The sequence below is a fragment of the Sphingomonas horti genome, from assembly GCF_009753715.1.
Taxonomy (GTDB): domain Bacteria; phylum Pseudomonadota; class Alphaproteobacteria; order Sphingomonadales; family Sphingomonadaceae; genus Sphingomonas_B; species Sphingomonas_B horti.
This window is the reverse complement of sequence record NZ_WQMS01000016.1, coordinates 1-55,046: the sequence shown is the minus strand read 5'-3', so window position 1 is coordinate 55,046 and position 55,046 is coordinate 1. Positions and strand designations below refer to the sequence as shown.

The following is a 55,046-nucleotide window of genomic DNA, read 5'->3' as shown; positions in this document are numbered from 1 at the left end:
TCATGGGATTTCGACCAGGAGGAAGGGCTGCTCGACGCGGCGCGGCTGGCCCGTGTGATCGTCAACCCGACCCATTCGCTCAGCTACAAGATCGAGAAGGACACCGAATTCAAGGACACGGTCGTCACCCTGCTGCTCGACAATTCCGGGTCGATGCGCGGGCGGCCGATCTCGATCGCGGCGATCAGCGCCGATATCCTGGCGCGCACGCTGGAGCGAGTCGGCGTCAAGACCGAGATCCTGGGCTTCACCACCCGCGCGTGGAAGGGGGGGCAAGCGCGCGAGGACTGGCTGGCGCAGGGACGCCCGCCGCACCCGGGCCGCCTCAACGACCTGCGCCACATCGTCTACAAGCGCGCCGACGAGCCGTGGCGCCGCGCGCGCAAGAGCCTGGGCCTGATGATGCGCGAAGGGCTGTTGAAGGAGAATATCGACGGCGAGGCGCTGCTGTGGGCGCACAACCGGCTGATCGCGCGCCACGAGGAGCGCAAGATCCTGATGGTGATCTCCGACGGCGCGCCGGTCGATGATTCGACGCTGTCGGTCAACAGCGGCTCCTATCTTGAAAAGCACCTGCGCCAGGTGATCGCCTGGATCGAGAATCGCTCCCCGGTCGAGCTCGCCGCGATCGGCATCGGTCATGACGTGACGCGTTACTATCAGCGCGCGGTCACCATCATGGATGCCGAGCAACTGGGCGGCACGATGGTCGAGCAACTCGCGGGCCTGTTCGACGCGCCCTGATTTCGGTTCACGCGAACCCTTAGGGGCTGACGGTGGCGAGTCGCTGTTCCAGCCCACGCTGAACCGCCGGCCACTCGTCCCGCAGCACCGAGAACACGACCGTGTCCCGCACCCGCCCGGTCCAGACCACGCGGTCCTGCCGCAATATCCCCTCCTGCACCGCGCCCAGTTTCATCACGGCCGCGCGGGAGCGGGCGTTGACCGCGTCGACCTTGAACGCCACCCGCCGCGCACCGCTGTCGAAGGCATGGCCGAGCAGCAGCAGCTTCGCCGCCGGGTTGACGACGCCGCCGCGTCCGTCCGGCCGGTAATAGGTGCCGCCGATATCGCAGCTATCCTGCGCGGCGTCGATGTTCAGATAGCAGCTGATGCCGACGCATTCGCCCTCCAGGGAGACCGCGAATGGCAGCGCGATGCCGCTCGCCTGGCGTGCGCGGAGCCCGGCCCAGAAACCGTCGAAATGCGGGTCGGCCATCGAATAGGGATAGAGCGGCCAGATCTCCGGATCGGCATTGGCGGCGGCGCGCAGCGGCTCGCGGTGTCGCTCCTCGATCGGCTCCAGCGCCACCGGGCCCCAGGCCAGTCTCTCCGCCCGCAAATCCATTCGTCCCTCCGCTGAACGCCGCCGCGGGTCGCGCGTTTGAAACGCAATTCAAGCAGGAGTGAGGCGATGAGCGACACCGACGTCCAGCCGATGATCCATGAAGACCCGCAACCGGGCCACGAGTCGCAGCTGGAGCCGAAGCCGGACTGGCAGCCGCGCTATCCCGGATCGGGGCGGCTGCATGGCAAGGTCGCGCTGGTCACCGGCGGCGACAGCGGCATCGGCCGTGCGGTCGCCGCGCTTTATGCCCGGGAAGGCGCCGACGTGGCAATCGTCTATCTGCGCGAGCATGACGATGCGCAGAAGACCTGCGGAATCGTCGAAAGCGAGGGCCGGCGCGCGATCCGCATCGCAGGCGACGTCGGCGACAAGGACTTCTGCAAACAGGCGGTGGAACGCACCGTCGCCGAGCTGGGCGGGCTCGACATCCTCGTCAACAATGCCGGCGAGCAGCACCCTGACAAGAATATCGAGGACATCACCGAGGAGCAGCTGAAGCGCACTTTCCAAACCAACATCTTCGCGATGTTCTACCTGGTCCAGGCCGCGCAGAAGCATCTGCAAAAGGGATCGGCGATCATCAACTGCACCAGCGTGACGATGTACAAGGGCTCGTCCGGCCTGCTCGATTATTCGGCGACCAAGGGCGCGATCACGGCCTTTACCCGCTCATTGAGCGAAAATCTGATCAAGGACGGGATTCGCGTGAACGCGGTCGCGCCGGGGCCGATCTGGACACCGCTGAATCCGATGGGCGGCGCGCCGCCCGAAAAGCTGAAGGATTTCGGCAAGAACACGCCGATGGGCCGCCCCGGCCAGCCCAACGAAGTCGCGCCCGCCTTCCTGTTCCTCGCGTGCGAGGATTCCAGCTACATGTCGGGCCAGGTGCTGCACCCGAACGGTGGAGAGATTGTCGGGAGCTAAAATCCTCCCCTGCTTCGCAGGGGAGGGGGACCATGCGAAGCATGGTGGAGGGGCGGCAGCGCAGCTGCCGAACTCATCCTCCGCTTCGCTCCGGCCCCTCCACCACTCGCTTCGCGAGCGGTCCCCCTCCCCTCAGCGCAGCTGAGGGGAGGATCGATTACCCTGGCAGCTTTTCCGTCAGCTCCGGCACCACCTTGAACAAGTCGCCGACCAGGCCGATGTCCGCGACCTGGAAGATCGGGGCGTCCTCGTCCTTGTTGATGGCAATGATGGTCTTGGAATCCTTCATGCCGGCAAGGTGCTGGATCGCGCCGGAAATGCCGATCGCGATATAGACTTCGGGGGCGACGATCTTGCCGGTCTGGCCGACCTGATAATCGTTGGGCACATAGCCCGCATCCACCGCCGCGCGGCTGGCGCCGACCGCGGCCTTCAGCTTGTCGGCGAGCGGCTCGATCAGCGCGTGGAAATTCTCGCCATTCTGCAGCGCACGGCCGCCCGAGACGATCACCTTGGCACTGGTCAGCTCCGGCCGTTCCGACTTGGACAGTTCCGCGCCGACGAAGTTCGACAGGCCCGCATCGCCGGTGGTTCCGATCTTCTCGACCTGGGCGTTGCCGCCCTCGCGCGCCGCCTTCTCGAACGCGGTGCCGCGGACGGTGATCACCTTCTTCGCATCCGACGACTGCACGGTCGCGATCGCATTGCCGGCATAGATCGGGCGCGTGAATGTGTCAGGTCCCTCGACCGAGAGGATGTCCGACACCTGCATGACGTCGAGCAGGGCGGCGACGCGCGGCGCGACATTCTTGCCGGTGGAGGTCGCGGGCGCGAGGAACGCGTCGCGGTCGGCCATCAGGTTGACGATCAGCGGCGCGACATTCTCGGCCAGCTCATGCTCATAGGCTGGGTCTTCCGCCAGCAGCACCAGGCTGACGCCCGCGACCTTTGCCGCATGATCGGCGACCAGCTCGCAATTGGTGCCGGCGACGAGGATGTGGACCTCGCCCAGCTTTGCCGCCGCGGTCACGACGGCCAGCGTCGCGTCCTTCAGCACCTTGTTGTCGTGATCGGCGAGAACGAGCGTCTTCATGCGACCACTCCCAGGTTCGTCAGCTTGGCGATGAGTTCGTCGACATCGGCGACCTTGACGCCGGCGGAGCGCTTGGGCGGCTCGGCGACCTTCAGCGTCTTGAGCCTGGGCGCGGTGTCGACGCCGTAGTCGGCCGGCGTTTTCTGCGCGAGCGGCTTGGACTTCGCCTTCATGATGTTCGGCAGTGACGCGTAGCGCGGCTCGTTGAGGCGCAGGTCGGTCGTGACGATCGCCGGCGTCTTCAGGCTCACCGTCTCGAGGCCGCCATCGACTTCCCGGGTCACGGTCACGGTGTCGCCCGACAGCTCGACCTTCGACGCGAACGTGCCCTGTGGCCGGCCCATCATCGCCGCCAGCATCTGTCCGGTCTGGTTCGAGTCGTCGTCGATCGCCTGCTTGCCGAGAATGACCAGCCCCGGCTGCTCCTCGTCGGCGACCGCCTTCAGCAGCTTGGCGACGGCCAGCGGCTCGACCTCGTCGTCGGTCTGGATCAGGATCGCGCGATCGGCGCCCATCGCCAGCGCGGTGCGCAGCGTCTCCTGCGCCTTGGCCGGCCCGATCGAAACCGCGACGATCTCGGTCGCCGCGCCCTTTTCCTTAAGCCGGATCGCTTCCTCGACCGCGATCTCATCGAACGGGTTCATCGACATCTTTACGTTGGCAAGGTCGACGCCGGTGCCGTCGGGCTTCACCCGCGGCTTCACATTGTAATCGATCACCCGTTTGACGGGGACGAGGATTTTCATCGATCCACCCTTCCTGCATCGTCATCCCGGCCTTGAGCCGGGACCCACCTTCTCATCAAAGGCAGATAGGCCCCGGCTCTAGGCCGGGGTGACGGGTTGAAACTCACGCCGCCTTGTTCACCTCGGCGACGATCTTGCGCGCGGCGTCGCCCAGGTCGTTGGCCGGCACGATCGCGAGGCCGGAATCGGCCAGGATGCGCTTGCCTTCCTCGACGTTGGTGCCCTCCAGCCGCACGACCAGCGGCACGGAGAGCGACACTTCCTTCGCCGCGGCGATGATGCCGTCGGCGATGATGTCGCAGCGCATGATCCCGCCGAAGATGTTGACCAGGATGCCCTTCACGGCGGGATCGGAAAGGATGATCTTGAACGCCGCCGTCACCTTCTCCTTCGAGGCGCCGCCGCCGACATCGAGGAAGTTGGCCGGGAAGGCGCCGTTCAGCTTGATGATGTCCATCGTCGCCATGGCAAGGCCGGCGCCGTTCACCATGCAGCCGATATTGCCGTCCAGCTTGATATAGGCGAGGTCGTATTTCGACGCCTCGACTTCCATCGCATCCTCTTCGGTCAGGTCGCGCAGCTCGGCCAGGTCCTTGTGGCGGAACATCGCGTTCGAATCGAAGCCCACCTTCGCGTCCAACACCATCAGCTTGCCGTCTTCGGTGACCGCGAGCGGGTTGATCTCGATCTGGCTGGCGTCGGTGCCCAGGAAGGCGTCGTACAGCTTGGACGCAACGTTCGCCGCCTGCTTGGCGAGGTCGCCGGTCAGGCCCAAAGCCGCCGCGACGGCGCGACCGTGATGCGGCATGAAGCCGGTCGCCGGGTCGATGTCGAGCGTGTGGATCTTCTCCGGCGTGTCATGCGCGACCGTCTCGATGTCCATGCCGCCTTCGGTGGACGCGACCATCGCGATGCGGCCGGTGCCGCGATCGACCAGCACCGCCAGGTAGAATTCCTTGGCGATGTCGACCCCGTCGGTAATGTAGAGGCGCTGCACCTGCTTGCCGGCCTCGCCGGTCTGCACGGTGACCAGCGTATTCCCGAGCATCTCCGCCGCGTGGGCGCGGACTTCGTCCAGCGTCTTCGCCAGCCGGACGCCGCCCTTGGCGTCGGGGCCCAGCTCCTTGAACTTGCCTTTGCCGCGGCCGCCGGCGTGAATCTGCGCTTTCACGACATAGAGCGGCCCGGGCAGCCGCTTCGCCGCCTCGACCGCTTCCTCGACGCTCATTGCCGCGTAACCCGCAGGGACCGGCACGCCGAACTTCGCGAGCAATTCCTTGGCCTGATATTCGTGGATGTTCATGGGGACGCTTCTCCGTTCGGACAGGGCCTAAAGCATGCGAGGGCCGCCTTGCCAAGTTATTCGCGCCCTCCTTCGTCACCCCGGCCTTGACCCGGGACCCGCCTTCTTCCGAAGGCAGATGTTCAAGCTCGCGCCCGGGATGACTGGGGAGAGGGTGAGGCCTATATCGCGACCATGCCCTGGCTCGGCCCGATCCTCTTCCTGCTGACTGTGGCCGCAATGGAAGGCGTCGCCTATGCCGCGCATCGCTGGGTGATGCATGGCCCCGGCTGGTTCCTCCACAAGAGCCATCACCGACCGCGTACCGGAGCGTGGGAACTGAACGACCTCTACGCGGTGATCTTCGCGCTCCCCTCGATCCTGCTGATCCTGGGAGGCGTGCATCTCGGCTGGGGCGGCTGGGCCGTGTGGGTTGGCGCCGGGATCGCCGGCTATGGCGCGATCTATGCCGGCTTTCACGACGTGATCGTGCACCGGCGGCTCGCCCACCGTTACGTGCCGCGCTCCGCTTACATGAAGCGGATCGTCCAGGCGCACCGGCTGCACCACGCGGTCGAATCGAAGCACGGCACCGTCAGCTTCGGCTTTCTGGTTGCGCCGCGGCCGGAGGTGCTGAAGGCCGAGCTCGATCGCCGTGGCCGCGCCGGCCTCAGAGCGCCTGCCGGAACGCCCTGACCACCCAGGCCAGCTTCGCGCGCCTGCTGATCACCACCCGCGAATCGAGCGCCGCCGTGCCCCGCCGCGCAACCTCGCGCGCGATATCGCCGTAGATTCCCGCCGCCGCCAGCACCGCCCAGCGCGACCGGAACGGCAGCCGCCGCGCGCCGACTCGTGCGCTCGCCTCATAGCCGGCTGCGAGACCGGCGAGGCGGCGGGTGAGGATCGCGATCGTCTCTCTTTCCCCGTCATGTTCTTCAAGCCATTCCCCCGGCAGGTAACATCGCCCGCCCTCGGCATCCTCGCGCACGTCACGAGCGATGTTGGCGAGCTGGAATGCCAGCCCGAGATGCTCGGCACGCTCCAGCGTGTCGGCATCGTCCGGCGCCACGTCCATCAGCAGCGCCATCATCCGCCCGACCGTTCCGGCGACATGGTAGCAATAGCGGATCAGGTCCCCCTCGGTCCGCGGCCGCCATCCTTCCGCGTCGAGCGCGAAGCCCGCGATATGATCCTCGATCAGCGCGCGCGGGATCGGCACATCGGAAAGCAGCACGCGCAACCCGTCGAACGAAGCCTCGCCGACCCATTCGCCGTCGAGCGCGCGCGCCGTCAGCGACCGGATCGCCGCGATCCGCGCCGCCGGATCGCCGACCGCGTGCAGCGTCCCGCCATGGTCCTGCCCGTCGGCCAGGTCGTCGCACGCCCGGCACCAGGCATAGAGCAGCCACGCCCGCTCCCGGGTCGTCCGGTCGAACAACCTGCTCGCCAGCCCGAAGCTCTTGGACCCCCGCGCGATCGACTCGCGCGCGGTCGCGACCAGCGCGTCGCGACTCGGCCGGCTAGAGCTCATCCTGCGTCATGCGGAAGATCGTCTGATGCGGCTCGTACGCCGCCATCTTCGCGAGCAGGTCGTCCAGCGTCTCGTCGACGATGATGATGCCGCGATGCTGCGGCCGCACGAAGCCGACCTCCGCCATGTGGCGGTTGAACGCGATCAGATGGTCGTAGAAGCCGCCGGCGTTGAGCAGGCCGACCGGCTTTTCGTGATAGCCGAGCTGCGCCCAGCTGACCGCTTCCCACAGCTCGTCCATCGTGCCGACGCCGCCCGGCAGGGTCAGGAAGCCGTCGGAGAGGTCGGTGAACAGCGCCTTTCGCTGGTGCATGGTCTGCACTGTGTGCAGCCGCGTCAGGCCGCCATGCGCGACCTCCGGCTTGACCAGGGCTTCGGGGATCACGCCGATCACCTCGCCGCCTGCGGCCAGCGCCGAGTCGGCGATCGCGCCCATCAGCCCGAGCTTGCCGCCGCCATAGACGACGCCGATTCCGCGCTCGGCAAGCGTGCGTCCGATGGTCCGGGCAAGGTCGACATAGAAGGGATCGGCCGGCGTGGCGGAGCCACAATAGACAGCAAGTCGTTTCATTGAGGCTCCCTATCCGCTCGTCCCGAGCGAAGTCGAGGGGCGCGACTCTAAGCCCGCCTGAAATCCGCCAGCATCAAGGCCGCCGTTGCCTTGGCGCTGGCGACGACACCCGGAATCCCCGCGCCCGGATGGGTGCCGGCGCCGACGAAGTAGAGGTTGAGGACCACATCGTCCCGGTTGTGGGTGCGGAACCAGGCGCTCTGAGTCAGCACCGGCTCCAGGCTGAAGGCGGAGCCAAGATGCGCGTTCAGGTCGCGCGCGAAATCGGGCGGGGCATAGTGGAAGCGGGTGACGATCCGCTCCTTCAGGTCCGGCACGCCGATCCGCCGTGCGACTTCGTCTAGGATGCGATCTGCGAGGCGGGGCCCCTCGGCGTCCCAGTCGATCCGCAACCGCCCGAGATGCCCGACCGGCGCCAGCGCATAGAAGGTCGAATGCCCTGCCGGCGCCATCCCCGGATCGGTCGCGCTCGGATGGTGGAGGTAGAGCGAGAAATCCTCCGGCAGCGCATCGCCGCGATAGATCTCGTCGAGCAGCCCGCGATAGCGCGGGCCGAACAGGATCATGTGGTGCGGCAGCTCAGGGAAGGTCCCCCGCACCCCGAAATGCACCAGGAACAGCGAAGGGGAGAATCGCTTCTTCTGCAGCCGCCGCGCCTCGGCCGCGCCGCGCCGGTGGCTCAGCAAATCGCGATAGCTGTGCACGATGTCCGCGTTGGACGCGACAGCATCGGCATCGGCGCGCCAGCCGCTCGCCGTCCGGACGCCGGTGACGCGCTCGCCCTCGCTCTCGATCTCTACGACGGGGTCCCCGAGCTTTAGCGTTCCGCCGATCCGCTCGAAGTGGCGCACCATGCCCGCGACCAGCCGGTTGGTACCGCCTTTGGCAAACCAGACGCCGCCGTCGCGTTCGAGCTTGTGGATCAGTGCATAGATCGCGCTGGTCGTCATCGGATTGCCGCCGACCAGCAACGTGTGAAAGCTCAGCGCCTGGCGCAATTTCTCGTCTTTGACGAAGCCGGACACAACCGAATAGACCGACCGCCACGCCTGGTAGCGCGCCAGCGCCGGCGCCGCCTTCAGCATCGACGCGAAGTCGAGGAACGGCACCGCCCCCAGCTTCACATAGCCTTCGCGGTACACGCCCGCCGCATAGTCGAGGAAGCGCCGGTATCCCGCGACATCGGCCGCGTTCAGCCTCGCGATCTCGGCCGCCAGCGTCGCGTCGTCGTTCGTATAGTCGAACACCGTCCCGTCCGGCCAGGTGAGTCGGTAGAAGGGCGAGACCGGCACCAGCTCCACGTCCTCGGCCATGTCGCGGCCGCTGAGCGCCCACAGCGCCTTCAGGCAGTCGGGATCGGTGATGACGGTCGGCCCGGCATCGAAAGTGAAGCCGTCCTTTTCCCAGACATAGGCGCGTCCGCCCGGCCGGTCGCGCGCTTCGACCACCGTCGTCGGCACGCCCGCCGATTGCAGCCGGATCGCCAGCGCCAGCCCGCCGAACCCGGCGCCGATCACCACCGCGTGCTTCATCGCTTCATCACCGCGGCGATCGCGCGCCCGATCGGCACCGGCGGCTTGCCGATCAGTAGGCGCATCATATCAGCGGTGGTGCTCCGCCCGCCATAGAAGCGCCCGATCAGCGGCTCCGGCAGCCGGTAGAAGCGCTCCAGCACACGGTAGCGCTGCGCCGGTTCGGCCGCGCGGAACAGCATCGCGTCGAGCAGCCTATAAAAGCCGCGCGCCCGCCACGTCCGCTCCGCATGAGCCCGCGTAAGCCGCGCCAGCCCCTCCGCCGACAGGTCGGGGGCCTTCGCTATGGCTGAAGCAAGCCGCACCGCGTCGGGCAGCGAATAGCCGGTCGTCGGATGGAACAGTCCGGCGCGCATTCCCGCTTTCGCGAGTCCTGCGCCGGTCGAACGCCAATAGGCGTCGAAGTCGCCGCCGATCACTACCGGCAGCACGCCCGTTTCCTCGCGCTGCGTTGCGGTGACGCGCCAGCCCTGCGCTGCCGCATAGGCCTCGATCCGCGCGCCGATCGCCGCCACGTCCAGCGCGGCGGAGTCGCTGTAATAGGTATCCTCCACGAACACGCGCTCGGCATCGAACGGCAGCAGATAGACGAAGCGATAGCCGTCGATCTGCTCGACGGTCGCGTCCATCACCACTGGTCGCGTGAGGCCGTGCCCGCCTTCGACCCGCAGCACCTGCCCGACGAATTTCTGCCAGCCGAGCTGCAAGGTGCCGAGATCGCCCGCGCCCCGTGCATCGATGGCCGCGCCCTCCGGCTCTCCGTCCTCGTTCAGCCGCACCGCCGGCAGCCGCGACCGCAACACGCGGTCGAACTGCCCCGACTCGATAGAATTGTATCCGGTCGAAAGCACTCGCCGGTGCCCCGGGAAGCGCACGTCGTAGCCGTCCCAGCGATGCGACACGAACGGCGCGACGATCCAGCGATCCTCCTCGGCAATGTCGGTGTCGAAGAAGGACCAGATGTGATTGCCGCCCAGCGTTGGCTCCCGCTCGACCAGCGTCACGCCCATGTCTGGCCGGCGTTGGCTCAGCGCAAAGGCGATCAGCCCGCCCGCCAGCCCGCCCCCGAGGATCGTGATGTCGGCCCGGTCGCTCACCCTGAAGCCCTAGCCGCAACCGCGCGACGCGCCAAACTGTTGCCCGGCCGCCCCGCCGCTGCGACAAGGTGCGCGGGAGGAAAGGGGTCATGGATCGCAGGCAGATCGTGAAGCTGATGGCGGCGGCGCCCGCGCTGGCTGCAATCCCGAAGGCAGGCTTCGGCCGACCAGCGCCCGCCGATTGGGACGCGCTTCGCCGCCGCGTGGGCGACAGGCTGATGGTGGTCCGCTCGCCGTTGGCCGAATGCGCGAGATCCGGTGGCCAGGGTGCCGACGCGCTCTTCGCCAAGCTGAAGAACCCCTATTATCTGGGCGACGAGCCGGGCCTGACCCAGACCCTCGGCTGGACTGACGCCTGGACCTCTCGTCCCAGCGACTACGCCGTCGCGGCCGAATCCGCGGCCGATATCGCCGCCGCAGTCGATTTCGCGCGCGCGCATGGCGTCCGCCTGGTCGTGAAGGGCGGCGGCCACAGCTATTTCGGCAACTCGAACGCGCCGAACTCGCTGCTGGTCTGGACGCGCCGCATGACCACGGTCGCGATGCATGACGGGTTCGTGCCTTCCGGCGCTCCGGCCGACACCGCTCCGCAGCCGGCCGTGTCGATCGGTGCCGGCGCGATCTGGGGCGACGTGTACCGCACCGTCTCGGTCGAGGGCGGGCGCTATGTCCAGGGCGGCGGCTGCCTGACGGTCGGCGTCGCCGGCTTCGTGCAGGGCGGCGGCTTCGGCAGCCTGTCGAAGAGCTTCGGCACCGGCGCCGGCAATCTGCTGGAGGCTGAAATCGTCACCGCCGACGGCCGGGTCCGCATCGTCAATCGCTGGCGCCACCCGGACCTGTTCTTCGCGCTGCGCGGCGGAGGCGGCGGCACCTTCGGCGTCGTCACGCGCGTCACGCAGCGGACCGACCCGCTGCCGCCGACGATCGGCGCGATCCTGTTCTCGGTCGAGGCGAACAGCGACGCCGCCTGGCGTGCGCTCGTTGCGCGGACCACGGCCTTCTACGCCGAGGCGCTGTTCCGGCCCGAATGGGGCGAGCAGATCGGCTTCAGCCCCGGCCGCCGGCTCAGCATCTCGATGCTCTGCCACAGCCTCGGGGAGCCGGCGATCCGCGCAACCTGGGCACCCTTGCTGTCATGGCTCAAGGAACGGCCGCAGGACTATAAGCTCACCGGCGAGCCGCTGGTGCTGGCCGTGGATGCGCGCCGCTTCTGGGACCCGAAATTTCTCCGCGCGTTGCCCGGCGTGGTGCTGCCTGACGACCGTCCCGGCGCTTCGCCCGACCATGTCTTCTGGGCCACCAATCGCGGCGAGGCGGGGCAGGTGCTCCACGCCTATCAGTCCGCCTGGCTGCCCAAGGACCTGCTCTCGCCGGCGCGCCGGCCGGCGCTGGTCGATGCGATCGTCGCCGCGTCGGCCGAATGGAGCTTCAGTCTTCACACCAACAAAGGGCTCGCCGGCGGCGCTCCGCAAGCGATCGCCGCCGCGCGCGAGACGGCGATGAACCCTGAGGTTGCCGACGCCTTCGCGCTGCTGATCTGCTCCGCCGATGGGCAGCCCGCCTGGCCCGGCATTCCCGGCCACGAACCCATGCCGCGACCGGCCGCAAGGAAGCCGCCGCCGTCACCCGCGCGATGGCACCGTTCCGCAGGCTGGTGCCGAATGCCGGCTGCTACATGTCCGAATCCGACTATTTCCGCCGCGACTGGCAACGCGCCTATTGGGGCGACAATTACCCCCGCCTGCTGGCGGCCAAACGCAAATACGATCCGGCCAATCTGTTCACCGGCCACAATTGCGTGAGTGGAGCAATCTAGTCTCACTTCCCAAACCGCAGCCTTGGGTCCGATGAGGGTGGCTAGCGGAAATAGCAGCGTAAGCCGAATCCTGATCCTAGGTTCTTTTGCGACCCCGGAGCCACCACATTAGAGGAACAGCGGGAGAAGCCAAAAAGAGCAAGAGCTGCCAGTTGCCGGCAAACGCGTTACGCCATCCTCCAGCAAAGCCGGTCGCAAACAGAACGCCCACCGCAACGAATGCTGACCAAACAATCAGCAACCCACGCCTTTCCCACTGCCCCACTCAACTTCTCCCGAATTGCAACAGCGACAATCTCGTTGCGCGGGAAAGTCCGCAACGGGTCGTTTCGCGACATAAGAGCGCAGGTAAGCGCCTCCCGGATCGGTTCGATTTCCTCTAAGGCCAAGCCGTGGCCGCGATCCTCCTCTCCGCCCTCGCGATGACGCTGATCGTCGGCGTGCGCTATCTCGCGGTGAGCGGTGCCTTCGCATTCGCGACGCGCACGGTGCGGCCGGGCCTCTATTCCCAGCTCCGTCCGCAGATCGGGAGGGAGATCGGCTGGTCGCTCGCCTCCGCCGCGATCTACGGCGTTCCTGCCGGCATCGTCGCCTGGGGCTGGCAGGCGCGGGGCTGGACGCGGATCTACACCGATCCGGTCGCTTATCCGCTGTGGTGGATGCCGGTCTCCGTCCTGCTCTACCTCGCCGCCCACGATACATGGTTCTACTGGACGCATCGTTGGATGCACCGACCGCGGGTGTTCCGCGCCATCCATGCGGTCCATCATGCCAGCCGGCCGCCGACAGCCTGGGCCGCGATGAGCTTTTCGCCGCTGGAGGCTCTGACCGGCGCGGTCGTGATCCCCGCGCTCGTCTTCCTGATCCCGATCCACGCCGCGACGCTCGGCCTGGTGCTCGCGATCATGACCGTGATGGGCGTCACCAACCATATGGGCTGGGAAATGTTTCCGCGCGCGATCGTCGGCGGCCCGGTCGGCCGCTGGATCATCACCGCCAGCCACCACCAGCGCCACCACGACCGATATCGCTGCAATTACGGCCTTTATTTTCGTGTCTGGGACCGGCTGTGCGGCACCGATCATGGCCTTGGCCGCTTCGACGACGCAACTGATCGCAGTTCCGTACGTTGCGCGTCCGTATCGGAAGCATAGGGGTCGTTTCGTGAAGCCAGTCCTGATCGTCGTTGCGTCACTCGCCGCCGCTCCCGCCGCCGCGCAGACCGCGATCGCCGACCCGCTCTTGAAGGAGACGGTGACGATCGCGGCGGGCGCGGCGTACATCCCGTCCTATGTCGGCTCGGACGATTATCTGGTGGCGCCGGCGCTGGGCGCGCGCGGCAGCGTGTCGGGCTTCAACTTCCAATTCCGGGGCACCGAGGCGAGCGTCGACCTGATCCGCAACCGCGATCCGCACGCGGTCGACTTTCAGCTGGGCCCGGTCGCGGGCGTCAACCTGAACCGCACGCGGTCAATCAAGGATGCGCAAGTGAAAGCGCTCGGCAAGCTCGACACCGCGATCGAGCTCGGCGGCTATGTCGGCATCGGCAAGACCGGCGTCATTACCAGCGCCTATGACACGCTTTCGGCAAGCGTCACCTACACGCACGACGTGGCCGGCGCCCACGGCAGCTACCAGATCACGCCTGCCATCACCTACGGCACGCCGCTGAGCCGCAAGGCCTATGTGCTCGTCTCCGGCTATGCCGATTATGTCGGCAGGGACTATGGCGACTATTACTTCACGGTCACGCCCGCCGGGGCCGTCGCGAGCGGCCTGCCCGCGTTCAGCGCGCGCAAGGGAGGCATGCTCGGCTGGGGCGCGACCACGCTCGTCAACCTGTCGCTGACCGGCGACCTGACCGGCGGCCTCTCGCTGGTCGGCGGCGGCGGCTATTACCGCGTGCACGGCCGCTACGCCCGCTCGCCGATCGTGGCGATCGCCGGTGACCGCGACCAATGGTATGGCGGGCTCGGACTGGCCTATACGTTCTGAACAACCGGACGCCGGGAGAAATCCTATGCGTGCTTCTGCTTTTGTTGTCGGACTTTCCGCTCTCGCGCTGCTCGTTGCCTGCGGCGGCGACGGCGCCGGCCCGATTCCGCAGCCGAGCCCGACCCCTGCGCCCGTGCCGACACCGACGCCGACTCCCGCGCCCACGCCTGGCCCGAAGCCGACGCTCGGCGCGAAGGTCGTCGACTTCTCGTTCCTCAACGACATGAACGGCTTCCAGGCCAATTATTCCGACTATGTGCCGGGGCAGGAGCCGGTGATCGCGTTCCGCGCCGAGATCGAGCCGCTGCCCGCGCCGCTCGCCAATCTCACCGGATTCGCGATCTCCGCGCCCAATCCGTCGAACGACCTGTTCATCTTCATCTGGAAGCCCGTCACGGGGCTGGCACCCAACACCCGCTATCAGGTGACGGTCAGCTTGCGCTTTGCGACCAACGCTCCGCCGAACTGCCCCGGCAATCCGGGCGAGAACGTGACGATCAAGGCCGGCGCGAGTGCGGTCCAGCCTGCCCCCGTCGCTCAGCTGAACCGCGTCACCGTCAATTTCGACAAAGGCAATCAGGCGACCGGTGGAGCCGACGTCGCGGCGATCGGCAATTTCGCGCAGGTCGCCCCGGCCGGCACCTGCGACCAGCCGCTCTATGCCGAAAAGACGCTCACCACCGGTGCCGGCGCGCCGACGCTGATAAGCGATGCCAACGGTCGCCTGTGGCTGGTGATCGGCGCCGATTCGGGATTTACCGGCCGTACCAGAATCTATTTCCTGGACGGACAGGCGACGTTCGCGCCGGTGAGCGGCTGAAGCCGCTGGCCGCAAATCCGGTTCCCGGCGCAGCCATCGCCGCGCTGAAGCGTCGCCGCCAGATGGCGCGAGCCCCTTCCGTCCGGTCCGATAGCAGGGTAGAGGAAGACCATTCCCCGGGGGACCGCGCCTGAGCGGTTGAGAGGTGGCTGAAGCCACGACCCGCCGAACCTGATCCGGTTGAGACCGGCGGAGGGAGGGACGTCCTGGAACGCCCGCTCTCCGTCCATTTGGAGAGCATCATGGCCGACGTCCACGCCCGCACCGAACTGAAGGTCACCACCGGCCCGATCCGCGGCAGCCGCAAGGTGCATGTCGGCCCGCTCAAGGTCGCGATGCGCGAGATCGACCTCGAGCCTTCCTCGGGCGAGCCGCCGCTTCGCGTCTACGACACCTCCGGCCCCTACACCGACCCGACCACGCGCATCGACATCATGGCTGGCCTGCCGGAGCTGCGCCGCGACTGGATTCGCGCGCGCGGCGACGTCGAGGACGTCACCCAGCGCGAGGTCCGGCCGGAAGATAACGGCCAGCTCGGCCCCGACCGCTCCGGCGGGGTGCAGCCCTTCCCGAACGTCCGCCGCATGGTGCTGCGCGCCAGGCCGGGCGCGAACGTCAGCCAGATGCACTATGCCCGCCGCGGCATCATCACGCCCGAAATGGAATATGTGGCGGAGCGCGAGAATCTCGGCCGGGAGAAGCTGGTCCGCGAGCGCGACGGGGAGTCGTTCGGGGCGGCGATCCCCGATTTCGTGACGCCGGAATTCGTCCGTGACGAGGTCGCGCGCGGCCGCGCGATCATCCCGTCGAACATCAACCACCCCGAGAGCGAGCCGATGGCGATCGGCCGCAATTTCCTGGTCAAGATCAACGCCAATATCGGCAATTCGGCCGTCGCTTCGGACGTGGCGAGCGAAGTTGACAAGATGGTCTGGGCGATCCGCTGGGGCGCCGACACGGTCATGGACCTGTCGACCGGGCGCAACATCCACGACACCCGCGAATGGATCATCCGCAACAGCCCCGTCCCGATCGGCACCGTGCCGATCTACCAGGCGCTGGAGAAGGTCGGCGGCATCGCCGAGGACCTGACCTGGGAAATCTTCCGCGACACGCTGATCGAGCAGGCCGAGCAGGGCGTCGACTATTTCACGATCCATGCCGGCGTCCGCCTGCCCTATGTCCCGCTGACGGCGAAGCGCGTCACCGGCATCGTGTCACGCGGCGGCTCGATCATGGCGAAATGGTGCCTCGCGCACCACAAGGAGAGCTTCCTCTACGAGCGGTTCGACGAGATCAGCGAGATCATGAAGGCGTACGACATCGCCTATTCGCTGGGCGACGGCCTCCGCCCCGGCAGCATCGCCGACGCCAACGACGAGGCCCAGTTCGCCGAGCTCTACACTCTGGGCGAGCTCACCAGGCGCGCCTGGGCGCAGGACGTGCAGGTGATGATCGAGGGCCCCGGCCACGTGCCCATGCACAAGATCAAGGAGAATATGGACAAGCAGCTGGAAAGCTGCGGCGAGGCGCCCTTCTACACCTTGGGGCCGCTCACCACCGACATCGCGCCCGGCTACGACCACATCACCAGCGGCATCGGCGCCGCGATGATCGGCTGGTACGGCACCGCGATGCTCTGCTACGTCACGCCGAAGGAGCATCTCGGCCTGCCCGACCGCGACGACGTCAAGGTCGGCGTCGTCACCTACAAGCTCGCCGCCCACGCCGCCGACCTTGCCAAGGGCCACCCTGCCGCCAAGCTCCGCGACGACGCCCTGTCACGCGCAAGGTTCGAATTCCGCTGGCGCGACCAGTTCAACCTGTCGCTCGATCCCGACACGGCGGAGCAATATCACGACCAGACCTTGCCCGCAGAAGGCGCCAAGACCGCCCACTTCTGCTCGATGTGCGGCCCGAAGTTCTGCTCGATGAAGATCACCCAGGAAGTGCGCGATTTCGCCGCTAAGCAGAACCAATCGTCCGATCAGTTCCTGGCGGCAACCCCCAGCGCCGTTCGGGGTGAGCCTGTTGAAGCCCTCCTTTCTTCTTCCGAAGCCGACGCGGAAAAGGGCATGAATGAAATGTCCGAACGCTTCCGCGAGAAGGGCGGAGAAATCTACCTCCCCGCCGCCGAGTGATCGCATCCGGTCCGCATCGATGGTAAAAAGGCGCGCCAGCGTTCTACCAAGGAGAAACGACATGGCGCACAGGAAACTGGTTTGGGCGTTGAGCCTGCTCGCCGCCGCGGCGCCGGCCTGGGCTGCCCCCGAGGACCGGCCCAGGCCGGCAACCGCGCCGCCCGGAACTGCCGAAACCCGCTACTGCATGTGGATCGCCCCCTTTACCGGCACCCTGATCGAACAGGTCAAGTGCTGGACTCGCGAGCAATGGGCCAGGCAGGGCGTCGATGTCGACAAGGACTGGCCCAGGGAAGGCGTCCGCGTTGAAGGCTGATCGGGAACTCGGCCGAGGCGGACTTCGGCGGAGCGACCGCCCATAGAATGGCCAAGTGGGTCGACGTCGGCGTCCCTCAATTGCGGCGGCGAGCGGTCAAGGGGTCGACGAGAGTGCGCGGCGTGACGCCGCAACTCTCCGCCTGCGAAACGGTTTAGCTCCTGACAGGATCGGGAGTGAGGTCATGGACATTTCGAACACGCCGCTGGTCGAGCGGATCGCGCGGGTGCTGGCGGGGCAGCGGCTGAGCTCGAACGCGGAAGGGTCGAACCCGTCGGCGGGCGACGTGGTCGACCGCGCCTGGCACGAGCATCTGGACGACGCGCGCGCGGTGCTGAGGACGCTGCGCGAGCCGGACGAGGAAATGGCGGCGGCCGGAGATGCGGCAGTGTGGGAACGGATGGTGCGCGCCGCGATCGATTCCGATGGCGCGGGCAAGCCCAATGCGGAGCGCACGCAGGACGAAGCGGCGGCCGTCGCCCCCTAGAATTCCCGGCTGAGCGCGAACTCCACGCGCGTGCGCCGGAAGTTGTAGATCGGGATCGTCGAATCGCTTTCGGTGTGGATCACGCGGATCAGGGGCGCGAGGCCGCGCCAGGTGAAGCGCCGCAGGATCAGCCCCGCGGTGACGTCGAAACGCCGGTCCTCGCGCGTCATCCCGAACAGCGGATCGGGCCCATCCGCGCCGAGGCGGAAGCCGCTCAGCTGGATAAAGCCCAATTGCTTGCCGAAGGCGCGCGAGGCGAGCAGGTCGACGCCGACACTGTCGGTCGACAAAAAATCGACCTGGGCGTCCTGGCGGGTCGCGCGGACGCTCACGCGCGCGCTGAAGCGGGGGCTGAACGCGCGGTCATAGGCGATGTTCACGTCTGTCAGCAGGCCGTCCTGGATCGGAACGTGCGCATAATTGCTCTGCAGTACGGTCAGTTCGCCTTCGATCTGGCTGACGCGGTCGAGCGGCTTCAGCAGGTTCAGCGAGCCGCCATAGCTCTCCGAATAGAGATCGCCGCCGAACCAGCGCCGCTGCGCGATCGCGGCCGGCCGCACGCGCGCGCCGCCGATACGGAATTCCGGGCCTGATGCGAGCGTCATCACCACATCGTTGAAGCGCGACTTGCCGTACAGATCGGCGCGAATCGAGGCGCGGCTGAGCAGGTCGACGCTGTCCGTGATGTCGCCACGGGCGAAACCCTGCAGCGACAAGGAGAAGCCGATGCCGGACGTGGCGCGCGCATCGCGGCTAAGCGTCAGCGGCGCGACGACGGTGTCGACCCGTTCCTGCGTGGTGGCACGGTTGATGTTGCTGTCGGGCGCGACCGCAATCTCGATCGACCCGCCGATCGACCGGCTGGAGCGGAGCGCCGTCGCAAACCGATCGACCACGCGCGCGACGTCCTCGGGCAGCCCGGCCGCGCCGGCGCGGCGCAGCTCCCGCCGGGCGCCGGATTCGTCGCCGGTCTCCGCCAGCAGCCGCGCCAGCTCGAGCCGGGGCCGTCCGGCGTTCGGCTTTTCGTCGAGCAGGGCCTTCAGCCATTCGATCGCACCCTGGCGATCGCCTTGCGCTTCGCGCAGCGCCGCAAGGCGGAAGCGCGCTTCCGCTCGATAATCGGCATTGGGATCGCGGGTGAGGCCTTTGAGCAATGTCTCGGCATCGGCGAAGCGCCGCGCCGCCGCATAGCGTTCGGCGATGCCGAAGACCTGGGACGCGGTCAGCCCCTGCGCGCAGCCCTTTGCCGGATCGCAATCCTGCGCCTGGGCGAACGCCGCCGGTGCTGCGAAGGCGGCAAGCAGAATGACGGAGGCGACACGAACGAACAGAACCGCCTCCGCGGAAACCAGGAGGAGTGCGGCTAGCGGGCCTTGCCGACGACCGCGCCCGCGGCGGTTCCGCTTGACCCTGCAGCCGCGCGCAGGCTGAACGTATAGCCCATTTCCTGGCCCTGGGGTCCGAAGAAAGCGCCGGCGAACGTGCCGTTCAGCGTGTTGCCGAACGCATCCGTTCCCTGGTGCGCCAAGGTTCCGCTGAACCCGCCGCCCATCGCCGCGATGCTGCCGGTGCCGGCAAAGCGGCCGAGGTCCTTCGGCGGCTGAAGCGGAGCGCTCGCGTTCGTGCCTTGCAGGTCCAGCGTGGTCGCGACCGTCATATTGCCGAAATTCGCCGTGAAGTCGCTGGTTCCCGCCAATTTGTAGAGGCCGCTGCCGGTGCTCCAGATGCCGTCGACGGTGGTGGTGTAGGAGGCGGAGCCGGTGCTCGGCTGGTTCGCCGCTTGGCGGATGCCATAGACAAAGAATTGCTGCGAGAAGTCGATGGTCGCGCCATTGTCCACGGCGCGCTGCCATGCCCCATAGCTCACATAGCTGAGCTTGAGCGTCGGGTTGTTCGCGCCCGGATTGAACAAGGTCAACTGGTCGTCGACGTTGCCGGCGGCCTTGGCGAAGGTCGTCACGCTGTCGTTGCTCTGCGACGGCACCTTCATCTGCGGCAGGAAAGTCGCGGAGGCGCCGCTTGCATCCTTGACCGTGTAGCCGCCGGTGGCCGCATCATAGGCGAGCGATACCCCTTCGCCGAACCCGTTGGCGACGAAGCCAAGATTGGACGCCGTTCCGTCCGCGCGCAGCACCGTGGACGAGGTGCGGCCGCCGGTCGCGTCGAATGTCTCGCTGTACAGCAGCGGAGCCAGGCTCGTGTTGGTCGGCGTCGGCGTGGGAGTCGGCGTCGGAGTCGGAGACGGAGTGGGAGTCGGCGTCGGCGTCGGCGTGGGAGTCGGCGTCGGCGTGGGAGTCGGCGTCGGCGTGGGAGTCGGCGTCGGCGTCGGCGTCGGCGTGGGAGTCGGCGTCGGCGTCGGCGTCGGCGTGGGAGTCGGCGTCGGCGTCGGCGTGGGAGTCGGCGTCGGCGTCGGCGTCGGAGTCGGCGTCGGCGTGGGAGTCGGCGTCGGCGTGGGAGTCGGCGTCGGCGTCGGCGTGGGCGTGGGAGTCGGCGTCGGCGTGGGAGTCGGCGTCGGCGTGGGAGTCGGCGTCGGCGTCGGCGTCGGAGTGGGAGTCGGCGCGGGCGCGGGCGTGCTGCCGGCAGAGCCAACGCCACCGCCGCCACAGGCCGCGAGCGCGAGTCCGAGGCTCAAAACACACGAATTCCGAAGCTTATGCATTACCTTACCCTGCCCGCGAACGACGGTTTCGTTAACGATAGTTGGTAGGGGTTGATAGGCTGTTAAAAACGGCTCAGGCGACGCGCAGCACCTTCTGTCTCCTGCGCTGGACCGACGAGCCGATCCCCATCGCCTCGCGATACTTGGCGACGGTGCGCCGGGCGATGTCGAATCCCTTGCCGCGCAGCAGGTCCACCAGCGTGTCGTCGGACAGGATCGCGGTCGCGTCCTCGGCCGCGATCAGCGACCGGATCGCACTTTTCACCGCCTCCGCCGACACCGCCTCGCCGCCATCGGCCGCCTGGATCGCAGAGGTGAAGAAATATTTGAGCTCGAACAGCCCGCGCGCGCAGCTCAGATATTTGTTCGATGTGACGCGGCTGACCGTGGATTCGTGCATGCCGATCGCTTCCGCGACCTGGCGGAGCGTCAGCGGCTTCAAATGCTCGACCCCTTTCAGGAAGAAGCTTTCCTGCTGCTTCACGATCTCGGCCGCGACCTTGATGATCGTGCGCTGGCGCTGGTCAAGCGCCTTGATCAGCCAATTGGCGCTTTGCAGGCAATCGGCGAGCCAGGCCTTCGATGCCTTGTCCTGCGGGCCGGACGCGAGCTCCGCATAATAGGTGCGGTTGACGAGCAGGCGCGGCAGCGTCGCGGCGTTGAGCTCGATCGCCCAGCCGCCCGGCCGCTTCGCGACGAAGATGTCGGGCACGACCGTCTCGGTGCGGACCGCGCCGAACCTGAGCCCGGGCTTGGGATCGTAATTCCTGAGCTCGCGGATCATGTCCGCCAGATCCTCGTCGTCGACCTGGCAGATGCGCTTCAGCTGCTGGAGCTTGCCCGCCGCGACCAGATCTAGATTGGCGATCAGGCGGACCATGCAGGGATCGTAGCGATCGGCTTCCTTTGCCTGGAGCGCGAGGCATTCGGCGAGGCTCCGTGCGCCAACCCCGGTGGGATCGAAGGTCTGGACCACGCCCAGCACGCGGTCGACGTCGCACGGCACGACGCCGAGCCGCTGGGCCACGTCGGCGGCATCGGCTGTCAGATAGCCGGCTTCGTCGATCTGCCCGATCAGCTGAACCGCGATCAGATGGTCGCGGCCGGCGAGGGTCTCGCCCGCCTGGGCAAGCAGATGGTCCTGCAGCGATTCAGGCGCGCTGGCGAAGCTGTCGAAGTCGATCGCGTCCTCGCCGCCGCCGGGTGCCGCCGCGCCGAGACCCAGCGAGCCGTCCAGGCCATAGCTTTCGGTCGGACCGTCGTGGTGGAAGGTCTCCGCGACGAAATCGACGTCGAGCGGCGCGTCGGCGACGGCGTCGCCATGCTCGACCAGCCGGTCGGCTGTCACCGGCTCCGGCGGCTCGTCGCCGTCCCACGGCTCGGCGTCCGGCTCGGGCGCGTCAGCCGGGCCGCGCTCTTCGCCGCCGGTCTCGAGCAGCGGGTTCTTCTCCAGCTCCTCGGCGATGAAGCCCTCGATCTCGAGGTTCGACAGCGCCAGCAGCTTGATCGCCTGCTGCAGCTGCGGCGTCATCACCAGCGATTGCGACTGGCGAAGATCGAGGCGCGGCGCGAGACTCGCCACGGCTAGTCTATAGTCGTCACCCCGGCGAAAGCCGGGGCCCGCCTGCCTTGGGCGCGGCAAGTGGGGGAAGAAGGTGGGTCCCCGATTTCGCGGGGATGATGAGAAAGGGCGAGCGTCACAGCTCGAAATGCTCGCCGAGATAGAGGCGGCGGACATTCTCGTCGGCGACCAGCGCTTCCGGGCTGCCGGCGAACAGCACGCGGCCGTCGTAGATGATGCAGGCGCGGTCGACGATGTCCAGCGTCTCGCGGACATTGTGGTCGGTGATCAGCACGCCGATGCCGCGCTTCTTCAGCTGGCAGATCAGGTCACGGATGTCGGAGATCGAGATCGGGTCGATGCCGGCGAACGGCTCGTCCATCAGGATGATCGACGGATTGGCGGCGAGCGCGCGCGCGATTTCGCAGCGGCGCCGCTCGCCGCCCGAAAGGCCCATGGCCGGCGAGGCGCGGAGGCGCGTCAGGCCGAATTCGTCGAGCAGTTGCTCGAGCCGGTCCGCCCGCGCCGCGCGGTCGGGCTCGGCGAGCTCCAGCACCGCGAGGATGTTCTTTTCGACCGTGAGGCCGCGGAAGATCGAGGTTTCCTGCGGCAGATAGCCGAGCCCCAGGATCGCGCGGCGGTACATGGGAAGGCCGGTGATATCGAGCCCGTCGAGCATGATCCGGCCCGAATCGGGCTTCACCAGCCCCATCACCGAATAGAAGCAGGTCGTCTTGCCGGCGCCGTTGGGGCCGAGCAGGCCGACCACTTCGCCGCGGCCGACGGCGAGCGACACGTCCGACAGCACCACGCGCTTGTCGTAGGATTTCGCGATCGACACGACGGCGAGCCCGGCGCCGACCTCCGGCTCCGGGCTGGGCGCGATGGGCGCGGTCAAGGTAACGACGTCGTTCATGCCGGCTCCGGCTGCTCGCAGATCAGGGTTATTGATCGGTAAACAAGAGGCATTTGGCAAGGTTCGTGCATGACAATGCGACGAAGCGTGGCGCCGCTGCCCCTAGCCGCCCTTGCGCTGCGGCACCGAGAAGCGCCCGGTGACGCGGCCGCCCTGGCCGCGCGTGCCAGGCGCGCCGCCGACCGCCGAGCCATCGACCACGGCGCGGCCACTGTCGAGGTCGATCACCAGCCGCCCGCCGCGGACCGTGTTTGGCCCCTGGTTCAGCACGACGCCGCCGGTCATCGTGATCAGCCGGCGGTTCAGGTCATAGACCGCGAATTGGCCGCGCGCGGTTTCGGATGGCGACTTGACGGTGACGCCGCCGGCGGCGTCGACCCGGTCGATCTGGGTGTTGCCGCCCGACCGGTCATAGGCAACCGTGACGCGAGCGGCATCGAGCGTCAGCTCCGCCTGGGTCACGTGCACGTTGCCGGCGAAGATCGCGCGATCGGCGCGGTCCTGCACCTCGATCCGATCGGCGGTGACGTCCACCGGCGCGTTGGTGTTGTGACTGCGCAGCGCCTGGGCGACGAGCGGCGCCGCCAGCGCCATTGCGCCGCCGAAGATGCTTCCCAGGATCAGCCGCCGGATCATCGGGTTCCTCTGGCGGCTCCCTGGACGATGTGCAAGCGCGCCCCGCCAGTCAGCCGCACCACCCGCTCCGGCAGGTTGGCGGAAATATGCCCGCCGCTGAACGTGCCGAGCGGCATCCGCCCTTCGACCGGGCCCTGGCTGGCCATGGTCCGAGTCTTCAAGTCGACATCGACGTCGCGCGTGACCAGCCGGTAGCCGTCGGCCGACTGGTAGGTGACCGGTCCTTCGACCTGCACCTGTTCTTTGTCCATGTCGTAGCGAGCGCGGTCGGCGCGGAGCATCGCCGGCCCGTCGCGCATCGCAAGGCTGGCGGATAGGTCCTGCATGCGCACGATCGGCTCTTTCGACGTCGCCTGGACGGCCGACCCCGCGTGCAGCGCGAACGGCTGGCCCTTTGAATCCTCGCCCCGGTACAGCGCTTCGGTGACGCGCAGCCTTTCCCTGGCGACCTGCACCTTGTTCTTGTCGAGAACGAAGCTCATGTCGCCGGCGATCGTCATCGGCGCGATCGACATGAACGCCACCAGCGCGCCGATTCCCATCGGAAGCAGCATGCGCAGCCAGCGGATCACGCGATCATGGCTGCTGCCGGGCATCGCCCAGCGCATGCGCGCGTCGCGCGAGCGGATCGCCGCTTCAGACATGGGCGAAGATGTCGACCTCCGGCCAGCCCGCCAGGTCCAGCTTCGCGCGGGCGGGCAGGAAATCGAAGCAGGCCTGGGCCAGCTCCGTCCGCCCTTCGCGCGCCAGCCGGCGGTCGAGCTCGTCCCGCAGCGCGTGGAGGTAGCGCACGTCCGAGGCCGCATAGTCCTTCTGCGCGTCGGACAGCACCGGCCCGCCCCAATCGGAGCTTTGCTGCTGCTTCGAGATTTCCTGGCCGAGCAATTCGCGCACCAGGTCCTTCAACCCGTGGCGGTCGGTATAGGTCCTGACCAGCCGGGACGCGATCTTCGTGCAATAGACCGGCGCCGCGGTGATGCCGAGATAGAGCTGGATCGCGGCCAGGTCGAAACGCGCGAAATGGTAGAGCTTCAGCCTGGCCGGATCGGCGAGCGCCGCCTTCAGGTTCGGCGCGTCGTAGCGGCTGCCGGGGCCGAAACGGACCAGATGCTCGTCGCCGCGCCCGTCGGAAATCTGCACCAGGCAGAGCCGGTCGCGGTGCGATTGGAGACCCATTGTTTCGGTATCGACGGCGACCGGGCCGTCGGCGAGCGCACCGGCGGGCAAGTCTTCTTCATGGAAATGAACGGCCATATCGCGTCAGGGCATAGGCGGACCGGCGTGAACGCTCAATGGCGAAGCAGCTATTGACCCAGGCTGTGGATTATTTCGTTCGCCCGATTGTCCAAACTCGGCTATGACGAATCGTGGACGCGACTATGGGGTATGCGTCTCAAGGACTTGGCGTGCGCGCCCGGCGTGCGAGGTTCGAGAGTACAGGTGGGCGACCGGAAGGCAAGAATGGGTTTCGATAGAGGACGACGGGGTCAGCGCGGCGGCGGCAAAGACAAGCGCGACGGTTTCGGTGACGAGAATTACGGCGGCTACAGCGAATCCGGCGGCGGCCGCTATGGCGGCGGCTTCGGCGGCGGTGACCGCTTCGGCGGTGGCGGCGGCTTCGGTGGCCCGCGCGGTGGCGGCTTCGGCGGCGGCGGTGGCGGGGGCTTCGGCGGCCCGCGCGGCGGCGGCATGCCCCAGCAGGTGATCGGCGAAGGCACCGGCGTCGTGAAATTCTTCAACGCGCAGAAGGGCTTCGGCTTTGTCGTGCGCGACGATGGCGGGGAGGACGTGTTCGTCCACATCTCCGCCGTCGAGCGCGCCGGTCTGACCGGGCTCGCCGAAGGGCAGCCGCTCGGCTTCACCCTGGTCGATCGCGGCGGCCGCGTCTCGGCCACCGACCTGAAGATCGAGGGCGAACCGCTCCCGGTGACGGGCGGCGGCGGCGGCGCGCGCGAGGATCGCGGCGGTGGCCCGCAGCGGCAGCTGACCGGCGAAAAGGCCAGCGGCACGGTCAAGTTCTTCAACGCGATGAAGGGCTTCGGTTTCATCCAGCGCGACGACGGACAGCCGGACGCGTTCGTCCACATCTCCGCCGTCGAGCGGGCCGGCATGCCGAGCCTGAACGAAGGCGACCGGCTCGAATTCGAGCTGGAAGTGGACCGCCGCGGCAAATACGCCGCAGTGAATCTGGTTCCGCTGCAGTCTTGATCAACCCGTCACCCGGTCTTGAGCCGGGGCCGCCCTTCTTCGCCAGAAGCAGGCAGGTCCCGGATCAAGGCCGGGATGATGATGGTGGTCGGTTCAGCCGCTCCGCGGCGGCGCGGTAGCGCGCCGGTCGATCTGACGCGGACTTCGCCACCATCGCGCGATAGCGCTCCAGCGTCGCCGCATCGGCCTTGCCGGGCGACCCCGAATCGAGTGGCGGCGCCGGATCATACTCCAGGCTGAGCTGCACGAAGCGCGCATAGTCCTCGCCTTCGATCGCGGCGACCAGCGCCAGGCCGAAATCGATGCCGGCCGTCACGCCGCCGCCGGTGACGCGGTTGCGATCGAACACCACCCGCTCCTTCACCGGAATCGCGCCGAACGCTGCCAGATATTCATGGCTGGCCCAATGCGTGGTCGCGCGATAGCCGCGGAGCAGCCCGGCCGCGCCCAGCACCAGCACGCCGGTGCAGACGCTGGTCACCCACGCCGCGCCCTCGGCCGCGCGGCGCAGCCAGGCGAGCGTCGCCTCGTTCTCCATCGCGCCGGTGACGCCGAACCCGCCGGGAACGCAGAGGATGTCCGGCGGGGCGGCGGACTCGAAGGTCGCGGTCGGCAACAGCGCGAAGCCAGCGTCGGTCGGCACCGGCTCCAGCGTCTTCGCGACCAGCGCAATCTTTGCGTCTGGCATGCGCGACAGCACCTGCGCCGGGCCGGTTAGGTCGAGCTGCGTGACCTGAGGAAAGAGGAGGAAGGAGATTTGGGCCATCTACACCTCCGTTGACATTCCTTACTCCGCCGCCAGCAGCTGCTCTGCGCCGCCCAGGTCGACCGAGACCAAGCGGCTGACGCCCCGTTCGACCATCGTCACGCCGAACAGGCGGTGCATGCGGCTCATCGTCACCGCATTATGGGTGACGATCAGGTAGCGGGTGTCGGTTTCCGTCACCATCGTGTCGAGCAGGTCGCAGAAGCGCTCGATATTGGCATCGTCGAGCGGCGCATCGACTTCGTCGAGCACGCAGATCGGCGCCGGGTTGGTCAGAAACAGGCCGAAGATCAGCGCGACCGCGGTCAGCGCCTGCTCGCCGCCGGACAGGAGGGTAAGGCTGCCGAGCTTCTTGCCCGGCGGCTGCGCCATGATCTCCAGCCCCGCTTCGAGCGGATCGTCCGAATCGACAAGCTGCAGATAGGCTTCGCCGCCTTCGAACAGGCGGGAGAACAAGCGGCGGAATTGACGGTCGACTTCTTCGAAGGCGGCGAGCAGGCGCGTGCGGCCTTCGCGGTTCAGGCTGCCGATCGAGCCGCGCAGGCGGTTGACTGCCTGGGCCAGCTCGTCACGCTCGGCAATCGAACGCTCGAGCTCGGTCTCCAGCTCGCGCAATTCCTGCTCGGCGACGAGATTGACCGGGCCCAGCCGCTCGCGATCGAGGTTCAGCTTGTCGTGGCGCGCCGATTCTTCGGCCGGGTCGCAGACTTCGGCCGACGCGAAACCGACCCGCTCCGGCAGCACCGGCGGCGGGCATTCGAACCGCTCACCAGAGACGCGGCCCATTTCCACGCGCCGCGTATCGGCGGCTTCGGCGCGGGCGGCGGCGCCGGCGCGGAGCTCGCGCGCCTGTGCCAGAGCTTCGCCGGCATGAGCGAGGGTTGCCTCGCCTTCACGCACGCCGGCCTCCGCCGCGCGCTCGTCGGCGGCAAGCGACTCGGCCTCGGCGCGCGCTTCGGCCTGACGTGATTCGAGCGCCGCGATCTCCTGGCGCAGCGCGCCTGGCGCGCCGGTCAGCGCGGCAAGCTCGGCCTCGGCCGCGCGCTCGCGGCGGCCCATCTCCTCGATCCGCTTCGCCGCCTCGCCGGCGCGCGCGCGCCAGCCCTTGACCTCAGCCTGCGCCGCGACCTGCCGCTCGCGGTCGGCCGCGATCGAGCGCTCAAGCGTCGCCGCGAGCGCACGCTTCTCCGATACCGCCGCGCGTGCGGCTTCGTTTTGCGCAGACAGGGAAGCGACGAGCTGGGCGGTGGCGGCACCGTCGGGCAAAGCGGCCGATCGCGCATTCGCCTCTTCCGCCTCGCGCGCAGCTTCGTCGCGCTCGCCGGCCGCGCGTTCGTGCCTGCTCGCCAGCTCCGCCCTGCGCGCCGTGAAGCGCTCGATCGCGGCCTCGGCGGAATCCTCCTCGCGCCGCGCAGTGCGCGCGTCGGCCTCAGCCTGGCCCAAGGCGCGCCGCGCGTCCTCGGCAGCGGCGCGGGCAGCGGCGAGGCGAGTCGACGCCGCATCCATCGCTCCCTGTGCCTGCGCCACCACCGCTTCCGTAGCGGGCAGCGTGGCGCGGAGCGCATCGAGCCGGTTGGCGCGGATCAGCCGTTCGGCCGCGGCAGCACCGGCATCCGCCGCGACAAAGCCGTCCCAGCGCCGCATCGCGCCAGCCAGCGTGACGAGCTGCTGGCCCGGAGCGAGAGCGCGTCCGTCGTCGGCCTCAGCGACCGCAATCTGCGCGAGCCGCCGCGCGAGCGCCGCCGGGGCGGTGACATGGGCGGCGAGGCTGCCCGCGATCGCCTGATCGGGCGCGACCTCCGCCCAGCTCGCCAGCGCCGTCTCCAGTTCGTCGCCAAACGCCGCCGCGAGCGCGCGTTCATAGCCGGGCGCGGCGCGGACATGATCGATCAGCCGATCGCCCGACGCGCGCTGCAGCGCCTTGTCGAGCGCCGCCGTTTCGCTTTGCAGCGCGGCGAGAACGGCGCGGGCGGAGGCGAGCTCGGCCTCGGCGCGCTCGCGTTCGGCGGCGGCTTCGGCCCGCTCCGATTCGCCGCGCTCGATCGCCTGGGCGGCGGCGGCAGCAGCCTGCTCCGCCACGCCACGGCGGGAGGCCGCTTCCTCGCGGGCAGCCGCAAGATCGGTGCCGCCACCCAGCTGCGCGATGTCGGCCTCGACGCGGGCCAGCTCGGCCTGGGCGCGGGCGAGACGCGCCTGGGCGGCGCTTGCGGCGGAGCGGGCGATCTGCGCCTCGGCCTGCTCGCGCGCCTGCGCCGACAAGGCCTGGGCCAGCGCCACCTCGGCATCGCGCGCCGCGCTTTCGGCGCCCGCCAGCTCCGCCGCGAGGGCGGGCCGACCCGCTTCCGCCGCAGCGATGCGTAATTCCAATGCCCTCGCCTCGGCCGTAAGGCGCGCGATCGCCTCGGCGGCGTCGTTTGCCAGCGCACCTTCACGTTCGCGATCGGACGCGAGCCGCTCGCGCGCCTGGGCGAGTTCCTCAAGCCGCCGTTCGGCCGACGTCAGCTCCGCGCGCGCGGTCGCGAGCTTGTGCCCGGCCTCGCTCGCCCGATCGCGGGCAGCCTGAGCGGCGGCGCGGGCGTGGCCGAGCTTCTTCGTCGCCTCGGCATTCCACGCGGCGGCGGCGCGCTGGGCCTCGGCGAGCTGGTGGACCCGTTCATCGGCTGCGGCGGCTTCCTTCTTCGCGGCGTCCGCCGCCTGCGCGGCCTCGCGCCAGCGGGCGAAGATCAGCCGCGCCTCGGCGACCTTGATCTCGGCGGAGATCGCCCGGTAGCGCTCGGCCGCGCGGGCCTGCCGCTTCAGCTGGCCGGAACGCGTCTCCATGTCGCCGATCAGCTCGCCCAGCCGGGCCAGATTCGCCTCGGTCGCGCGGAGCTTCTGCTCGGCGTCCTTGCGGCGAACATGGAGGCCGGCGATGCCCGCCGCTTCCTCCAGCATCGCGCGGCGCTCGGTCGGCCTGGCGGCGATGACCGCGCTGATCCGCCCCTGGCTGACGAGCGCCGGCGAATGGGCGCCGGTCGCGGCATCGGCGAACAGCAGCGCGACGTCCTTGGCGCGCACGTCACGGCCGTTCAGCCGATAGGCGGAGCCGGCGCCGCGCTCGATCCGGCGGACGACCTCGATCTCGCCATCGTCATTGTCGGCCGTCTCCGCGAGCAATTGCACTTCGGCGAAGTCGCGCGCCGGACGCTGGGCCGTGCCGGCGAAGATCACGTCTTCCATACCGCCGCCGCGCAGTGACTTGGCCGAGCCTTCGCCCATCACCCAACGCAAGGCTTCCAGCAGGTTGGACTTGCCGCAGCCATTCGGGCCGACGACGCCGGTCAGCCCCGGCTCGATCCGCAACTCGGTCGGATCGACGAAGCTCTTGAAGCCGCTGAGCTTCAGCCGCTTGAACCGCAACTGGCGTTCTCCTCCGGCCCCGACTTTATCGCGCACGTGCGCGCGAGGAAGGGGCGCGAGGCCCCTTATCCCCAAGATTTAGGCGGACGGAGGCGGAAATGAGTCCAGTGGTTGTGGCTACGCCCCCGCCGCCTTCAGCTCCGGCTCCAGCTGCTCCCAGGTGCCGACATTCTGCAGCATCGTGCCGTTGAGGAAGAAGGCCGGCGTGCCGGGGATCTGCATCGTGTTCGCCTTCTGCTGCATGTCGACCAGCTTATCGACCGCGGCCTTGTCGCTGAGGCACGCGTCGAGCTTCGCCTGGGTAATGCCGCGCTGTTTCGCAAACTGGTCGATGCCGATCAGGGATGCGACCGCCTTGAACTGCTCGGCAGGGGTCAGGCCCTGGAGCCGCTGCTGCTCGGCGGGGGGCACGTTCTGGAGCTTCTCGAAAATCTCGTTCTGCTGCTCCATGATCTGCTGGGTCATCGGGAAATAGGGATCGGCCCCGCCGCAGCGGCTGACCAGCGTCGCGGTCATGTCCACGAAATCGCGGACATAGTTGCGGACCTCGAGGCTGACCGTGCCCTTCTTCACATATTGGTCACGCAAGGGGGGGAAGCCCTTTTCCTCGAACTCCTTGCAGTGCGGACAGGTGAGCGACAGATATTCGATCAGCTTCACCTTCGCATTGGGATTGCCCATCAGGAAGCCGCCCTCGGGCGTGATGGTGACAACCTGCGTCCAGTCCTTGCCGGCCGGCGGCGGCACCGCCGCGGCGGCACCGGAGGCGTTCGCGGCCGCCGTCGCATTATCGGCAGCCTTGTCGCATGCGGCGAGCGCGAGCGCGGCGGCGCCCAGCGCCAGGAAATGGGCCTTGATCATTCCAGTCTCCGTCAGTTCCGTTTGAGGTGCGGCTCCAGCGCCGCCCAGCTGGTGGTGGCATCGACGCCAGTGCCGTTGATCATGAAATAGGGCGTGCCCGGAATCTTGCGGATGCCCCATGCTTCCTCGGCCATCCCGAGCACCGGCCGTTCGGCGGCGGTGTCAGCCAGGCAGGCATTCACCTGCGCGTCGCTCAAGCCGACGATCGAGCCCAGGCCGGCGCCCTTCGCGACCATCTGCAGCTGCTGCGGCTGCTTCGCCTTGTCGAGCGCGTCGCGATTGGCCTCGATGTAGCGGCCGGCCGCTTCGAACCAGGTCTGCTGCGTGGCGAACAATTTGTCGTGGACGGCGAAGAAGCGCGCCGGGCCGGTGCAGCGGGCGAGCAGAGTAGCGGTGAGGTCGACCGCGTCACGCACGGCGTGCCGGATCTCGACCGCGGTGCCGCCGCTGGCCACATATTTGCGCAATGGCGCGCTCGCCTCGCCGGTGAAGTGCGCGCAGTGCGGGCAGGTGTAGCTGACATATTCGACCAGCCGCGTCTTCGCCGCCGGATTGCCGAGCACGAACGCGCCGGCCGGAGTCTGCGTCACCTTGTGGATCCAGTCGACCGCCGCGGCCGCGCCGGCGAGCGCCAGCGCGCCCAGCGCGGCGACGGCGATTTTCAACGGCTTCACGCCTTCACTCTCCCGAGAATGGGGATGGATTCGGTGGTGGCGATGCCGCGGGCGAGCGATTCGAGCACCGCGCGCAGCTCCGGATCGCCGACGGCGCGGAGCGAATCGCCGAGCTCCACCGGCACCGGCTTCAGCTCCGGGCGCGCCGGCTTCGGCGCTGCTCGGGTTACAATGCCCTGGCGGATCGCGACGCGCTCGACCGCCGGATAGCCGAAGAAGCGGTTCACCCGCTCGACGATTTCCGGCAGCACATGCTGCATCATCGGAGCATGCGCGCCCGACACGGTCAGCGTCAGCGTACCGTTGGCGCGCTTGCCCTGCGGGAAGCGGATCGATTCGGGCGCCGACACGCCGGCGTAGCGGCTGCCGACGATCTCCGCCCAGCGGCTGACGATCGAATGCTGGACGAAACCGAACTTGCGGAACGAAGCGCGGCCGGCATCGGGCAGCAACTCGGCGACCGAGCGCGCGCGCCCGCCGCGCGGGGTTTCATCCTGCTTCGCCTTGCGACCGCTCATCGCACCGGTCATTGCCACAGCTCCCATGAACCGTCCATTGGGATGCGCGTGATCGCTGCCCGACTCCTCGAATGGTACGACCGGCACGCGCGCGTGCTGCCGTGGCGGAGCCCGCCCGGCGGGGCGCCGCCGGACCCGTATCGCGTCTGGCTGTCCGAAGTGATGCTGCAGCAGACGACGGTCGCGGCGGTGAAGCCCTATTATGAGCGGTTCCTCGCGCGCTGGCCGAGCGTGGAGGCATTGGCCGCGGCCGACAATGCCGAGCTGATGGCCGCCTGGGCCGGCCTTGGCTATTACAGCCGCGCGCGCAACCTGCTCGCCTGCGCACGGACGCTGGTCGCCGAACATGGCGGGCGCTTTCCCGGCAGCGCGGCCGAGCTGAGAAGGCTTCCCGGTATCGGCGACTATACGGCCGGGGCGATTGCCGCGATCGCGTTCGGCGAGCCGGCCGCGGTCGTCGACGGCAATGTCGAGCGGGTGGTGTCGCGGCTGTTCGCGCTGGACAACAAGCCGGCAGTGCGCGCCCGGGCCGCGGCGCTGACTCCGGCCGAGCGGCCCGGCGACCATGCCCAGGCGATGATGGACCTGGGGGCGACCATCTGCACGCCGAAGAGGCCCGCCTGCGCGATCTGTCCGGTGCGGAGCGACTGCCGCGCCTTCGCGCTGGGCGTGCAGGAGGCCTATCCGATCAGGCCGGCCAAGGCGGCGCGGCCACACCGGCGCGGCTTTGCCTACTGGGCCGAGGCGGACGGCCACGTGCTGCTGGTGACGCGGCCGGCCAAGGGGCTGCTCGGCGGCATGCGCGCGCTGCCGACCGGCGCGTGGGGCGCGGCGCCGAGCCTCGCCGACGCGCCGCTCTCGGCCGAATGGCGGCTGCTGCCTGAGCCGGTGCGCCACGTCTTCACTCACTTCTCGCTGGACCTGAGCGTCGCCTGCGCGCGGGTGCGGCGCGACGAGGCGGCCGGCGAATGGTGGCCGATCGAGCGGCTCGGTGAGGCCGGGCTGCCGACGCTGTTTGACAAGGCCGCGCGGCTCGCCTTGAGGGAGCGGATGACCGAGACCGCCATCGCATGCTGAGGCCCGGCTTCACGGGCTCGCCGCTCGACCGCGCCGACAGGCTCCGCAACGACCCCGACGCTTTCATGACCGCCGTATCGGACTGGCGGGCCCGGCTGCTGAGGCTCGACGGCATCGACCCGGTGCTGGGCGAGGACGGGCGGCTGAGCTGGGGAAGCCTGGCGGAGGCGGACGAAGGGGCCGAACTGCTGCTGCTTGGCCTGATCGACGGGCGGCCGCACTTCGCCGCGCTCGACTATGGCATGCCCGAAGGCGCGACGCGCTCGATGGGCATTTTCCGCACGCTCGACCTGCTGCCGCCGGAGGAAGCCTCGACCTATGCCGGGGCGCGCAGCCTGATCGACTGGCATTTGCGCCACCGCTTCTGCGCCAAGTGCGGCAATGGCGACACCGTGATCCACCGCGCCGGCTGGGGGCGGCAGTGCGGCCGCTGCGGCGCCGAGCATTTTCCGCGCGTCGACCCGGTCGTGATCATGCTTGCCGAGCATGGCGACAAGGTGCTGGTCGGGCGGCAATATCGCTATCCGCCCGGCCGCTATTCGGCGCTGGCTGGCTTCGTCGAGCCGGGCGAGTCGGTCGAGGAAGCGGTCGCGCGCGAGCTGCACGAGGAAGCGGGGCTGACGGTTCGCGACGTGCGCTATGTCGTAAGCCAGCCCTGGCCCTTCCCATCGTCGCTGATGATGGCCTGCATGGCGACCGCCGACGAGGCGGCGCTGACGATCGACACGACAGAACTGGAAGATGCGTTCTGGGTCGACCGCGCGGGGGTCGAAGCCGCCCTGGCCGGCGCGCCGGGAGCGCCGTTCCTGGCGCCGCCCCATTACGCGATCGCGCACACGCTGTTTCGCTGGTGGCTGGAGCAGGCGGCGTAATCCGGAGACACGTCCCTGGACTCAGCCGCGCTTTCTCGCCTGCTGGTAGACGCCAAGCACGTTCACCCATTTCGAGTGAAACCTGAGCTCGTCCAGCGCACGGTCGACGGCGGGGTCGCCGGGGGCACCTTCGATATCGGCGTAGAATTCGGTGGCGGAGAAGCTGGCACCGCGCTGATAGCTTTCCAGCTTCGTCATGTTGACGCCGTTGGTCGCGAAGCCGCCCATCGCCTTGTACAGCGCGGCGGGGATGTTCTTCACCTCGAACGTGAAGGTCGTCATCCGGTCGCCCGATTCGGGGCGGCGCTGCTCCCGCGCCAGGATCATGAAGCGCGTCATGTTGTGCGCTTCGTCGGCAATCCCCTCCTCCAGCACGTCGAGGCCGTACAGCTCGGCGGCGAAGGCGGGCGCGATCGCCGCGATACCCCAGTCCCGCAGCTCGGCGACTGCGGCGACGGCGGCGGCAGTGTCGGCATAAGCGACCGGGCGCAGCCCCCGCGTGCGCAGCCAGTGGCGGCTCTGCCCCAGCGCCTGCGGGTGGCTCATCACTTCGCGAATGGGATGGCCGGCCTTGCCGATCAGCGACGGCTCGATCGGCAGGAAATGCTCGCCGACGATGGCGAGACCCGATTCGGGCAGCAGGAAATGGATGTCGGCGACGCGCCCGTGCAGCGAGTTCTCGATCGGGATCATCGCCTGGCCGGCCCGCCCTTCCTTCACCGCGTCAAGCGCATCCTCGAAGCTGAAGCAGGGATAGGGAAGGCCGCCGGGAAACTGCTCGATCACCGCGCGGTGCGAGTTGGCGCCGGGCGCGCCCTGGAAGGCGACCGCGCGCGCCGGCTCGCGCTCGGCCGCGGCGATCATCTCCGCGACCAGGCGCCGCGCGGGTTCGGGGTAATTCTGCATGACCGGGGCGCGCCTAGAGTCTTTCGCCCGACAAGGAAACCCGCGCGACTTGCGGGACGCGCGGGCTGTTCCTAAAGGAAGCGCGCGATTTAGGGGCAGGCCCGCGTCCGGGCCGGGACTTTTCGAGGATCTGGGATGAACGACCGCAACAACACGATCGCCGGCTGGGTATTGGGCGCCGGTATCGTGGCGCTGGGCGCTGGTATCGTGTCCAGCGAGTATTTCCATGCCGAGCGCCCGGAGAAGATGGGCTATCCGATCGAAGGCGTGGCCGAGGCCGGCGAAGGCGGCGGTGCGGCCGCCGAGGAGCCGATCGCGAACCGGCTGGCGACTGCCGACCCGGCCAACGGCGCCAAGGTGTTCCAGAAGTGCGCGGCCTGCCATAACGACAGCAAGGGCGCCCCCAACGGCGTCGGCCCCAACCTGTGGGGCGTGGTCGGCGAAGGCATCGCGGTGGGCGCGGGCGGCTTCGCCTTTTCCGACGCGCTGAAGGCGAAGGGCGGCACCTGGGACTTCGAATCGCTCGACAAATGGCTGCAGAGCCCGCGCAAGTTCGCGGACGGCACCAAGATGACGTTCGCCGGCTTGTCCAAGGGATCGGACCGCGCCGACGTGATCGCCTATCTGAACCAGCAGAGCGACAGCCCGCATCCGCTGCCCAAGCCCGAAGCGGCGCCCGCCGACACGGCCGGCGGCCCGGAAGCGAAGGCGGCCGACACCGGCGCGGTGCCCGGCACCCCGGCGGCGGGCGCCCCCTCAGTCGATCCCGCGGCCGCCGAGCGGGCTGCGACGCGGGGCGACATGCCGGCGGTCGAGAAGAAGTAGGCAGATCGTCACCCCGGGCTCGACCCGGGGTCCACCTGTCCCTCGTTTGAAGAAGGTAGGTCCCGGCTCAGGGCCGGGATGACGGTCAATCCGCGAAGGGGTCGCGGACCAGGATCGTGTCGTCGCGCTCGGGACTGGTCGAGACCAGGGCGACCGGGCAGCGGATCAGCTCCTCGATGCGGCGGATATATTTGATCGCCTGGGCCGGCAGCTGCGCCCAGCTGCGCGCGCCGGCGGTCGATTCCTGCCAACCCTCGATCTCCTCATAGACCGGCTCGACCGCGGCCTGGTCCGCGGCATGGGCGGGGAAATGGCCGAGCGTGCGGCCGCTGAGCCGGTAGCCGGTGCAGATGCGGATCGTCTCCATCCCGTCCAGCACGTCCAGCTTGGTCAGCGCGACCCCCGTCACGCCCGACACGGCGACCGACTGGCGCACCAGCACCGCGTCGAACCAGCCGCAGCGGCGGCGGCGGCCGGTGACGGTGCCGAACTCATGGCCGCGCTCGCCGAGCCGCTGCCCGATCGCATCGTCGAGCTCGGTCGGAAACGGGCCGGAGCCGACCCGTGTCGTGTATGCCTTGACGATGCCGAGCACGAAGCCGACCGCGCCCGGCCCCAGCCCGGAGCCGCCCGCCGCGGTGCCGGCGATGGTGTTGGAGCTGGTCACGAACGGATAGGTGCCGTGATCGACGTCCAGCAGCACGCCCTGGGCGCCTTCGAACAGGATGCGGCGGCCGCGCGCGCGCGCCTCGTTCAGGTCGAGCCAGACGGGCTTGGCGAATTGCAGCACGAATTCGGCGACGTCGCGGAGCTCGCGCAGCAGCCGCTCGCGGTCGATCGGCGGCTCGCCGAAGCCGGCGCGCAGCGCGTCGTGGTGCGCAGTCAGCCGGTCGAGCTGCGGGCCGAGATCGCCCAGATGGGCGAGATCGCAGACGCGGATCGCACGCCTGCCGACCTTGTCTTCATAGGCCGGGCCGATGCCGCGCCGCGTGGTGCCGATCTTGCCGGCCCCCGACGCATCCTCGCGCAGCGCGTCCAAGTCGCGGTGGAAGGGCAGGATCAGCGCGCAATTGTCGGCGATCGACAGCGTGTTCGGGCTGACCTCCACGCCCTGTGCGCGCAGCTTCTCGACTTCCGCCTTCAGCGCCCAGGGATCAAGCACGACGCCGTTGCCGATCACCGACGGCGTGCCGCGCACGATGCCGGAGGGCAGCAGCGACAGCTTGTACACCTCGCTGCCGATGACGAGCGTGTGCCCGGCATTGTGGCCGCCCTGGAAGCGGACGACCATGTCGGCCCGCTCGGCCAGCCAGTCGACGATCTTGCCTTTGCCCTCGTCACCCCATTGGGCGCCGATCACCGTGACGTTGGCCACATTCGCTCCTTTCGTGTCGGCGCCCGACTAGTGGAGCCGCGCCGCCGGGTCCAGTTCGGCGCGGAAGGTTAGGAAGGTTCGGCGCGCGGAAAAAATCCAGTCGATCAATCCCGGCGTTTCAAGTGATCCAGTCGATCTGTGGCGTCATGTGGAGGCGCCCGCGCTCCTGCAGCCGCTCGCCTTCCTCACGCGTGAGCGCACGGCGATAGCGGGCGTGGCCGAACCGGAAAGACTGCCGGCCCCGAAACCCGTCCGGCGGCGGCAGGTTGGTGTACCAATCCCCTTGCCCGTCGGTCCACAAGCGGAAGCCGCCGAGCGGGGCATCCTCGTCCTCGCGTTCGAGGGCCTGCATCCAGCCGTCCCAATCGTGCTGCACCCGGGCGCGCTCGGGCGCGCGAGACAGGCCCGCCCGCGCCTGCTTCAGAAGATGGATCAGCAGCCGGTCCGAATGGACGCGCTCCTCCGCGACCAGCTCGCCATGATAATAGATGCGCTTGCGCGTGCCGTTGATGGCGCGGTCGAAGGCGATCGCCGTCAGCCTCTGGATGCCGCGTTCCAGTGCCGCTTCCCAGGCGGCGTCGAACGCGACCGCATCGCTGCGGCGGCGCAGGCGGTAGGCGCTCTGCTCGCTCATGCCGACCTGCGCCGCGGCCTCGGCCACGCAGCCGGTATCGGCCAGATGCTCGATGAAGGAGCGCTGGCGCTCGGGGGTCCAGCCGTCATGGCGGGCGCGCACGGGGACGAGGGCGGAATCGGGAAGGTGCGAATCGGTCATCGCTGATTCTATAACCATATAGGTTCATGTAGGACAGAAAAAGATTTGCTGCCTGGAAAGAGGCCCGCGCGATCCGCCCCGTTGCGGCGCGCGGCGCGATCGCTATCGCGCGCCCGAACGCAAGCAGCCCGACGATGCCGATTACCTTGCCGAACAGCTCCAGCTGCCGTGAGGGCGGGAGCATAGGGCCAGCGGATCAGGCTGCGGGCGCGTTCGGGGCGGCGGCCGCGCGCATCTCGTCCTCGAGGCGAAGGCGTTCATGGGCGAGCGCGGCCTGGGCGAGCAAGGTCGCGAGCAGCACTTTCTGGTCGGCGCGCACCGGATCGCGCCCGTCCTCGCTCGCCAGCCCCAGCACCGCGAGCGTGCCGAGCGACGTGCGGAGCGGCTGGAACTGCCAATTGGCGTCAGCCAGGATGCGCGTGCCGCTGCCGGCTTCCTCGCCCTTCTGCCAGGCCCATTCAAGCGCGGTGGTATCGACCGGGCTGAACATCGCCTCGCCCGGGAAGCCGGCGATGCATGTGAGCTCGCCTTCGACCTCGCGGACCACCACCGTCTGCAGCCCGCCCATCAGGCTCGATACCTCGGAGCAGACGATGCGGGCGGTGCCGGCCCAGTCGGAGACGCGCGTCAGCTGGAGCGCGAAGCCGGCCAGGCTGGCATTCTCCCGCGCATTGCGGTCGCTCAGGCCCACCCGGCGCCTCAGCTCCGACGTGACGAAGCCGGTATGGGCCGCGGCCAGCCCCAGCACCACCGCCAGCACCCAGCTCTGCGGCATCGACGGCTTGAACGCGAAGTGCGGCTCGACGAACAGGAAATTGGTGAGCAGCACCGCCAGCGCAGCGCTGAGCAGGCCCGGCCGCGTGCCGAACAGCGCCGCCGCGCCGATCACCGGGAACAGGAACAACAGGCTGAGCGCGCCGGTGCTGAGCCAGGGCGACAGCGCCATCGCGACCGCCGCCGTCGCCACCGTAAGGCCGGCCGTCTTCCAATAGGGAGCGGCCGGATCGCGCGCCGGAACCGCCCGCTTGCCGCGCTTCGGCAGCGGCCGGGCGGCCGAAGGGACCAGGTGGATATCGGCCGCGACGCCGCGATCGACCAGCTGGCCGGGCAGCCGCCGCTGCACGAACGCGCGCCAGCCGCTGCGCCGGTGCGTGCCCATCACGATGTCGGTGACGTGCGCATCCTCGATATGGGCGCACAGCCCGTCCGCCACCGAGGCAGCGGGAATGCGGGCGACGGCGGCGCCGAGCTCGGCGGCTTCCGTCAGCGCCTCGGCGGCATCGAGGTCGCTATTCTTGTCGAACGCGTCCGGGGTGACGACGTGCACCGCTTCCCACGGGCAGCGATAGGCGCGAGCAAGGTCCGCCGCGCGGCGCACGACCGACAGCGAGGTCGAGCCCCGCCCGATCGCCGCGAGAATGCTGCGCGGCGCGTCCGCTCCGATCGACCCATCGGCTGCCACCCCCGCCTTCTGTCACGCCCGCCCGGCGCTGACAACGACGGCGCATGCCGCCCGGGCGGTCACGAAGCGCAGCGCCAGCGGAACTGGCATCGCTCCTGCGATGTTGGGGGGTGGAGCGGCAGACAAGGCCACATGCATGGCGAACAGGGATATCATAGCGATCGGCGGTTCCGCCGGCAGCGGCGCCGTGCTGAGGGAAGTCGTGCGCGGCCTGCCGCGCGACCTGCCGGCGAGCATCTTCATCAGCACGCATGTGCCATCCAACTCACGCGGCTACCTCGCCGAGACGCTCGGCACGTCGGACAGCCTGCCGGTATCGGAGGCGACCGACGGCCAGGCGATCGAAAAAGGCCGCGTCTATGTCGCCGTGCCCGACCGGCACCTGCTGCTGATCGACGGCACGATCCGCCTGGGCGACGGCCCGCGCGAGAATATGGTGCGGCCGGCGATCGACCCGCTGTTCCGGTCGGCGGCCCTGTCCTACGGTTCGCGCGCCGTCGGCGTCGTCCTTACGGGCGCGCTGAACGATGGGGCGGCGGGCCTGCATGCGATCAAGTCGGTGGGGGGCACCGCCGTGGTCCAGCATCCGCTCGACGCGGAAGTGGACCAGATGCCGCTGGCCGCGCTGGAGGCGGTCGAGGCCGACCATGTCGCAGCGGCTGTGGATCTGGCCGACGTGATCGCCGGCATTGCGCGGAGCGATGCCGGACCCGAGCGGCCGCCCCCGGAGTCGCTGGCGCTGGAAGTCGAGATCGCAGCCGGACGCAGGCTGGGCAGCGACGATCTCGCACGTATAGCGAGACCCAGTCCCTTGTCCTGCCCGGATTGTCACGGTGTGCTTTCGGAGGTCAACGACGCGCGGCCGCTGCGCTACCGGTGCCAGATCGGCCATTCCTACACCGCGGAGATCCTGGCGTCGCGGATCGACGAGGTGGACGAGGCGATGCGGATCGCAATGCGGGTGATGGAGGAGCGCGTGACGCTGGTCGAGCGGATGGCGCGCGACGCCCGGGACACCGGCCGCCAGGCGGTTGCCGAACTGTATGACTCCCGCGCCGAGGAATATCGCCGCTACGCCCGCACCTTGCGTGAGGCGGCGACGCTGTCGCGGCGGATGGGCCGCGCCCGGCGAGACCAGGAGATTTGACACGGCTGCTTCTGTCGGCGCCGCAATGCGATTAAGATGCGGAAAAAGCTAGGCGGGCCATGAAGTGAGCGATTCGGACGACAAGCGGAAGCCCGCGCGCAAGCGAGAGGCAGGCCGGGCGACCAGCCCCGCCGCGATCGTCGGAATCGGCGTCAGCGCCGCCTCGCTTCGTTCGCTCGAGCAGCTGTTCGCCGCCCTGGGCCCTGAACTGGGTGCTGCCTATATCGTCGCCGTCCGGCAGCAGGAAGGGCTGGGCGTCGAAACCGTCTGCGAGTCCCTGTCGCGTGCAGGCAGCTTCGGCGTGAAGCTCGCCGCCAACGGCGAGCCGCTGGAAGCCAACCAGATCTATGTGTGCGGACCCGACGACCTGATCACGCTGGAGGACGGCCATGTCCGCACGCGTGTCGCCGGCAATCCGGTCGGGCACCGCGCCACCGTGGATTCGATGCTGATCTCGCTGGCCGAGCACGCGCAGGACCGCGCCATCGGCGTCCTGCTGACCGGGCTTGGCAATGACGGCACGGCGGGCGTGACGGCGACGAAGGAATTCGGCGGCCTTTCAATCGCCGAATCCGTTCCCGGCGATCCCAACCCGGCCGATCAGACCGCCTCCAGCGCGGCCGGCGTCGTCGACATGCTGCTGCCGATCGCGCTGATCCCGAAGCAGATCGCGCTTTATATCAGCAACCTGCGCCAGGTCGGCGCCGGGCGGCAGAGCGATGAGGAAGAGGCCGAAAGCCGGGCCGACGAGATCGGCAAGATCGCCACCATCCTGCGCAACGTCACCGGCAATGATTTCCACGGCTATAAGCGCAATACCTTCCTGCGCCGCATCCAGCGCCGGATGCAGGTGGTGCAGATCCAGGAGATCGCCGCCTATATCGACCGGCTGCGCGGCGACCGCGAGGAAGTGCACCACCTGTTCCAGGACCTGCTGATCGGCGTCACCCAATTCTTCCGCGACCCGCAGGAATTCGACGCGCTGGAGCAGGAGCTGCCGCGCCTCTTTGAAGGAAAGGGCGCGGACGATCATCTCCGGGTCTGGGTGCTGGGCTGCGCGACCGGCGAGGAAGCCTATTCGATCGCGATGCTGCTGCGCGAGCACATGGCGACGCTCGACACGCCGCCGCAGGTGCAGATCTTCGCAACGGACCTGGACGCCCGCGCGCTCGCGATCGCGCGGGCGGGACGCTATTCGGAATCGATCGCCGAACACGTCACGCCCGAGCGGCTGGCGCGCTGGTTCGTCAAGGAAGGCGATACCTATTGCGTGGCGAAGGAGCTGCGCGAGATGTGCATCTTCTCGCCGCACAATCTGGTCAAGGACGCGCCCTTTTCGCGGATCGACCTGCTGTCGTGCCGCAACCTGCTGATCTACCTGAACGCGGACCTGCAGAACCGGGTGATCCCGATCTTTCACTTCTCGCTACGGCCGGGCGGCGTGCTGTTCCTCGGTCCTTCGGAGAACGTCACGCGCCACCAGAAGCTGTTCGCGCCGGTCGACCGCAAGAACCGCGTGTTTCGCCGGCTGGATACGGCGACGCGCGTCCTGCCCGATTTCCCGCTGTCGCCGCGCGCGCACCGGATGCCGGACGCGCATGAAGCGATGCCCGCGCTGCCAAGGGCGGCGCGCTGACCGGCACGATCAGCCGGCGCGCCGAAGCGGTCGCTGAGCGCTACGCCCCCGCTTACGTGGTCATCGACCCGCAATATGACGTGCTGCACTTTTCGGGCCGGACCGGCCGCTACCTCGAACCCGCAGCCGGGGCCGCCAGCCTGAACCTGCTGGCGCTCGTCCATCGCGATCTGCGGCTGGACCTCAGGTCCGCGCTGCATCGCGCCGCCGAGGAACGGCAGCGGGTCGAGATGGCGCGCGTGCCGATGGGCCGGAACGGCTCCGCTTCGCTCGCCAACCTGATCGTCGAGCCGATCGGGGACGACAGGGAAGTGACCGCCTTCGTCGTGCTGTTCCAGGATGGGGGCCCGACCCCGGAAGAGGGCGAATGGAGCGGCGACCAGAAGCTGGTCAGCGACGAGCATGTCCAGCAGATCGAGGCCGAGCTGCGGCTGACCATGGAGCGGCTGCAGACCACGATCGAGGAGCTGGAAAGCACCAACGAGGAGCTGAAATCCTCCAACGAGGAATATCAGTCGATCAACGAGGAGCTGCAGTCCGCCAACGAGGAGCTCGAGACCTCCAAGGAGGAGCTGCAGTCGGTCAACGAGGAACTGCAGACCGTCAACGGCGAGCTCGCGCACCGGGTCGGCGAGCTGGCGCGCACCAACTCGGACCTGAAGAACCTGCTCGAATCGACGCAGATCGCGACCGTCTTCCTCGACAACGACCTGCGGCTGCGCAACTTCACGCCCGCCGCGACCGACATCTTCCACCTGATCGAGACCGATCTGGGCCGGCCGATCGACCATGTCGCGAGCCGCGTCGCCTATGCGGAATTGCAGGACGACGTCCGGCGGGTGCTGAAGACGCTGGGCACCAGCGAGCGCGCGGTCACGTCGGCAGACGGCGAACGCAATTACATCGCGCGGATCCTGCCCTATCGCAGCATCGACAATTTCATCGCCGGCGCCGTGCTGACCTTTCTGGATGTCACCTCGACCACCCGCGCCGAGGCCGCGCTCCGGGAAAGCCAGGAGCGCTACAGCCGGCTGTTCAAGTCGATCGACCAGGGCTTCTGCATCGTCGAGATGCTGTTCGACGAGGCGGGCCGGGGCCGCGACTATCGCTTCGTCGAGGTGAATCCGGCGTTCGAGCGGCAGACGGGCCTGAAGGACGCAGTCGGCAAGAGGATGCGCGAACTGGCGCCGGGCCATGAGGACCATTGGTTCGAGACTTACGGGCGGGTCGCGCTGACCGGCGAGCCGGCCCGGTTCGAGCAGCGGGCGAAGGCGCTGGATGGACGCTGGTACGATGTCTATGCGATGCGCGCGGGCGACCCCGACCAGCACCGCGTCGCGATCCTGTTCAACGACATCTCCCGCCGCAAGCGCGACGAGGAGCTGCAGCAGACGCTGGTTGCGGAGCTGCAGCACCGCACGCGCAACCTGCTTGCGATCGTGCGCGGGATCGCGCAGCAGACGCTGCGGTCGAGCGCCAGCCTGGATCAATTCGGGCAGGAATTCGGCGACCGGCTTTCCGCGCTGAGCCGGGTGCAGAGCCTGCTGTCCAGCGGCGCGGACGAAGTGAAGGTCGACGACCTCGTCCGCGGCGAGCTGGACGCGCACGGCGCGCCGCTCGACAGCGATCGCATCGTCGTCGCCGGGCCGGAAGTGCCGCTGACCGCGCGCGAGGTTCAGGTGCTGACGCTGGCGCTGCACGAGCTGACGACCAACGCGATCAAATATGGCGCGCTCGCCAACCATTCCGGCCAATTGGCGATCTCCTGGGATCTGGCCAGGCCCGACTGGCGCGAGCTGCTGGTCATCCGCTGGACCGAGAGCGGCGTCGAGATGGATGGCGCGGCGCAGCGCGACCGCCGCGGCTTCGGCCGCAAGCTGATCGAGCAGGCGCTGCCTTACGACCTTGGCGCGGAAACGGACTTCAGGTTCGCAGAGGACGGCATCCACTGCGAGCTGCGGATTCCGATCGGACGGGAGAAACCGGATGGAAAGGCCCAAACGCATCCTGCTGGTTGAGGACGAGTTCCTGGTCGCGGCAGAGATGTGCGAGGAAGTTGGCGATCTGGGCCTTGAGGTGGTCGGGCCCTGCGGCTCGGTCGAGGAGGCCGTGGCGGCGATCCGGTCGACGCCGATCGACGCGGCGCTGGTCGACATCAACCTGGGCGGGATCTGGGCCTATCCGATCGCCGACGAGCTGATCGCGCGCGACGTGCCCTTCGCCTTCACCACCGGCTATGACCGCGCCTCGATTCAGGACCGCTACGCGGAGGTGCCGCGGATCAGCAAACCGGTCCCGGCGCGCGTGCTGCGCAGCCTGATCCAGACCATCCTCGAAAGCCGCCCCGCCGGCCGCAAGGCAGCGACCAGCTAGCACTGGCGGCGTCACGGACCCGGTGCTGCGACGGCCGACCGGCGCGGCCGGACAGATGGGGGCAGCGGCTTAGAGGATGTTGGTCGGGGAGAGAGGATTCGCAACCCATTCTTCCCGACCCCAGCGCGGCCCGCCAAAAATGGCTGAAAACTGCGCATGCGCCGCGCGAACCGCGGCTGCAAGCCGCCGCTTGGCACATCCGAAAGCACAATCGCAAGCACAAATGTGCCAACAAGATGGCGGCACGCTCATTACAGGCGACCGTCAACTCAGCGCCCATATCTGCCGGACGCGTTATGATTGCTGCGCGTCCGCTCAGGGCGTTGAAATCGGACCTCGGGCGGTTCAGTGCCAATGACGATATCGGATCTTACGCAGGGGTCGCACGCGACCTAGCTTGAACAGCCCGAGAAGCGCTGTCGCCGACCCATTCCACCATGTCGAAGCAGAACACGCGCCGACACCGTCCAGCGAAGATTTCGCTCAGGCGACGGCGCCGATTTCGTCGCGTCGCCATGCGGTCAGCTGATCCTTGACCGCAAGCTTCAGCCTTTTCAGCCGGGCAATTTCAATGCCATCGGGACGCAGCTTTGCCTGTTCGTGCTGAATCGCCGCATCCAGACGCGCGTGCTCCCGCTCGAGATACTCGAAGAACCGGTTGCTCATTGAAGGTCACCTCCGCTTGTGGCGCTGCAGGTGCGTGCCTTCCGCCGGCGTCCTCGTTCAGCTAGGGCCCATTTCGCCATGATCGCGCGCCGAACTTCTGGCTCGGGCGCAGGCCGCGAAGATGCCGTATCCAGATAATCGTATCGGGAGATGGACATGGTTTGTCAGCCTCCTCTTACCTGTCACTCCTTTCGATCGGCACGATCGCCGACAACTATTTTGATATCGACTTTTTGGGCGTCAAGCCTACCCCGTGCACCGACCACCGGATCGGCCAAGTCGGCACGCCTTGCCGCGCGGGCAGCTCGTGCTGCGCAATCGCGAGCCGCGCCGACGCAAATTCCATCAGGGTCTCGCGCGTCAGCGCGACGTGGATAGTTCGGCGGCCCCGCTACCGCCAGCGCCAAAGGGGGCCGCACATCACTGGAGGGGGATGATGCCGTCGACCGCCCGCCACACGGCGGGTCGGATCAGCTGGTCATGCGCGATGCGAACCGAATGAAGGGCTGCTTTAATTTCCCGGCCCCAAAAATCGAGAAAATCGAACAGCACCGGGAAATCGGGCGCGAGGTCATATTCCTGCCAGACGAACAGCTGCAACAGCGAGGGGGCGTCGGGCCGGTAGTAATGGATCTCGGCCGTTGTCAGTCCATAGCCGCCAAGCTGGGCAATCAAGGCCCGATCGGTCATTGCAGACTTGCCGCGCTGGCCCCCTCCTGGCGGTCGATCGAGCGGAGTGCCTCAAAGATATCATCGACCGGAATGGGGCGTCGGATTCCCGGCGGATTGCGCAATGAGGGCTGTCCTTCGACCGCGGCGCGGTCGGATGCCCACGATGCGAGGATGGCGCGCTTGAGATCGGGTTCGAGCGAGGGATGGCGCGCCACGTCGAAGGGATGAAGGAACTGGGAGACGGGTTGCGACACGGTCGGTCCTCCTTTCCTTGTCGTCGCTCCTTTCTCATCGGCCGCATGACCGGGGTGCAAATTTCCCTCGAGTGGGGCGACCGTCAAGAGAGAGTACGGTGCCCGGCTCGGACAAATTTAGCACTCCATGCCAACCAGCGCCAAAAATTTTTGTTCCGGCTCTTGAACGGAAAAGCGGGTTTCTTAGGTCGTCGGAACCCGTCGTTCGGACTGAACCACGGGGACATCACATCATGTTTTGCAACTGGAGGTTATGCATGCATTTCCGCCCCTTGCACGACCGTGTGGTCGTCCGCCGCATCGTAGCCGAGGAGAAGACCTCGGGCGGCATCATTATTCCCGACACAGCCAAGGAAAAGCCACAGGAAGGTGAGGTCCTTGCGGTCGGGCCCGGCGCCCGCGACGACAATGGCAAGCTGGTCGAGCTGTCGGTCAAGGCCGGCGACCGCATCCTGTTCGGCAAATGGTCGGGCACCGAGGTCAAGATCGACGGCGAGGACCTGCTCATCATGAAAGAAAGCGATATCCTCGGCGTGATCGACAACGTCGTGCCGCTCAAGCAGGCCGCCTGACGGGCGCATCAGCATTCAGGAAGGAACGAAAGGAGTTTTGCCAAAATGGCTGCCAAGGAAGTGAAGTTTGCGTCCGACGCGCGTGATCGCATGCTGCGCGGCGTGGATACGCTTGCGAACGCAGTGAAGGTGACGCTGGGCCCGAAGGGCCGCAACGTCGTCATCGAAAAGAGCTTCGGCGCACCGCGTATCACCAAGGACGGCGTCACCGTCGCCAAGGAGATCGAGCTCGCGGACAAGTTCGAGAACATGGGTGCGCAGATGCTGCGCGAGGTCGCGAACAAGCAGAACGACCAGGCGGGCGACGGCACCACCACCGCGACCGTGCTCGCGCAGGCGATCGTCCGCGAAGGGTCCAAGGCCGTCGCCGCCGGCATGAACCCGATGGACGTCAAGCGCGGCATCGACCTGGCGGTGAGTGCGGTGGTCAAGGACCTCGCGGCGCATGCGAAGAAAGTCAGCGCTAACAGCGAGATCGCGCAGGTCGCCACCATCTCCGCCAATGGCGATGCGGAGGTTGGCCGCATCCTGGCTGAGGCGATGGACAAGGTCGGCAACGAAGGCGTGATCACCGTCGAGGAGGCCAAGAGCCTCGAAACCGAGCTCGAGACCGTCGAGGGCATGCAGTTCGACCGCGGCTATTTGAGTCCCTATTTCATCACCAACACCGAGAAGCTGAAGGTGGAGCTGGATGAGCCCTGTATCCTGATCCACGAAAAGAAGCTCTCGAACCTGCAAGCGCTGGTGCCGTTGCTCGAACAGGTTGTGCAGGCGGGCCGTCCGCTGCTGATCATCGCCGAAGATGTGGAAGGCGAGGCGCTGGCGACGCTGGTCGTCAACAAGCTGCGCGGCGGCCTCAAGGTTGCGGCGGTCAAGGCGCCGGGCTTTGGCGAACGCCGCAAGGCAATGCTGGAGGACATCGCGGTCCTCACCGGCGGCAGCGTCATTAGCGAAGAGCTCGGCACGAAACTCGAGAATGTCACCGTCTCGATGCTCGGCCGGGCCAAAAAGGCCGTGATCGACAAGGACAACACGACGATCGTCGACGGTGTCGGAGCCAAATGCGACATCGACGGCCGCATCGCCCAGATCCGGCAGCAGATCGAGACGACCACGTCCGATTATGATCGTGAGAAGCTGCAGGAGCGGCTGGCGAAGCTCGCGGGCGGCGTTGCGGTGATCCGCGTCGGCGGCGCGACCGAGGTCGAGGTGAAGGAGAAGAAGGACCGCGTCGACGACGCGCTCCACGCCACGCGTGCCGCGGTCGAGGAAGGCATCCTGCCGGGCGGCGGGATCGCGCTGCTGCGCGCGATCAAGGCGCTCGACGGGGTCAAGGCAGCGAACGACGACCAGCAATCGGGTATCGATATCGTTCGTCGTGCGCTGCGCGCGCCCGCCCGTCAAATCGCCGAAAATGCCGGCGAAGACGGTGCGTACATCGTCGGCAAGCTGCTCGAGAACCAGGACTATAGCTGGGGCTTCAACGCCGCGACCGGCGAGTATGCGGACCTGGTAAAGGCCGGCGTGATCGATCCGGCCAAGGTCGTGCGCACGGCTTTGCAGGATGCGGCTTCAGTTGCCTCGTTGCTCATCACGACTGAGGCCTTGGTGGCAGAACTGCCCAAGGAAGAGAAGTCGCCGCAGGTACCGGCGATGGACTATTGAACGTGGAGGCCCGGCGACGCCGGGCCTCCCTTTTTGTGCTGGAACGCTCGCGCCACGCCCCGATGGGCTCAACTTGGCTTGCGAGCTTGGCAGAGCTGGTCGGCCGGTTGGCGCCCACACCCGCCGTGTCGGTCCCCCACGCTCGAACGGGTTAGCGGACCTTTGCGGACCGGCCGTTGAACGGCAGTTTGCGGCCCACCGCTGACGTTCGGCAGCCCCGTTCGAACATCATGTTTCGCGTCCGCTATGGTCATTGCGAGGGGATTAGCTGCACGTCGAAAAGCAGGTTTTCGCGCCCGCTACCGTGGAAGCCGGCCCTCCGCCGGCATTCTACGATTACGCCCGACATCTCGCCATCTGCTCGGATCACCGTCAGCACCGAAGCCGTACGCTTGAGCGGTGCTGAAGGCCGAGAACGTCGGGCCTAAAGCGCCTGTCTTCCGATCGACGCTCCGCCGTCGACGAACAGGGTCTGACCGGTGATGAACCCGGCGCCATCCGACAGCAGAAACGCGATCGCCGCCGCGATCTCGTCCGGTCTGCCCAGGCGGTGCATCGGGATTGCGGAGAGGAACCTTGCCTCGGCTTCGCTCCCCACGGGCGTGTTTCGGCGGAACAGTTCCGTCTCGACCGGGCCGGGTGCAACGGCGTTGACCGTGATTCCTGTGTCGGCCAACTCCATGGCCCAGGTGCGGGTAAGACTATTAAGTGCGGCTTTCGCGGCGGCGTAGGCGCCGCGCAGGGGGATACCGGTGACCACCAGGCTGGTCACGTTGACGATGCGGCCCCAGCGCTTCTTGCGCAACGTTGGCAGGACCGCTTGGCCGGCCAAAATGGCCGAGTGCACATTCATCCGAAAGAGCTCGTCGACATCGCCCAGTTCGATCTCTCCGAATGGCGCCAGCTTAACCAGGCCCACATTGTTGACCAACCCATCGAACGAGAAGCGGTGGGCGAGCTCTTCCAAGCCGTCCTTTGCTACCTGGGTGTCGCTTAGGTCCATAGGAACCAGGGTGCCGGGGAATCCTGCGTCAGGTCCGCGGGCGAGGCCGACCACGTTGTGTCCGGCGTCCGCGAGCATGGTTGAAACTGCGCGACCGATGCCCTTGCTGGCGCCGGTCACGAGAAAAGTACGCCTGATCATCATTCAATCCTTACTGAAATAGGGCTGCGAGGCAGGGTGCCTCCTGGCCAAGCGGATCGTCTCCGCGGCCTGATGGGAATCTGGAAGCGTTCGCGCGTCGGGCAGTGACCGGCGTCAGGTCTTCCAGGCCGAGGTGAGGATGACGCTGCACATGTCGATCCGGCGGAAATCCGGATCCTTGAAGGCCAGGACATCGTCGTTGAAGGTCCCGAACGTGCTGCCGGGGCGGTGTTTCATGCCCTGATAAAAGGCATCGATGATGGCGTGCTTGAAATCGGCTTCTCTGGGAGCTGCGGCGAGAACCGCGTCGCGCTGGGCGTCGGTGAATTCGTCATAGCCGCGGCCGGCCACGTCCATGCCGGCGCCGGCCTGCACCAACGCGATCTCCGGCGCCATGAACTCCGGTATGCCTGGCGTCGTATGCAGCGCGACGGCATTCCATACAGTCTGGATATCCCTCTCCGGAATGCCGTGGGTCCGCAGGAAATCGCGCGCTGCATTCGCGCCGTTCACCTCGAAACGCAGCTGGCTGTCCCGATAGCGTTCGGTGAGCCCAAGGTCGTGGAACATCGCGGCCGCGTAAAGCAGTTCCGGGTCGAAGCTCAGTCCGAGTCGATGCCCGTTCAGCGCGCCCCAGAAATAGACCCTCACCGAGTGATGGAACAGCAGGTCGCTTTCCGTGTCACGAATGAACTGGGTCACTTCGCGCGCAAGCCGGCTATCGGGAAGGCTCACGCCGGCGATCCGTGTCAGGGCGTGCGTCATTCCCCGATCCCTCCGGCATGAACGCGCGTGACGCCGGCGGCCCAACGGCCGTTTCGCATCAGGCCGCAGAAGTCCCGCCGGTGGAAGTGCGGATTCTTCTCAGCCACAACGTCGGCAAGGCCGGTGCCCTGGGTTGTCTCGGGCCGGTGTTCGAGACCGTCGTACAAGGCCTGAAGCACGTGCTCGGCAAACCCCGGTGGATGAGGATAAGCGGCCTCAATGGCCTTGCGCTGCGTATCGGTGAAAGCGTCGTAGCCAAGGCCCACCAGATCCATCATCACCCCCTCTGCAGTGAGCGCGATCAGCGGGTGCAGATGTTCTGAAATCCCGGGCGTGGTGTGCAGCGCGATCGCGAGCCAGACTTTCTCGATATCCGCTTCCGAAATGCCATGGCTCCGCAGGAAATCGCGCGCGGCATTGGCGCCATCGACTTCGAAGCGCACATGGCTTTCACGGAAGCGGGAAGTGAGACCGACGTCGTGGAACATGGCAGCGGTGTAGAAGAGCTCTGGATCAAACCTGAGCCCCTTGCGCTGCCCAGCCAACGCACCCCAGAAATAGACGCGGCGGGAGTGATCGAACAGCAAGTCGCTCTCGGTGTCCCTAATGAATTGCGTCACTTCCTGCGCGATCTTGCTGTCAGGAATCTTCACGCCGGCGATCTGGTCCAGGGTCATGGCCTGTCCTTTCAGGTGCAGCGCTTGCGCTCAGCGCTCGCGGACCGCCTGGGGCGTATTCCGGAAGCTGATCGCCATGCGGTTGTAGCTGTTCATCAGGCTGATCGCGATCGTGAGGTCGACCAGCTGCTTCTCATCGAAGACCTTGCGTGCGGCTTCATACGCGCTGTCCGGGACGCCGGTGTCGGCGACGCGCGTCACGCATTCTGACCAGGCAAGCGCGGCGCGCTCGGTCTCGCTGAAGAGGCTGTCCCCTTCCGCCCAGGCCTGCAGCAGCGCAAGCTTCTCGACTGCGACACCCATCTTGATGAGGTCGCGGGTGTGCATGTCGAGGCAGTAGGCGCAGTTGTTGATCTGGGAGACCCGCAGATAAACAAGGTTCACCAGTTCGGCCGGCAAGCCGCTCTGAACGACATAGCCATAGACGCCGCCGAGCGCTTTCGCTCCCGCCGGAGCAACCTGGTTGTAGTCGAGCCGCTGAGTCATTGTCCTGGTTCCTTCGATGCTATTTGACGGGGGTGGTGAGTGCTTTGTCGTCGGAGTCGACGACGAACACCGCGAGCAGCTTCGCCGGCTCAGTCTTGCTCGCATTGCGGCTGATCGAGTGGACGGCGCCCGGCGGTTCCGACCAGCTCTCGCCGGCCCTGTAGATTCGCGCCGCGCCGTCATTCACTTTCGACTCGATCTCGCCGGAAATCACGTAAGCGTAGATGAAGGCCGACTTTGCGTGCGTGTGCGCCGGCGACGCAGCTCCCGGCGCATATTCGACCTCCACCGCCACCAGCGACTTGCCGGGAATGGTCGGGATCGCCTGCGCGAACCGCGGAATAACCGTTTCGGCACCTTCGCCGTGCGCCAGCGCGGGCGCTGCGGCGACGACCACTGCAGCGGCAAGAACTGTGCGGAATTTCATTGCTAATCTCCTTGTGGAGGCTCTTTTGGTTGGGCGGGCATCGTCGGCCTCGCGCCGATCAGTGGGGCCAGGCCGAGCCGAGGATGATTGCGCAGAAATTCTGCCGAACATAGGCCATGTCCTTGAGCGCCAACACGTCTGCCTTGACGTTGCCGAAGGTCGTCAGCGGCTTGTGGCCAATCCCCGCCGCGAAGTGGTCGATGATGTTTTCTTTGAAGTTCGCTTCGCGCGGGTGGTGCGCGCAGACATGGTCGCGCTGCTCCGCGGTGAAGGCGTCATAGCCGATGCCGAGCACGTCCATCTCAACGCCCGCCGTCAGCATGGCGATGGTCGGACGCATATGCTCAGGGATGCCGGGCGTGGTGTGGAGCGCGATCGCGGTCCACACGTCCTCCACGTCGCGTTCCGGAACCCCATAGCTCTTCATGAAGTCACGAGCGGCATTCGCGCCGTCGACCTCGAAGCGCAGGTCCGCGCTGGAATAGGCCTTGGTCAGGCCCATGTCGTGGAACATGGCGCCGAGATAGAGAAGCTCGGCATCGTACTCCAGGGATCGCCGCTCGCCGGTGAGTGCACCCCAGAAAAATACGCGGCGGCTGTGGTTGTAGAGAAGGTCGTCCTCGGTGTCCCGGACGAGCTCGGTGGCGGCGCGGGCGATCACGCTGTCGGGAATCCGGATGCCGGCAATCGAATGGATCATCGCAAGCTCCTCATCGGCACGGCCTCTCGTGGCGCGAACCAGCACGCAAAGCCGTTCCAGTTTGCAATCTAACGTCACGGCCGCGTCTGAATTCGCTTCCGCTGCACCTGTATTGGGGTTTGGCTGATCTCGACTCAACGACTCCGGGGCGGCAAATCAGGACAAGCGCACGTGGTTTTCCGCCACTGAAGGCGCAGCAAGGACTCTATGCCGGCTCGCAAGGCAGCCCTGGTTATTCACGACGGCGTTCAGGCCCTGGACGTGGCCGGGCCGATTGATGTGTTCGCCGAAGCCAATGCCTTCATCGCCGAAGAGGATCGTTACGAGACCCTGCTGGTCGCCCGAACCCGCGCGCCGCTTCGGGCATCGAACAAGATGCAGCTCGTGGCTGATCTCGCCTTTGACGAGGCGCATCAGCCGTTCGATCTGGTTTTGGTGGCGGGTGGACCGGAGCTGCCTTACGCGCAGCCGGATTCCTCAATGACGGACTGGCTGCAGGCCATCGCGACAACATCGACCGTTCATGGCTCGATCTGCACAGGGGCGTTCGCTCTCGGACACGCCGGTCTGCTCGACGGGCGCCGGGTGACCACGCATTGGCAGATCGCGCAGAAGCTCGCCGCTCGCTTTCCCGCGGCACGGGTCGAGCCTGACCTGATATATGTCCGCGACGGACCTCTGATCACCTCCGCCGGGGTGACCGCCGGCATCGACCTGGCCCTCGCGCTGATCAGGGAGCATCACGGGCCGGACGTCGCCGTTGCGGTTGCGAAGCGTCTTGTGGTCGTCGCCCAGCGTCAGGGCGGGCAGTCCCAGTTCAGTCCGTACCTCTCGGCCCCCGCCGATCCGGTGTCGCCGATCGCGCGGCTCCAGACCTTTGTCATGGAAAATGTGGGCGAGCGCCACACGCTCCAGTCTCTCGCAGAGCAAGTCGGCATGAGCGCTCGCAATCTCGCGCGGCATTTCGTCCGGGAGACAGGAATCACGCCGCACGAGTTCGTCGAGCGCGCGCGCGTTGACACGGCCCGCATGCTGCTGGAAGGCACGCGGCTGCCATTGAAGAGTGTTGCTTACGATTGCGGCTTTGGCACGGCGGACCGCATGCGCATCGTTTTTGTCGATCGCCTCGGAATTTCGCCCGCGCAATATCGCGCCAGCTTTCAGCACGATCCGGTAGAGTAGCCCAGTGGAACCACAGTCCTGGCGAACGGCACGCTGCGAGCCGCTGCCGCTGCCTCGTGACGTCCGACGTCCCCGCTGTTGCAATTGCTCCAGAGTGCGTCTCCCAAGCATATCGTTACGCACCGGAATGATGGCCAGTTGGCGCCCTTCTCAGACAGAAGCGGCAGCTTCTGCCACGCTCTATACCGGCCATTCGCGATTAGGCAGCATCGGCCCCCTGGCGCGATGTCGTTTGCGAATTTGGCCCGGTCGCGGCTTAGTCGTCACGTCGGAGCGTCGCGCTGAACGCGCGATCCGCTTCATCGATGGCTTGCAGAAGGCCGCCGGAGCACGGTGCTTCATCGACGGGATAGGCTCGTTTGAAGCCTTCGCCGAGCAACTGGAGTTCGGCCTCGGTCACCAGAGCGACAGCCACGATACGTTCGGTCACTGCCGCCTCGATTTTTTTGCCTGAAGTTTCTCTCAACGCGCCGGGCAAAAAATGATCCCGGCCGGACAAATAAAGTTTCTGATTGCCATCGCCTAGGCGGAAATAAAAATAACTGCGCAGCTGCACGATTTCATGACCCTTATCTTGGCCGGCTGTGCTATGAGGAAGCCATCACCTGCAGCTGGTAGCTCGCTTCTCGTGCCAGGGGGCTTTTTTGCTCTCGCTTTTGCATGGGAGTGCGTATTTTGGATATCAATTCACTTTTGGCTAAGGAGCAGGTCTCTCTGCTCCGCGCCCGCTTCGCGCCTGCAAGGGAAGCGCGCGATCGCCACCTGACGATCGCAGCCGGCCTCGCGACGAGCCTGCGACTTACGACCTATCCGCATCGTCGCCTTGTATTCGAGATGCTCGCATGAGCAGCACCGAGACCCGTTCCGACCCATTCGGTCTGGGCATGAAGGCCTTTGCGCGAGGCGCCGCTCGGTCGAGCTGTCCTTTCCCGCCGAGCTTTTTTGAGGGCAGAAACTGGTTCCGGGGCTGGGACTATGGTCGGTTACGAGCAGCGGCTCGCCAGTTCCGGGTCGGACAGGAGAAGGGCGCATGAGCCCCACCGAAACGCTCAATCGGCAGAACGAACTCGAGGAGCGCCGGCTCGGCATGCGCACTCTCGACCCGGCTGAAATCGCGCTGCACTTCGGGAGGGCAGCGGAGTTGCGCGCCCTCATCGCCAGAGAGCGCATACAACTTGTTCCTGGTGCAACCGGAACCAAGGGCGCCTGCGCGCCGGAGGCTCAATGAGTGGGCGATCCCATTCGCAGCGTCGCTGGACCCACGGTGATCTGGTGGTGCTGAGGACGCTCGCCAAAAGTGGCGAGACCCCCGGCAGTCTTGCCAGCCGCCTTGGGCGCCCACGCGGCGTCGTCATGCTCAAATGCGCAGAACTGACGCTGCCGCTGCCGTCGATTTGAATCCCCGCTTAAACCCGGAGAACCCATGAGCAGAGCGATCAACCTCAACCTCACAAAGGATGAGGTCAAGGCCGCCGTGCTGAAGCACAAAGC

General features: G+C 67.5%; 58 protein-coding genes, 1 pseudogene and 1 riboswitch (1 of these 60 running past the window's edge). Of the genes and pseudogenes, 24 read left to right on the top strand and 35 right to left on the bottom strand.

All coding sequences use genetic code 11. From position 1 onward, the window contains the following. On the top strand, positions 1–744 hold the final stretch of the coding sequence (cobT, locus tag GON01_RS13025) for a cobaltochelatase subunit CobT (protein ID WP_157027821.1). It extends 1,083 nt beyond the left edge of the window; 744 of the gene's 1,827 nt are visible here — the last part of the coding sequence; its start codon lies off the left edge, out of view; it ends in the stop codon at positions 742–744. Positions 745–763: 19 nt separating this feature from the next. Here the strand turns inward: cobT and GON01_RS13020 are convergent, their stop codons facing one another. Next, complete coding sequence (locus tag GON01_RS13020; protein WP_157027820.1) at positions 764–1,348, bottom strand: GNAT family N-acetyltransferase; 585 nt, start codon at positions 1,346–1,348, stop codon at positions 764–766. 66 nt (positions 1,349–1,414) lie between these two features. Between GON01_RS13020 and GON01_RS13015 the strand changes: the two genes are divergently transcribed. Then, the gene (locus tag GON01_RS13015; protein WP_157027819.1) at positions 1,415–2,272 is read left to right on the top strand and encodes an SDR family oxidoreductase; all 858 of its coding nucleotides are present in this window, start codon (positions 1,415–1,417) and stop codon (positions 2,270–2,272) included. A gap of 157 nt (positions 2,273–2,429) precedes the next feature. On the opposite strand, the gene GON01_RS13010 is transcribed toward GON01_RS13015, so the two are convergent. The 3 genes from GON01_RS13010 to sucC form a co-directional block, all read right to left on the bottom strand. Continuing rightward, positions 2,430–3,365, bottom strand: coding sequence for an electron transfer flavoprotein subunit alpha/FixB family protein (locus GON01_RS13010; protein WP_157027818.1), 936 nt, complete (start codon positions 3,363–3,365; stop codon positions 2,430–2,432). Continuing rightward, entirely contained in the window at positions 3,362–4,111 is a 750-nt protein-coding gene (locus GON01_RS13005) for an electron transfer flavoprotein subunit beta/FixA family protein (RefSeq protein WP_157027817.1), read from the bottom strand. The genes GON01_RS13010 and GON01_RS13005 overlap by 4 nt, the downstream gene beginning before the upstream one ends. Positions 4,112–4,214: 103 nt before the next feature. Continuing rightward, on the bottom strand, positions 4,215–5,414 hold the full coding sequence (gene sucC / locus GON01_RS13000) for an ADP-forming succinate--CoA ligase subunit beta (protein WP_157027816.1): 1,200 nt from the start codon (positions 5,412–5,414) through the stop codon (positions 4,215–4,217). A gap of 174 nt (positions 5,415–5,588) precedes the next feature. On the opposite strand from sucC, the gene GON01_RS12995 reads away from it, so the two are divergent. Further along, positions 5,589–6,089 carry a sterol desaturase family protein gene (locus GON01_RS12995; protein WP_157027815.1) on the top strand — a complete coding sequence of 167 codons (501 nt, stop codon included), beginning with the start codon at positions 5,589–5,591 and terminating at the stop codon, positions 6,087–6,089. Here the strand turns inward: GON01_RS12995 and GON01_RS12990 are convergent. Genes GON01_RS12990 through crtY form a run of 4 tightly spaced genes read right to left on the bottom strand, consistent with a single transcriptional unit; the run spans position 6,064 to position 10,124 of the window. After that, complete coding sequence (locus GON01_RS12990) at positions 6,064–6,924, bottom strand: phytoene/squalene synthase family protein (RefSeq protein ID WP_157027814.1); 861 nt, start codon at positions 6,922–6,924, stop codon at positions 6,064–6,066. The genes GON01_RS12995 and GON01_RS12990 overlap by 26 nt on opposite strands. Further along, positions 6,914–7,495, bottom strand: coding sequence for an LOG family protein (locus GON01_RS12985; protein WP_157027813.1), 582 nt, complete (start codon positions 7,493–7,495; stop codon positions 6,914–6,916). Before GON01_RS12985 ends, GON01_RS12990 begins: the two co-directional genes overlap by 11 nt. Positions 7,496–7,542: 47 nt before the next feature. After that, positions 7,543–9,027, bottom strand: a complete 1,485-nt coding sequence (locus GON01_RS12980; protein ID WP_157027812.1) for a phytoene desaturase — start codon at positions 9,025–9,027, stop codon at positions 7,543–7,545. Next, the gene (gene crtY, locus GON01_RS12975; protein ID WP_181599968.1) at positions 9,024–10,124 is read right to left on the bottom strand and encodes a lycopene beta-cyclase CrtY; all 1,101 of its coding nucleotides are present in this window, start codon (positions 10,122–10,124) and stop codon (positions 9,024–9,026) included. The genes GON01_RS12980 and crtY overlap by 4 nt, the downstream gene beginning before the upstream one ends. A gap of 89 nt (positions 10,125–10,213) precedes the next feature. On the opposite strand from crtY, the pseudogene GON01_RS17450 reads away from it, so the two are divergent. The 8 genes and pseudogenes from GON01_RS17450 to GON01_RS12940 form a co-directional block, all read left to right on the top strand. Further along, positions 10,214–10,921, top strand: a pseudogene (locus GON01_RS17450) (FAD-binding oxidoreductase); the annotation flags it as partial. Positions 10,922–11,757: 836 nt separating this feature from the next. Further along, positions 11,758–11,940, top strand: coding sequence for a BBE domain-containing protein (locus tag GON01_RS17445; protein WP_408640925.1), 183 nt, complete (start codon positions 11,758–11,760; stop codon positions 11,938–11,940). 422 nt (positions 11,941–12,362) lie between these two features. Further along, positions 12,363–13,094, top strand: coding sequence for a sterol desaturase family protein (locus GON01_RS12965; protein ID WP_157028229.1), 732 nt, complete (start codon positions 12,363–12,365; stop codon positions 13,092–13,094). Positions 13,095–13,104: 10 nt separating this feature from the next. Beyond that, the gene (locus GON01_RS12960; protein WP_309503254.1) at positions 13,105–13,935 is read left to right on the top strand and encodes a MipA/OmpV family protein; all 831 of its coding nucleotides are present in this window, start codon (positions 13,105–13,107) and stop codon (positions 13,933–13,935) included. A gap of 25 nt (positions 13,936–13,960) precedes the next feature. Continuing rightward, positions 13,961–14,755, top strand: coding sequence for a hypothetical protein (locus GON01_RS12955; RefSeq protein ID WP_157027810.1), 795 nt, complete (start codon positions 13,961–13,963; stop codon positions 14,753–14,755). 107 nt (positions 14,756–14,862) lie between these two features. Beyond that, a riboswitch (TPP riboswitch) is annotated at positions 14,863–14,970 on the top strand. A gap of 27 nt (positions 14,971–14,997) precedes the next feature. Next, entirely contained in the window at positions 14,998–16,896 is a 1,899-nt protein-coding gene (gene thiC, locus GON01_RS12950; RefSeq protein ID WP_157027809.1) for a phosphomethylpyrimidine synthase ThiC, read from the top strand. Between the two features lie 61 nt (positions 16,897–16,957). Next, on the top strand, positions 16,958–17,212 hold the full coding sequence (locus tag GON01_RS12945; RefSeq protein WP_157027808.1) for a hypothetical protein: 255 nt from the start codon (positions 16,958–16,960) through the stop codon (positions 17,210–17,212). A gap of 184 nt (positions 17,213–17,396) precedes the next feature. Next, complete coding sequence (locus tag GON01_RS12940; protein WP_157027807.1) at positions 17,397–17,699, top strand: hypothetical protein; 303 nt, start codon at positions 17,397–17,399, stop codon at positions 17,697–17,699. On the opposite strand, the gene GON01_RS16725 is transcribed toward GON01_RS12940, so the two are convergent. From GON01_RS16725 to GON01_RS12905, 8 genes are all read right to left on the bottom strand, one after another. After that, positions 17,696–18,853 (bottom strand): porin family protein, encoded by a 1,158-nt coding sequence (locus tag GON01_RS16725; RefSeq protein WP_181599967.1) that lies wholly within the window; start codon positions 18,851–18,853, stop codon positions 17,696–17,698. The two genes, GON01_RS12940 and GON01_RS16725, sit on opposite strands and share 4 nt — an antisense overlap. Before the next feature lie 209 nt (positions 18,854–19,062). Beyond that, positions 19,063–19,833 carry a transferrin-binding protein-like solute binding protein gene (locus GON01_RS16720; protein ID WP_181599966.1) on the bottom strand — a complete coding sequence of 257 codons (771 nt, stop codon included), beginning with the start codon at positions 19,831–19,833 and terminating at the stop codon, positions 19,063–19,065. Beyond that, positions 19,754–20,338: a hypothetical protein gene (locus GON01_RS16715; RefSeq protein ID WP_181599965.1), complete on the bottom strand. Its 585-nt coding sequence runs from the start codon at positions 20,336–20,338 to the stop codon at positions 19,754–19,756. Before GON01_RS16715 ends, GON01_RS16720 begins: the two co-directional genes overlap by 80 nt. A 93-nt stretch (positions 20,339–20,431) precedes the next feature. Next, positions 20,432–21,940, bottom strand: a complete 1,509-nt coding sequence (gene rpoN, locus GON01_RS12925) for an RNA polymerase factor sigma-54 (protein ID WP_309503251.1) — start codon at positions 21,938–21,940, stop codon at positions 20,432–20,434. Positions 21,941–22,055: 115 nt separating this feature from the next. Further along, on the bottom strand, positions 22,056–22,835 hold the full coding sequence (gene lptB / locus GON01_RS12920; protein ID WP_157027803.1) for an LPS export ABC transporter ATP-binding protein: 780 nt from the start codon (positions 22,833–22,835) through the stop codon (positions 22,056–22,058). 102 nt (positions 22,836–22,937) lie between these two features. After that, positions 22,938–23,471, bottom strand: a complete 534-nt coding sequence (locus GON01_RS12915; RefSeq protein WP_157027802.1) for an LptA/OstA family protein — start codon at positions 23,469–23,471, stop codon at positions 22,938–22,940. Next, positions 23,468–24,115, bottom strand: coding sequence for an LPS export ABC transporter periplasmic protein LptC (lptC, locus tag GON01_RS12910; protein ID WP_157027801.1), 648 nt, complete (start codon positions 24,113–24,115; stop codon positions 23,468–23,470). Before lptC ends, GON01_RS12915 begins: the two co-directional genes overlap by 4 nt. Beyond that, positions 24,108–24,725, bottom strand: coding sequence for a ribonuclease D (locus GON01_RS12905; RefSeq protein ID WP_157027800.1), 618 nt, complete (start codon positions 24,723–24,725; stop codon positions 24,108–24,110). Before GON01_RS12905 ends, lptC begins: the two co-directional genes overlap by 8 nt. A 207-nt stretch (positions 24,726–24,932) precedes the next feature. On the opposite strand from GON01_RS12905, the gene GON01_RS17245 reads away from it, so the two are divergent. Then, the gene (locus tag GON01_RS17245; protein ID WP_157027799.1) at positions 24,933–25,679 is read left to right on the top strand and encodes a cold-shock protein; all 747 of its coding nucleotides are present in this window, start codon (positions 24,933–24,935) and stop codon (positions 25,677–25,679) included. Between the two features lie 64 nt (positions 25,680–25,743). Here GON01_RS17245 and GON01_RS12895 read toward each other — a convergent pair whose 3' ends face one another. The 5 genes from GON01_RS12895 to GON01_RS12875 form a co-directional block, all read right to left on the bottom strand. Further along, the gene (locus GON01_RS12895; protein ID WP_157027798.1) at positions 25,744–26,445 is read right to left on the bottom strand and encodes a DJ-1/PfpI family protein; all 702 of its coding nucleotides are present in this window, start codon (positions 26,443–26,445) and stop codon (positions 25,744–25,746) included. Positions 26,446–26,466: 21 nt separating this feature from the next. Beyond that, positions 26,467–29,844, bottom strand: coding sequence for a chromosome segregation SMC family protein (locus GON01_RS12890; RefSeq protein ID WP_157027797.1), 3,378 nt, complete (start codon positions 29,842–29,844; stop codon positions 26,467–26,469). Between the two features lie 117 nt (positions 29,845–29,961). After that, positions 29,962–30,705, bottom strand: coding sequence for a DsbA family protein (locus tag GON01_RS12885; protein WP_181599964.1), 744 nt, complete (start codon positions 30,703–30,705; stop codon positions 29,962–29,964). An 11-nt stretch (positions 30,706–30,716) separates the two neighbouring features. Further along, complete coding sequence (locus tag GON01_RS12880; protein WP_181599963.1) at positions 30,717–31,379, bottom strand: thioredoxin domain-containing protein; 663 nt, start codon at positions 31,377–31,379, stop codon at positions 30,717–30,719. Beyond that, positions 31,376–31,897: a DUF721 domain-containing protein gene (locus tag GON01_RS12875; RefSeq protein ID WP_232328846.1), complete on the bottom strand. Its 522-nt coding sequence runs from the start codon at positions 31,895–31,897 to the stop codon at positions 31,376–31,378. The genes GON01_RS12880 and GON01_RS12875 overlap by 4 nt, the downstream gene beginning before the upstream one ends. Before the next feature lie 42 nt (positions 31,898–31,939). On the opposite strand from GON01_RS12875, the gene mutY reads away from it, so the two are divergent. Further along, positions 31,940–32,974 carry an A/G-specific adenine glycosylase gene (gene mutY, locus GON01_RS12870; protein ID WP_157027793.1) on the top strand — a complete coding sequence of 345 codons (1,035 nt, stop codon included), beginning with the start codon at positions 31,940–31,942 and terminating at the stop codon, positions 32,972–32,974. Then, entirely contained in the window at positions 32,968–33,846 is an 879-nt protein-coding gene (gene nudC / locus GON01_RS12865; RefSeq protein ID WP_157027792.1) for an NAD(+) diphosphatase, read from the top strand. The genes mutY and nudC overlap by 7 nt, the downstream gene beginning before the upstream one ends. A 21-nt stretch (positions 33,847–33,867) precedes the next feature. Here the strand turns inward: nudC and GON01_RS12860 are convergent, their stop codons facing one another. Then, complete coding sequence (locus GON01_RS12860; RefSeq protein WP_157027791.1) at positions 33,868–34,752, bottom strand: prephenate dehydratase; 885 nt, start codon at positions 34,750–34,752, stop codon at positions 33,868–33,870. A gap of 135 nt (positions 34,753–34,887) precedes the next feature. On the opposite strand from GON01_RS12860, the gene GON01_RS12855 reads away from it, so the two are divergent. Then, on the top strand, positions 34,888–35,577 hold the full coding sequence (locus tag GON01_RS12855; protein ID WP_157027790.1) for a c-type cytochrome: 690 nt from the start codon (positions 34,888–34,890) through the stop codon (positions 35,575–35,577). Between the two features lie 85 nt (positions 35,578–35,662). Here the strand turns inward: GON01_RS12855 and GON01_RS12850 are convergent, their stop codons facing one another. From GON01_RS12850 to GON01_RS12840, 3 genes are all read right to left on the bottom strand, one after another. Next, complete coding sequence (locus GON01_RS12850) at positions 35,663–36,952, bottom strand: adenylosuccinate synthase (protein ID WP_181599962.1); 1,290 nt, start codon at positions 36,950–36,952, stop codon at positions 35,663–35,665. A 118-nt stretch (positions 36,953–37,070) separates the two neighbouring features. Beyond that, a complete protein-coding gene (locus tag GON01_RS12845) occupies positions 37,071–37,727 on the bottom strand; it encodes a hypothetical protein (RefSeq protein ID WP_157027789.1) in 657 nt (218 codons plus the stop codon). Positions 37,728–37,923: 196 nt separating this feature from the next. Beyond that, complete coding sequence (locus GON01_RS12840; protein ID WP_157027788.1) at positions 37,924–39,189, bottom strand: DUF4118 domain-containing protein; 1,266 nt, start codon at positions 39,187–39,189, stop codon at positions 37,924–37,926. A gap of 136 nt (positions 39,190–39,325) precedes the next feature. Here GON01_RS12840 and GON01_RS12835 point away from each other — a divergent pair, with 136 nt between their 5' ends. From GON01_RS12835 to GON01_RS12825, 4 genes are all read left to right on the top strand, one after another. Further along, the gene (locus tag GON01_RS12835; protein WP_157027787.1) at positions 39,326–40,336 is read left to right on the top strand and encodes a chemotaxis protein CheB; all 1,011 of its coding nucleotides are present in this window, start codon (positions 39,326–39,328) and stop codon (positions 40,334–40,336) included. A 64-nt stretch (positions 40,337–40,400) separates the two neighbouring features. Then, a complete protein-coding gene (locus GON01_RS17360; RefSeq protein WP_198159857.1) occupies positions 40,401–41,972 on the top strand; it encodes a CheR family methyltransferase in 1,572 nt (523 codons plus the stop codon). A gap of 56 nt (positions 41,973–42,028) precedes the next feature. Continuing rightward, positions 42,029–43,990 (top strand): PAS domain-containing protein, encoded by a 1,962-nt coding sequence (locus tag GON01_RS16705; RefSeq protein ID WP_198159856.1) that lies wholly within the window; start codon positions 42,029–42,031, stop codon positions 43,988–43,990. Then, a complete protein-coding gene (locus tag GON01_RS12825) occupies positions 43,959–44,345 on the top strand; it encodes a response regulator (RefSeq protein WP_157027786.1) in 387 nt (128 codons plus the stop codon). The genes GON01_RS16705 and GON01_RS12825 overlap by 32 nt, the downstream gene beginning before the upstream one ends. A 483-nt stretch (positions 44,346–44,828) precedes the next feature. On the opposite strand, the gene GON01_RS12820 is transcribed toward GON01_RS12825, so the two are convergent. The 3 genes from GON01_RS12820 to GON01_RS12810 all read right to left on the bottom strand — a co-directional run bounded on the left by GON01_RS12820 (position 44,829) and on the right by GON01_RS12810 (position 45,937). After that, the gene (locus GON01_RS12820) at positions 44,829–45,011 is read right to left on the bottom strand and encodes a YdcH family protein (protein WP_157027785.1); all 183 of its coding nucleotides are present in this window, start codon (positions 45,009–45,011) and stop codon (positions 44,829–44,831) included. A 420-nt stretch (positions 45,012–45,431) separates the two neighbouring features. Beyond that, positions 45,432–45,701 (bottom strand): usg protein, encoded by a 270-nt coding sequence (locus GON01_RS12815; RefSeq protein ID WP_157027784.1) that lies wholly within the window; start codon positions 45,699–45,701, stop codon positions 45,432–45,434. Then, complete coding sequence (locus tag GON01_RS12810; RefSeq protein WP_181599961.1) at positions 45,698–45,937, bottom strand: hypothetical protein; 240 nt, start codon at positions 45,935–45,937, stop codon at positions 45,698–45,700. Before GON01_RS12810 ends, GON01_RS12815 begins: the two co-directional genes overlap by 4 nt. Before the next feature lie 257 nt (positions 45,938–46,194). On the opposite strand from GON01_RS12810, the gene groES reads away from it, so the two are divergent. Both groES and groL read left to right on the top strand, forming a co-directional pair. Continuing rightward, positions 46,195–46,509, top strand: a complete 315-nt coding sequence (gene groES, locus GON01_RS12805; protein ID WP_157027782.1) for a co-chaperone GroES — start codon at positions 46,195–46,197, stop codon at positions 46,507–46,509. Between the two features lie 45 nt (positions 46,510–46,554). Continuing rightward, positions 46,555–48,174 carry a chaperonin GroEL gene (groL, locus tag GON01_RS12800; protein ID WP_157027781.1) on the top strand — a complete coding sequence of 540 codons (1,620 nt, stop codon included), beginning with the start codon at positions 46,555–46,557 and terminating at the stop codon, positions 48,172–48,174. A gap of 424 nt (positions 48,175–48,598) precedes the next feature. Here the strand turns inward: groL and GON01_RS12795 are convergent, their stop codons facing one another. The 6 genes from GON01_RS12795 to GON01_RS12770 form a co-directional block, all read right to left on the bottom strand. Then, positions 48,599–49,321, bottom strand: a complete 723-nt coding sequence (locus GON01_RS12795; RefSeq protein WP_232328845.1) for an SDR family oxidoreductase — start codon at positions 49,319–49,321, stop codon at positions 48,599–48,601. Positions 49,322–49,432: 111 nt separating this feature from the next. Next, positions 49,433–50,083 (bottom strand): HD domain-containing protein, encoded by a 651-nt coding sequence (locus GON01_RS12790; protein WP_157027779.1) that lies wholly within the window; start codon positions 50,081–50,083, stop codon positions 49,433–49,435. Then, positions 50,080–50,760 (bottom strand): HD domain-containing protein, encoded by a 681-nt coding sequence (locus GON01_RS12785; RefSeq protein ID WP_157027778.1) that lies wholly within the window; start codon positions 50,758–50,760, stop codon positions 50,080–50,082. The genes GON01_RS12790 and GON01_RS12785 overlap by 4 nt, the downstream gene beginning before the upstream one ends. A 30-nt stretch (positions 50,761–50,790) precedes the next feature. Further along, on the bottom strand, positions 50,791–51,246 hold the full coding sequence (locus GON01_RS12780; protein ID WP_157027777.1) for a carboxymuconolactone decarboxylase family protein: 456 nt from the start codon (positions 51,244–51,246) through the stop codon (positions 50,791–50,793). Positions 51,247–51,265: 19 nt separating this feature from the next. Beyond that, complete coding sequence (locus tag GON01_RS12775; protein ID WP_157027776.1) at positions 51,266–51,673, bottom strand: cupin domain-containing protein; 408 nt, start codon at positions 51,671–51,673, stop codon at positions 51,266–51,268. 58 nt (positions 51,674–51,731) lie between these two features. Next, on the bottom strand, positions 51,732–52,373 hold the full coding sequence (locus GON01_RS12770) for an HD domain-containing protein (protein ID WP_157027775.1): 642 nt from the start codon (positions 52,371–52,373) through the stop codon (positions 51,732–51,734). 207 nt (positions 52,374–52,580) lie between these two features. Here GON01_RS12770 and GON01_RS12765 point away from each other — a divergent pair, with 207 nt between their 5' ends. Then, positions 52,581–53,555: a GlxA family transcriptional regulator gene (locus tag GON01_RS12765; RefSeq protein ID WP_157027774.1), complete on the top strand. Its 975-nt coding sequence runs from the start codon at positions 52,581–52,583 to the stop codon at positions 53,553–53,555. 256 nt (positions 53,556–53,811) lie between these two features. On the opposite strand, the gene GON01_RS12760 is transcribed toward GON01_RS12765, so the two are convergent. Next, entirely contained in the window at positions 53,812–54,111 is a 300-nt protein-coding gene (locus tag GON01_RS12760) for a hypothetical protein (RefSeq protein ID WP_157027773.1), read from the bottom strand. A gap of 110 nt (positions 54,112–54,221) precedes the next feature. Here GON01_RS12760 and GON01_RS12755 point away from each other — a divergent pair, with 110 nt between their 5' ends. Both GON01_RS12755 and GON01_RS12750 read left to right on the top strand, forming a co-directional pair. After that, positions 54,222–54,401, top strand: coding sequence for a hypothetical protein (locus GON01_RS12755; RefSeq protein ID WP_157027772.1), 180 nt, complete (start codon positions 54,222–54,224; stop codon positions 54,399–54,401). Between the two features lie 184 nt (positions 54,402–54,585). After that, positions 54,586–54,783: a hypothetical protein gene (locus tag GON01_RS12750; RefSeq protein ID WP_157027771.1), complete on the top strand. Its 198-nt coding sequence runs from the start codon at positions 54,586–54,588 to the stop codon at positions 54,781–54,783. Positions 54,784–55,046 lie beyond the last annotated feature (263 nt).

What these genes read in the sequence shown, in the direction of transcription:
- GON01_RS13020 (WP_157027820.1), bottom strand. Translation starts at nt 1,348, where the DNA reads ATGGATTTGCGGGCGGAGAGACTGGCCTGGGGCCCGGTGGCGCTGGAG.
- GON01_RS13015 (WP_157027819.1), top strand. Translation starts at nt 1,415, where the DNA reads ATGAGCGACACCGACGTCCAGCCGATGATCCATGAAGACCCGCAACCG.
- GON01_RS13010 (WP_157027818.1), bottom strand. Translation starts at nt 3,365, where the DNA reads ATGAAGACGCTCGTTCTCGCCGATCACGACAACAAGGTGCTGAAGGAC.
- GON01_RS13005 (WP_157027817.1), bottom strand. Translation starts at nt 4,111, where the DNA reads ATGAAAATCCTCGTCCCCGTCAAACGGGTGATCGATTACAATGTGAAG.
- sucC (WP_157027816.1), bottom strand. Translation starts at nt 5,414, where the DNA reads ATGAACATCCACGAATATCAGGCCAAGGAATTGCTCGCGAAGTTCGGC.
- GON01_RS12995 (WP_157027815.1), top strand. Translation starts at nt 5,589, where the DNA reads ATGCCCTGGCTCGGCCCGATCCTCTTCCTGCTGACTGTGGCCGCAATG.
- GON01_RS12990 (WP_157027814.1), bottom strand. Translation starts at nt 6,924, where the DNA reads ATGAGCTCTAGCCGGCCGAGTCGCGACGCGCTGGTCGCGACCGCGCGC.
- GON01_RS12985 (WP_157027813.1), bottom strand. Translation starts at nt 7,495, where the DNA reads ATGAAACGACTTGCTGTCTATTGTGGCTCCGCCACGCCGGCCGATCCC.
- GON01_RS12980 (WP_157027812.1), bottom strand. Translation starts at nt 9,027, where the DNA reads ATGAAGCACGCGGTGGTGATCGGCGCCGGGTTCGGCGGGCTGGCGCTG.
- GON01_RS17445 (WP_408640925.1), top strand. Translation starts at nt 11,758, where the DNA reads ATGGCACCGTTCCGCAGGCTGGTGCCGAATGCCGGCTGCTACATGTCC.
- GON01_RS12965 (WP_157028229.1), top strand. Translation starts at nt 12,363, where the DNA reads ATGACGCTGATCGTCGGCGTGCGCTATCTCGCGGTGAGCGGTGCCTTC.
- GON01_RS12955 (WP_157027810.1), top strand. Translation starts at nt 13,961, where the DNA reads ATGCGTGCTTCTGCTTTTGTTGTCGGACTTTCCGCTCTCGCGCTGCTC.
- thiC (WP_157027809.1), top strand. Translation starts at nt 14,998, where the DNA reads ATGGCCGACGTCCACGCCCGCACCGAACTGAAGGTCACCACCGGCCCG.
- GON01_RS12945 (WP_157027808.1), top strand. Translation starts at nt 16,958, where the DNA reads ATGGCGCACAGGAAACTGGTTTGGGCGTTGAGCCTGCTCGCCGCCGCG.
- GON01_RS12940 (WP_157027807.1), top strand. Translation starts at nt 17,397, where the DNA reads ATGGACATTTCGAACACGCCGCTGGTCGAGCGGATCGCGCGGGTGCTG.
- lptB (WP_157027803.1), bottom strand. Translation starts at nt 22,835, where the DNA reads ATGAACGACGTCGTTACCTTGACCGCGCCCATCGCGCCCAGCCCGGAG.
- GON01_RS12915 (WP_157027802.1), bottom strand. Translation starts at nt 23,471, where the DNA reads ATGATCCGGCGGCTGATCCTGGGAAGCATCTTCGGCGGCGCAATGGCG.
- lptC (WP_157027801.1), bottom strand. Translation starts at nt 24,115, where the DNA reads ATGTCTGAAGCGGCGATCCGCTCGCGCGACGCGCGCATGCGCTGGGCG.
- GON01_RS12905 (WP_157027800.1), bottom strand. Translation starts at nt 24,725, where the DNA reads ATGGCCGTTCATTTCCATGAAGAAGACTTGCCCGCCGGTGCGCTCGCC.
- GON01_RS17245 (WP_157027799.1), top strand. Translation starts at nt 24,933, where the DNA reads ATGGGTTTCGATAGAGGACGACGGGGTCAGCGCGGCGGCGGCAAAGAC.
- GON01_RS12895 (WP_157027798.1), bottom strand. Translation starts at nt 26,445, where the DNA reads ATGGCCCAAATCTCCTTCCTCCTCTTTCCTCAGGTCACGCAGCTCGAC.
- GON01_RS12885 (WP_181599964.1), bottom strand. Translation starts at nt 30,705, where the DNA reads ATGATCAAGGCCCATTTCCTGGCGCTGGGCGCCGCCGCGCTCGCGCTC.
- GON01_RS12875 (WP_232328846.1), bottom strand. Translation starts at nt 31,897, where the DNA reads ATGAGCGGTCGCAAGGCGAAGCAGGATGAAACCCCGCGCGGCGGGCGC.
- mutY (WP_157027793.1), top strand. Translation starts at nt 31,940, where the DNA reads ATGCGCGTGATCGCTGCCCGACTCCTCGAATGGTACGACCGGCACGCG.
- nudC (WP_157027792.1), top strand. Translation starts at nt 32,968, where the DNA reads ATGCTGAGGCCCGGCTTCACGGGCTCGCCGCTCGACCGCGCCGACAGG.
- GON01_RS12860 (WP_157027791.1), bottom strand. Translation starts at nt 34,752, where the DNA reads ATGCAGAATTACCCCGAACCCGCGCGGCGCCTGGTCGCGGAGATGATC.
- GON01_RS12855 (WP_157027790.1), top strand. Translation starts at nt 34,888, where the DNA reads ATGAACGACCGCAACAACACGATCGCCGGCTGGGTATTGGGCGCCGGT.
- GON01_RS12845 (WP_157027789.1), bottom strand. Translation starts at nt 37,727, where the DNA reads ATGACCGATTCGCACCTTCCCGATTCCGCCCTCGTCCCCGTGCGCGCC.
- GON01_RS12835 (WP_157027787.1), top strand. Translation starts at nt 39,326, where the DNA reads ATGGCGAACAGGGATATCATAGCGATCGGCGGTTCCGCCGGCAGCGGC.
- GON01_RS12825 (WP_157027786.1), top strand. Translation starts at nt 43,959, where the DNA reads ATGGAAAGGCCCAAACGCATCCTGCTGGTTGAGGACGAGTTCCTGGTC.
- GON01_RS12820 (WP_157027785.1), bottom strand. Translation starts at nt 45,011, where the DNA reads ATGAGCAACCGGTTCTTCGAGTATCTCGAGCGGGAGCACGCGCGTCTG.
- GON01_RS12815 (WP_157027784.1), bottom strand. Translation starts at nt 45,701, where the DNA reads ATGACCGATCGGGCCTTGATTGCCCAGCTTGGCGGCTATGGACTGACA.
- groES (WP_157027782.1), top strand. Translation starts at nt 46,195, where the DNA reads ATGCATTTCCGCCCCTTGCACGACCGTGTGGTCGTCCGCCGCATCGTA.
- groL (WP_157027781.1), top strand. Translation starts at nt 46,555, where the DNA reads ATGGCTGCCAAGGAAGTGAAGTTTGCGTCCGACGCGCGTGATCGCATG.
- GON01_RS12795 (WP_232328845.1), bottom strand. Translation starts at nt 49,321, where the DNA reads ATGATGATCAGGCGTACTTTTCTCGTGACCGGCGCCAGCAAGGGCATC.
- GON01_RS12790 (WP_157027779.1), bottom strand. Translation starts at nt 50,083, where the DNA reads ATGACGCACGCCCTGACACGGATCGCCGGCGTGAGCCTTCCCGATAGC.
- GON01_RS12785 (WP_157027778.1), bottom strand. Translation starts at nt 50,760, where the DNA reads ATGACCCTGGACCAGATCGCCGGCGTGAAGATTCCTGACAGCAAGATC.
- GON01_RS12780 (WP_157027777.1), bottom strand. Translation starts at nt 51,246, where the DNA reads ATGACTCAGCGGCTCGACTACAACCAGGTTGCTCCGGCGGGAGCGAAA.
- GON01_RS12775 (WP_157027776.1), bottom strand. Translation starts at nt 51,673, where the DNA reads ATGAAATTCCGCACAGTTCTTGCCGCTGCAGTGGTCGTCGCCGCAGCG.
- GON01_RS12770 (WP_157027775.1), bottom strand. Translation starts at nt 52,373, where the DNA reads ATGATCCATTCGATTGCCGGCATCCGGATTCCCGACAGCGTGATCGCC.
- GON01_RS12765 (WP_157027774.1), top strand. Translation starts at nt 52,581, where the DNA reads ATGCCGGCTCGCAAGGCAGCCCTGGTTATTCACGACGGCGTTCAGGCC.
- GON01_RS12750 (WP_157027771.1), top strand. Translation starts at nt 54,586, where the DNA reads ATGAGCCCCACCGAAACGCTCAATCGGCAGAACGAACTCGAGGAGCGC.